General features: G+C 42.7%; 50 protein-coding genes (1 of these 50 only partly in view). 43 read left to right on the forward strand and 7 right to left on the reverse strand.

Going from position 1 to position 57,671, the window contains the following annotated elements; genetic code table 11:
- The first annotated feature begins 85 nt into the window (after positions 1–85).
- The 18 genes from yajC (at position 86) to RBI_RS05590 (ending at position 23,997) form a co-directional block, all read left to right on the forward strand.
- The gene (yajC, locus tag RBI_RS05510) at positions 86–418 is read left to right on the forward strand and encodes a preprotein translocase subunit YajC (RefSeq protein WP_022287272.1); all 333 of its coding nucleotides are present in this window, start codon (positions 86–88) and stop codon (positions 416–418) included.
- A 106-nt stretch (positions 419–524) separates the two neighbouring features.
- Positions 525–929: a TIGR04086 family membrane protein gene (locus RBI_RS05515; protein WP_038671615.1), complete on the forward strand. Its 405-nt coding sequence runs from the start codon at positions 525–527 to the stop codon at positions 927–929.
- 98 nt (positions 930–1,027) lie between these two features.
- Positions 1,028–1,171: a six-cysteine ranthipeptide SCIFF gene (scfA, locus tag RBI_RS14545; protein ID WP_013498654.1), complete on the forward strand. Its 144-nt coding sequence runs from the start codon at positions 1,028–1,030 to the stop codon at positions 1,169–1,171.
- Positions 1,172–1,289: 118 nt separating this feature from the next.
- Positions 1,290–2,663, forward strand: a complete 1,374-nt coding sequence (scfB, locus tag RBI_RS05520; protein ID WP_022287270.1) for a thioether cross-link-forming SCIFF peptide maturase — start codon at positions 1,290–1,292, stop codon at positions 2,661–2,663.
- Between the two features lie 396 nt (positions 2,664–3,059).
- The gene (locus RBI_RS05525; RefSeq protein WP_038671617.1) at positions 3,060–4,058 is read left to right on the forward strand and encodes a hypothetical protein; all 999 of its coding nucleotides are present in this window, start codon (positions 3,060–3,062) and stop codon (positions 4,056–4,058) included.
- A 165-nt stretch (positions 4,059–4,223) separates the two neighbouring features.
- Entirely contained in the window at positions 4,224–4,970 is a 747-nt protein-coding gene (locus tag RBI_RS05530; RefSeq protein WP_038671619.1) for an EAL domain-containing protein, read from the forward strand.
- An 18-nt stretch (positions 4,971–4,988) separates the two neighbouring features.
- Positions 4,989–5,723, forward strand: coding sequence for a hypothetical protein (locus tag RBI_RS05535; RefSeq protein ID WP_207732694.1), 735 nt, complete (start codon positions 4,989–4,991; stop codon positions 5,721–5,723).
- 44 nt (positions 5,724–5,767) lie between these two features.
- Positions 5,768–6,427: a signal peptidase I gene (locus tag RBI_RS05540; protein WP_038671620.1), complete on the forward strand. Its 660-nt coding sequence runs from the start codon at positions 5,768–5,770 to the stop codon at positions 6,425–6,427.
- A 21-nt stretch (positions 6,428–6,448) separates the two neighbouring features.
- Positions 6,449–8,017 (forward strand): hypothetical protein, encoded by a 1,569-nt coding sequence (locus tag RBI_RS05545; protein WP_038671622.1) that lies wholly within the window; start codon positions 6,449–6,451, stop codon positions 8,015–8,017.
- 36 nt (positions 8,018–8,053) lie between these two features.
- Positions 8,054–10,168, forward strand: a complete 2,115-nt coding sequence (locus RBI_RS05550) for a DUF2357 domain-containing protein (RefSeq protein WP_038671623.1) — start codon at positions 8,054–8,056, stop codon at positions 10,166–10,168.
- 54 nt (positions 10,169–10,222) lie between these two features.
- Positions 10,223–10,873: a signal peptidase I gene (locus RBI_RS14055; protein WP_148303578.1), complete on the forward strand. Its 651-nt coding sequence runs from the start codon at positions 10,223–10,225 to the stop codon at positions 10,871–10,873.
- Positions 10,845–11,297: a hypothetical protein gene (locus tag RBI_RS05560; RefSeq protein ID WP_051706508.1), complete on the forward strand. Its 453-nt coding sequence runs from the start codon at positions 10,845–10,847 to the stop codon at positions 11,295–11,297. Before RBI_RS14055 ends, RBI_RS05560 begins: the two co-directional genes overlap by 29 nt.
- An 18-nt stretch (positions 11,298–11,315) precedes the next feature.
- On the forward strand, positions 11,316–11,543 hold the full coding sequence (locus RBI_RS05565; RefSeq protein WP_022286677.1) for a hypothetical protein: 228 nt from the start codon (positions 11,316–11,318) through the stop codon (positions 11,541–11,543).
- Positions 11,544–11,557: 14 nt separating this feature from the next.
- A complete protein-coding gene (locus RBI_RS05570) occupies positions 11,558–12,508 on the forward strand; it encodes a hypothetical protein (protein ID WP_038671625.1) in 951 nt (316 codons plus the stop codon).
- Positions 12,509–12,543: 35 nt separating this feature from the next.
- The gene (locus RBI_RS05575) at positions 12,544–20,952 is read left to right on the forward strand and encodes a hypothetical protein (protein ID WP_038671626.1); all 8,409 of its coding nucleotides are present in this window, start codon (positions 12,544–12,546) and stop codon (positions 20,950–20,952) included.
- A complete protein-coding gene (locus tag RBI_RS05580; RefSeq protein ID WP_038671628.1) occupies positions 20,949–22,268 on the forward strand; it encodes a hypothetical protein in 1,320 nt (439 codons plus the stop codon). The genes RBI_RS05575 and RBI_RS05580 overlap by 4 nt, the downstream gene beginning before the upstream one ends.
- 26 nt (positions 22,269–22,294) lie before the next feature.
- Complete coding sequence (locus tag RBI_RS05585; RefSeq protein WP_038671630.1) at positions 22,295–22,990, forward strand: hypothetical protein; 696 nt, start codon at positions 22,295–22,297, stop codon at positions 22,988–22,990.
- Between the two features lie 32 nt (positions 22,991–23,022).
- The gene (locus tag RBI_RS05590) at positions 23,023–23,997 is read left to right on the forward strand and encodes a hypothetical protein (RefSeq protein ID WP_038671632.1); all 975 of its coding nucleotides are present in this window, start codon (positions 23,023–23,025) and stop codon (positions 23,995–23,997) included.
- Between the two features lie 110 nt (positions 23,998–24,107).
- On the opposite strand, the gene RBI_RS05595 is transcribed toward RBI_RS05590, so the two are convergent.
- The 5 genes from RBI_RS05595 to RBI_RS05615 form a co-directional block, all read right to left on the reverse strand.
- Positions 24,108–24,353 (reverse strand): TIGR03905 family TSCPD domain-containing protein, encoded by a 246-nt coding sequence (locus RBI_RS05595; RefSeq protein ID WP_022286682.1) that lies wholly within the window; start codon positions 24,351–24,353, stop codon positions 24,108–24,110.
- Between the two features lie 12 nt (positions 24,354–24,365).
- Positions 24,366–25,538 (reverse strand): NAD(P)-dependent malic enzyme, encoded by a 1,173-nt coding sequence (locus RBI_RS05600; protein WP_038671633.1) that lies wholly within the window; start codon positions 25,536–25,538, stop codon positions 24,366–24,368.
- Between the two features lie 91 nt (positions 25,539–25,629).
- Positions 25,630–26,502 carry a PHP domain-containing protein gene (locus RBI_RS05605; protein ID WP_038671635.1) on the reverse strand — a complete coding sequence of 291 codons (873 nt, stop codon included), beginning with the start codon at positions 26,500–26,502 and terminating at the stop codon, positions 25,630–25,632.
- Between the two features lie 206 nt (positions 26,503–26,708).
- Positions 26,709–27,680: an RluA family pseudouridine synthase gene (locus RBI_RS05610; protein WP_038671637.1), complete on the reverse strand. Its 972-nt coding sequence runs from the start codon at positions 27,678–27,680 to the stop codon at positions 26,709–26,711.
- Positions 27,681–27,688: 8 nt separating this feature from the next.
- Complete coding sequence (locus tag RBI_RS05615; protein ID WP_038671640.1) at positions 27,689–28,105, reverse strand: hypothetical protein; 417 nt, start codon at positions 28,103–28,105, stop codon at positions 27,689–27,691.
- A 752-nt stretch (positions 28,106–28,857) separates the two neighbouring features.
- On the opposite strand from RBI_RS05615, the gene uvrB reads away from it, so the two are divergent.
- From uvrB to RBI_RS15090, 7 genes are all read left to right on the forward strand, one after another.
- Entirely contained in the window at positions 28,858–30,828 is a 1,971-nt protein-coding gene (gene uvrB, locus RBI_RS05620; protein WP_038671641.1) for an excinuclease ABC subunit UvrB, read from the forward strand.
- A 122-nt stretch (positions 30,829–30,950) separates the two neighbouring features.
- On the forward strand, positions 30,951–33,773 hold the full coding sequence (gene uvrA / locus RBI_RS05625) for an excinuclease ABC subunit UvrA (RefSeq protein ID WP_038671644.1): 2,823 nt from the start codon (positions 30,951–30,953) through the stop codon (positions 33,771–33,773).
- A gap of 508 nt (positions 33,774–34,281) precedes the next feature.
- Positions 34,282–34,842, forward strand: a complete 561-nt coding sequence (locus tag RBI_RS05630) for a hypothetical protein (protein ID WP_038671646.1) — start codon at positions 34,282–34,284, stop codon at positions 34,840–34,842.
- 167 nt (positions 34,843–35,009) lie between these two features.
- Positions 35,010–36,863 (forward strand): TIGR03960 family B12-binding radical SAM protein, encoded by a 1,854-nt coding sequence (locus tag RBI_RS05635; protein WP_038671648.1) that lies wholly within the window; start codon positions 35,010–35,012, stop codon positions 36,861–36,863.
- Positions 36,850–37,551, forward strand: a complete 702-nt coding sequence (locus RBI_RS05640; protein WP_051706510.1) for a TIGR03936 family radical SAM-associated protein — start codon at positions 36,850–36,852, stop codon at positions 37,549–37,551. The genes RBI_RS05635 and RBI_RS05640 overlap by 14 nt, the downstream gene beginning before the upstream one ends.
- A 191-nt stretch (positions 37,552–37,742) precedes the next feature.
- Positions 37,743–38,087, forward strand: a complete 345-nt coding sequence (gene rplS, locus RBI_RS05645) for a 50S ribosomal protein L19 (protein WP_022286692.1) — start codon at positions 37,743–37,745, stop codon at positions 38,085–38,087.
- A gap of 446 nt (positions 38,088–38,533) precedes the next feature.
- Positions 38,534–39,412: a DUF6291 domain-containing protein gene (locus tag RBI_RS15090; RefSeq protein WP_051706512.1), complete on the forward strand. Its 879-nt coding sequence runs from the start codon at positions 38,534–38,536 to the stop codon at positions 39,410–39,412.
- Positions 39,413–39,449: 37 nt separating this feature from the next.
- Here RBI_RS15090 and RBI_RS05660 read toward each other — a convergent pair whose 3' ends face one another.
- Positions 39,450–40,382: an IS481 family transposase gene (locus RBI_RS05660; protein WP_038671142.1), complete on the reverse strand. Its 933-nt coding sequence runs from the start codon at positions 40,380–40,382 to the stop codon at positions 39,450–39,452.
- A 233-nt stretch (positions 40,383–40,615) separates the two neighbouring features.
- Between RBI_RS05660 and lepB (RBI_RS05665) the strand changes: the two genes are divergently transcribed.
- The 6 genes from lepB (RBI_RS05665) (at position 40,616) to thrC (ending at position 45,359) form a co-directional block, all read left to right on the forward strand.
- Positions 40,616–41,251: a signal peptidase I gene (gene lepB, locus RBI_RS05665; RefSeq protein WP_051706514.1), complete on the forward strand. Its 636-nt coding sequence runs from the start codon at positions 40,616–40,618 to the stop codon at positions 41,249–41,251.
- Positions 41,248–41,817, forward strand: a complete 570-nt coding sequence (gene lepB / locus RBI_RS05670; protein WP_051706516.1) for a signal peptidase I — start codon at positions 41,248–41,250, stop codon at positions 41,815–41,817. The genes lepB (RBI_RS05665) and lepB (RBI_RS05670) overlap by 4 nt, the downstream gene beginning before the upstream one ends.
- Positions 41,818–41,837: 20 nt before the next feature.
- Positions 41,838–42,734, forward strand: a complete 897-nt coding sequence (ylqF, locus tag RBI_RS05675; protein ID WP_022286696.1) for a ribosome biogenesis GTPase YlqF — start codon at positions 41,838–41,840, stop codon at positions 42,732–42,734.
- A 1-nt stretch (position 42,735) separates the two neighbouring features.
- Entirely contained in the window at positions 42,736–43,350 is a 615-nt protein-coding gene (locus RBI_RS05680) for a ribonuclease HII (RefSeq protein WP_038671652.1), read from the forward strand.
- Positions 43,328–43,720: a YraN family protein gene (locus RBI_RS05685; RefSeq protein ID WP_038671654.1), complete on the forward strand. Its 393-nt coding sequence runs from the start codon at positions 43,328–43,330 to the stop codon at positions 43,718–43,720. Before RBI_RS05680 ends, RBI_RS05685 begins: the two co-directional genes overlap by 23 nt.
- A gap of 148 nt (positions 43,721–43,868) precedes the next feature.
- Positions 43,869–45,359 carry a threonine synthase gene (gene thrC / locus RBI_RS05690; protein ID WP_038671656.1) on the forward strand — a complete coding sequence of 497 codons (1,491 nt, stop codon included), beginning with the start codon at positions 43,869–43,871 and terminating at the stop codon, positions 45,357–45,359.
- A gap of 72 nt (positions 45,360–45,431) precedes the next feature.
- Here the strand turns inward: thrC and RBI_RS14550 are convergent, their stop codons facing one another.
- Positions 45,432–45,596, reverse strand: coding sequence for a DUF1540 domain-containing protein (locus tag RBI_RS14550; protein WP_022286700.1), 165 nt, complete (start codon positions 45,594–45,596; stop codon positions 45,432–45,434).
- A 96-nt stretch (positions 45,597–45,692) separates the two neighbouring features.
- Here RBI_RS14550 and RBI_RS05695 point away from each other — a divergent pair, with 96 nt between their 5' ends.
- The 12 genes from RBI_RS05695 to RBI_RS05755 all read left to right on the forward strand — a co-directional run.
- Positions 45,693–46,403, forward strand: a complete 711-nt coding sequence (locus tag RBI_RS05695; protein WP_022286701.1) for a metallophosphoesterase — start codon at positions 45,693–45,695, stop codon at positions 46,401–46,403.
- 72 nt (positions 46,404–46,475) lie between these two features.
- Positions 46,476–47,756, forward strand: a complete 1,281-nt coding sequence (gene tig / locus RBI_RS05700; protein ID WP_038671658.1) for a trigger factor — start codon at positions 46,476–46,478, stop codon at positions 47,754–47,756.
- Positions 47,757–47,819: 63 nt separating this feature from the next.
- The gene (gene clpP / locus RBI_RS05705) at positions 47,820–48,410 is read left to right on the forward strand and encodes an ATP-dependent Clp endopeptidase proteolytic subunit ClpP (protein ID WP_022286703.1); all 591 of its coding nucleotides are present in this window, start codon (positions 47,820–47,822) and stop codon (positions 48,408–48,410) included.
- Between the two features lie 14 nt (positions 48,411–48,424).
- Positions 48,425–49,687: an ATP-dependent Clp protease ATP-binding subunit ClpX gene (clpX, locus tag RBI_RS05710; protein WP_022286704.1), complete on the forward strand. Its 1,263-nt coding sequence runs from the start codon at positions 48,425–48,427 to the stop codon at positions 49,685–49,687.
- Positions 49,688–50,111: 424 nt separating this feature from the next.
- Positions 50,112–50,402: a hypothetical protein gene (locus tag RBI_RS05715; RefSeq protein WP_022286705.1), complete on the forward strand. Its 291-nt coding sequence runs from the start codon at positions 50,112–50,114 to the stop codon at positions 50,400–50,402.
- Between the two features lie 23 nt (positions 50,403–50,425).
- Positions 50,426–51,688, forward strand: coding sequence for a replication-associated recombination protein A (locus RBI_RS05720; protein WP_038671660.1), 1,263 nt, complete (start codon positions 50,426–50,428; stop codon positions 51,686–51,688).
- 209 nt (positions 51,689–51,897) lie between these two features.
- The gene (gene glyA / locus RBI_RS05730) at positions 51,898–53,145 is read left to right on the forward strand and encodes a serine hydroxymethyltransferase (protein ID WP_022286707.1); all 1,248 of its coding nucleotides are present in this window, start codon (positions 51,898–51,900) and stop codon (positions 53,143–53,145) included.
- 156 nt (positions 53,146–53,301) lie between these two features.
- Positions 53,302–54,237: a homoserine O-acetyltransferase MetA gene (metA, locus tag RBI_RS05735; RefSeq protein ID WP_038671664.1), complete on the forward strand. Its 936-nt coding sequence runs from the start codon at positions 53,302–53,304 to the stop codon at positions 54,235–54,237.
- On the forward strand, positions 54,234–54,914 hold the full coding sequence (locus RBI_RS05740; RefSeq protein WP_038671667.1) for a YoaK family protein: 681 nt from the start codon (positions 54,234–54,236) through the stop codon (positions 54,912–54,914). The genes metA and RBI_RS05740 overlap by 4 nt, the downstream gene beginning before the upstream one ends.
- A 66-nt stretch (positions 54,915–54,980) precedes the next feature.
- A complete protein-coding gene (pfkB, locus tag RBI_RS05745) occupies positions 54,981–55,880 on the forward strand; it encodes a 1-phosphofructokinase (RefSeq protein ID WP_038671669.1) in 900 nt (299 codons plus the stop codon).
- A gap of 205 nt (positions 55,881–56,085) precedes the next feature.
- Positions 56,086–56,352, forward strand: coding sequence for an HPr family phosphocarrier protein (locus RBI_RS05750; protein WP_038671672.1), 267 nt, complete (start codon positions 56,086–56,088; stop codon positions 56,350–56,352).
- Between the two features lie 101 nt (positions 56,353–56,453).
- Positions 56,454–57,671: the 5' portion of a fructose-bisphosphatase class III gene (locus RBI_RS05755; RefSeq protein ID WP_038671674.1), read on the forward strand. The gene runs 720 nt beyond the window's last position; 1,218 of the gene's 1,938 nt are visible here — the first part of the coding sequence; its start codon is at positions 56,454–56,456; its stop codon lies off the right edge, out of view.

The raw sequence follows: 57,671 nt of genomic DNA on the forward strand, positions 1-57,671 counted from the left end.
AATGAAAATTATTTGTTAAAAGGCTTGAAGTTTGTGCAAATATCTGATATACTAATATAGTATTATTAGATTTGGAGGTCTTTTGATGAATTTGTCAGCAATTATTTCAGTTTTGGCAGCTGAGCAGAGTTCACCTGCATCACTTGCCATGACTTTTATCCCACTGGTACTCATAATCGTGTTCTTCTATTTCTTTATTATCCGTCCGCAGAAAAAGCAGGATAAGAAAGACGCTGAGATGAGAGATAACCTTGAGATAGGTGACGAGGTCGTTACAAACGGCGGAATCGTTGGTATCGTGTTCTCTATCAAGGACGACACTGTTGTTATCGAAACAGGCGGCGACAGAAGTAAGATACGTGTTAAAAAGTGGGCTATCGCTAAGAACGAAACAATTCATGATGGTGACGCAAAGTAAATATCGCTTTTAAGGGACGGGTAGTTTTATCCGTCCCTTTTTGTGTTCTTATTGTCCGTGGCTTTGAATATAATTTCTTTAGGATATTCAGTGTGGGGGTGCGGATATGAAAAATAACAGGCTTTTTGGGGGCAGAAAGCTGTCGGTGCTGTCGTCAACGGCGTTGTCTGCCTGCGTGGGGTGCGGTGCGATATTTGTTGCTGTGCTTGCTTTTGCGTATGTTATCACTAAGATAGATGCCACCGACCTTATGCTGTCGGTGATGTCAACAGCGGCACTTGGTATCGGAGCGTATGCAGGGGGATATGTCTGCGGAAAAAGGCAACGTAGAAACGGTCTGCTGTCAGGTGTGCTGTGCGGAGTGTTCATTTTTCTTATCATTGTCATTCTCAGTGCACTGTTTTCTAAGGCAGCCGAAAGCTTTTCCGTGCCTGCAAAGCTTGTGCTTACCCTTGTGTGTGCAGGCGTAGGCGGAGTTGTAGGGGTAAATTCTAAAAGCAGTCGTTTTTGATAAGGATAAATGTTTATATTGCATTAACTATTCGTTCATAAAACACAGTGGGATATGTGGTATAATTAGTGTAAATCAATTATTGGAGGTAAAATCCTATGAAACATATCAAGACGATCAATAAGGCTAATCTCAAGAAGACTGCTGCTAAGGGTGGCTGCGGCAAGTGTCAGGCATCATGTCAGTCAGCTTGCAAGACCTCCTGCACAGTTGCTAACCAGAAGTGCGAGAGAGAAGCTTAATATTCCGATCTTTCTGAGGCGTGCGAGCGTACACACGCCTTGCTAAAGGGACATTTTTATGTCCCTTTATTTTTGTATAAATTTGTATATGAATATAAATGCGAAAGGTGATTTTTAAATGATACACAAGTTTAAGCTTGGCGGCTTTAATGCACTGCTTGACGTGAACAGTGGCGGAGTACATATTATAGACGATCTGACATATGATTTGTTAGACAATGTTGAGCCGCCTTTTGAGGAGAAATGTCCTGAGGACGTTGTAAGAAAGCTGTCAAAGATGTATGACAGCAAGGATATCGAGGATTGTTATGAGGAGATAGTTTCTCTTTACAATGACAAGATATTGTTCAGCGAGGACGATTACGAGAAGTATGCACTGTCTGCTGTGGCTTCGCCTATCAAGGCAATGTGTCTGCATATTGCTCACGACTGTAACCTGAGATGTAAATATTGCTTTGCTTCAACAGGCGATTTCGGTCAGGGCAGAATGCTCATGGACTATGAAACAGGCAAGCGTGCTATAGATTTTCTTATAGAGCGTTCAGGAGACAGAAAATTTCTTGAGGTGGACTTCTTCGGCGGTGAGCCGTCACTGAATTTCGGTACGGTAGAAAAGCTTGTTGAGTATGCACGTTCACAGGAGGAGCCTCACAATAAAAAGTTCAGATTTACTGTTACAACAAATGGTGTACACCTCACTGACGAGATGATAGACTTCATCAACAAGGAAATGTACAACGTTGTTCTGTCTATCGACGGAAGAAAAGAAGTCAATGACAGAATGAGAGTGCGTGTTGACGGTTCAGGAAGCTATGACAGGATTATCCCTAACTTTAAGAAGCTTGTTGAGAAACGTCCTAAGAACAAGGATTGGTATGTAAGAGGCACTTACACAAAGTATAATCTTGACTTCTCAAATGATGTAATGCACCTTTATGATCTGGGATTCGACCAGATATCCGTTGAGCCTGTTATGGCAGACCCTAGCGAGCCTTATGCTATAACAGAAGCTGACCTGCCGAGGATTTTCAAGGAGTATGAGATACTTTCTGAGAAGATACAGAAGATAAGGGACGAGGGCAAGTTCATAAACTTCTTCCATTTTATGATAGACCTCGATCAGGGTCCTTGTGCGATAAAGAGACTTAGGGGCTGTGGAAGCGGAAACGAGTATGTTTCTGTTACTCCTGACGGCGATATTTACCCATGTCATCAGTTCGTTGGTATCACCGAGTTCAAAATGGGCAATCTCTATGACGGCACATTTAACGAGGAAATGAAAGATATGTTTGCTCACGCACACGTTTACAATAAGCCTGAGTGCAAAAAGTGCTGGGCAAAGTTCTATTGCAGTGGCGGTTGCAATGCAAACAACTACATTTACGCAGGTGATATCCACAATGCGCATAAGCTGTCATGTCAGATACAGAAGAAGCGTCTTGAATGCGCTATCATGATGAAGGCTGTTAAAATGCTCGACAGCGCAGAATGAATATAAATATTTTGTAAATTTCACGCATGGTAACTTTTGTGTACATATATAAACTTAATATGTACAAAAACGTTTGAAGTTTAACAAAAAAATTTATTGAATAATCGGTTTAAAAAGCACGGAATAACAAATGACGTTATTCCGTGCTTTCTGCTGTTATTACATAGTATGATCATGTCGAAAAATAGCAAAATGTGTCTGACATATTAATAAGTATTAAGATAAATATAATGTATACTAAGCTGGTAGCTTATTGACAAAGCGGGTCGAATTTAGCATAATATTGACATAAACAAAAGGTGCTTGGCGGTCATGTTACCGCAAATCGGCTATAACGAGCGCCCTCTGTATCGGACAGGATAAAACGACAAATTATTATGAAAAGGACGAAGAGATATGAAAACTAATGAAAAGAAGAATACTTCTGCTAAGAAGAAACTTATACCTGCAGTTGCAATGCTCACAACTTCCGCTGTAATGCTTTCTACTGCTACTTATGCTTGGTTTACGATGAGCAGAGAAGTTGAAGTAACAGGCATTAAGCTTACTGCTACAACTCCACAGACAATTGAAATTTCACTTGGTAAAGCTACAACTGGCAACACGCTGACTGCTGGACAAGAGGCAACTGCACCTGGTGCTGATGAAACACTTTGGTCACACACTGCTGCTATGGGTTCTGTATATAAAGATTTTGGTAAGCTTATTCCTGCATCTTCTGTTAATGGTTTTGATATGTTCTATACTGTAAAAGCAACAGAAAATGGTAAGAAAGTTTCTGATGTTGACAATCCTTTCAACAAGGCAACTACTGCTGCTGGCTGGGAATTTCAGGATGACGGTAAATCTTCTGAAAAAGGTGATGCTGTTACAGCTGTTGATAAGGAAGGCTCAGGATATTATCTTGACATTCCGGTTTGGTTCAGAACAACAAGCACTAGTGCTGTAAACCTTGGTCTTGACGTTGAAGTTAAACAGGGTAGTGATAGTGATACAACTACAGAACTTTACAAGGCTGCTCGTGTTGCAATACTCCCTGACACTAAGGCAGCACAGAGTGTGTTCCTTGGTGCAGAGGGAAATGCTACTACAAATTATTACACAGACGGTAAGGCTGTTTCGACCGCGGCAGCAACTTTAACTGCTTCATATGGTGAAGTTTCTGTTGCAACAGAGGTTAAAGCTACTGACGGAAAGGTTACTAATGCTGCTAATGCAACACATGTTGCTACTGTAACAAAATCAACGGGTACAGGTTATGGTGGCGCTGTTAAGTATTACATTCGTGTATGGCTTGAGGGAGAAGATGAGGCTTGTTGGAATGCTAATGCAGGTCAGGACTTCCAGATTAATCTTAAATTCTATGACCTTTCAAACACAGGCACAGGTGTTTAATCCATAACAATAAAACAAAAAAGACGCCGAAGAAATTCGGCGTTTTTTGGTAAATGGGCATAAAAAATAATTTTCCATATTTGGGGAAATCTCCCGATTTTTCTTTGTTTTTTGTCGAAAATATGCTATAATAATACATTGGAGCAGAAAGGAAGTGGCTTTGCTTTGGGCGAAAATTCTACAGTTGACGGCGTTCGTGCCGTGGAGCTTTTCTATAGACCTATAAAAAATACCGACAGCGGCAGGGTCACTTTTTTGCAGTCGCAAACAAGGCTCAATTCTCCTGTTATGGGAACGCTAATGCCTGCGGATTATCTCCCTGTGGCTCAGCTTTCCGACCGATGTGTTAGCATTTTCAAGCTTGCTTTTGTTCAGCTTTTGCAGGCTTTGGGCAAGTTTCACGAAAGGGAAGTTGACGTTGATTGGGCAAGCGTGTTCATGCCTGCAAGATTTTTAAGGCAGACGGAAGCTCCGAGAATTGCGGCAGATTATTGCGATAAGTTTGGCGTGAAGTATGAGCGTGTCTGCTTTGAGTTGTCGCCTGATGTGCTTGATGAAGCTGACAGCACAGTGGCAGATAACGTGGCTCTTATGAGAAGACAGGGCTTTCATTTTCTGCTCACAGGCTTCGGCACTGAGGGCTTTAAAATGCTTAAGACCGCTGAGTTCAAGGTAGATAATATCATGCTTTACGGCTCAGTGGCTCAGGTTCTTGGTAAGAGCGACAGGTATGATACCTGCGTGAACTCTCTGCTGAATTTCGTTTTTGACCTTAATGCTGAGGTCATAGCTGACGGCATTACTGATGATAAGCAGGTGAAACAGCTCAGCGGTATGCAGTGCCTTTACTATTCGGGAGAAAATGCAGGAAAATATATTGCGGAAAGATACGTTCGCAATAGAAATGAGTAATAAACGGGTGATACGGTTTTGGACGGTAAAAATATAGATAAAAATACAAGAGTAGTCGATACCCTTGCACTTCGCAGGACCGCCAAGGAAGCTAAACGCTATGTGGTATTGATGAGATTGCTTAAAATACTTGCCATTATACTTATCGCTATCGTGGCGGCGGCTTATGCGGTGTCTTATTTTTACGACAAGTATGGTAGCTTTACAGTTAAGATAAGTAAGTATGATATGATAAATCAGGGGCTTACTCTTTCGGAAACTCCTGACTATACCACGAGCAATTCAAGGCTCAATGCGGATATCCTCTATGATATGACAAATATCAGTGGCGAAGATCTCCCTGATAATATCGACAAGATAAACGGCAGCCATAATGGCGAGGGGTATATAGCTTATACTTTCTATCTCATAAATTCCGGTAAAGACACACTTAGCTATGACAGCGAAATGACTATCGAGAACGTCACGAACGGTGTTGATGAAGCTATCAGAGTGGAGCTTTTCGTGAATGGCGAGAAAACTGTTTATGGTAAAACAAAGTCTGACGGCAGTGGTAAGGAAAGCGATTGCGACAAGGAGTTCGCCTCCTCTACTGAGGTCATGAAGGACCGACGTGAAAAGCTTGGTCCTGGTGAGAAAGACAAGTATACAGTAGTCATATGGCTTGAGGGAAATGACCCTGATTGTGTTGACAAAATAATCGGTGGCACAATGAAGCTTGGTATGAATTTCAAGATCGTTGAAACAACTTAAAGAATTAGAAGGGAGGAAGCCTCGGGTTTCCGAGGTTTTGAATTATGAAAAAAGCTTTGAAGATCGTTTTTAATGTTATCGCATGGGTGGTGCTTATCTTTGCACTGCTTATAACAATTCTCGTGTTCTCGTCTGATAAGAATAATGGTACGGCAAGTCTGCTGGGATATGTCCCACTCACAGTTGAATCTGACTCAATGAAGCCAACTTTCAAAAAAGGCGACCTTATTATCTCAAAGGAAATAGACGATATCAATTCTCTGAAAAAGGGCGACGTTATCACTTTCTGGACTCTTATAAAGGGCCAAAAGGTGAAGAATACCCACCGTATCGCAGAGGTACTCAATGATAACGGCTCTGTAGGCTTTATCACACGAGGCGATGCTAATAACGTAGATGATACATACACTGTTTATGCAGGTGATATAATCGGTCAGTGGAAAGGTGCAAAAATAGGCGGTTTCGGCAAGGTAATGGATTTTCTCAGAACAAAAACGGGATTTTTCATTTGCATACTTTTGCCCATAGCACTGTTTTTCCTCTTTGAGCTTTATAAGCTTATCGCAACCATAATCGAGATAAAGCGTCCTGCTATCACAGAGAGCGATGAGGAAGAAATAAAAAGACGTGCAGTTGAGGAATACCTTGCACAGCAGAAGAAAAAGGAAGAGGAAAATGCACAGCAGGAGAAAAATGACAAATAACTGCTGCTTGGGTGATACATTATGAATGGATTTCTGAAATGGTTTTTTGTTTTCATGTCGTCAATGCTTGCAGGCTTTGGGCAGATCTTCAAAGGTCTGTGGAACGGCATAAAACAGATCTTCAATATAAAAAACTACATAAGGATATTCAAGACCTACTCGGCAGACTTTGGTGCGCTGGGCTGGATACTTTCTGTGCTTGCAATTATCGTTGTTGTGGCTATCTTTGTGCTTATTATTTTTATGATAGTGCTTGCTGTGAGAAAGTACATAAGATTCAGACACTCTATCGTCAGCAACGAGGATCTTATCGAAGAAATATCTGACCTGCAGCGTCAGGTGGTCAAAATGACCAAGGAAAAAGATGAGATCATGGCAATGAAGGTGGCTCAGCTTGGGGTCTATGATAACACCGCTCTTGCAGAAGGTGAAACAAAGCTTGCAGAGGGCGAGCAGATGCCTGCACAGGGCGAAGTTCAAACCATTGTGGACGGCGTTGTTCAGACAGCAGATTGCCGTTTTTCAAAGCTTATCGAGGTGGACAATTTCTACAAGACATACGAGCCGCCTGCTTACAATAATGACATCACCCTTAGCGGTATCTGCGAAGCATACAGAAACTTTGCCTGCTCAAGAATGCACCTTTATTATGACATAAAAACTATCCGACTTTTCATTGCAGGCATGGCTTCAACAAAGCTCATTATCCTGCAAGGTATCTCTGGTACAGGTAAAACATCACTGCCGTATTCATTCGGTAAGTTCTTGCAGAATGATACCACTATTGCATCTGTTCAGCCGTCATGGCGTGACAGAACTGAGCTTTTTGGCTACTTCAACGAGTTCACGAAGAACTTTAATGAAACAGAAGTCCTCAAAAGAATTTATTCTTCTGAATACAATGACGATGTAAACTTCATACTCCTCGACGAGATGAACATTGCGAGAGTAGAATATTACTTTGCAGAAATGCTCTCAATTCTTGAAATGCCTGATCCTGCCGAGTGGGAGCTTGATCTTGTTCCTAACGTGTGGAGTACCGACCCTGTTCGCCTTGATAAGGGCAAGCTGCGTATTCCGCAGAACATTTGGTATATCGGTACTGCCAACAACGACGATTCCACGTTTACTATCTCAGATAAGGTATACGACCGTGCACAGCCTATCAATCTTGACGCAAAGGGAGTTGCCTTTGACGCACCTGACACGCCGCCTATGAATTTAAGCTTTGAACATCTTGATACACTTTTCAAGGAAGCTTTTCAAATGTATCCTGTTTCACAGGACAGTCTGAAAAAGATCCAGCAGCTTGACCTGTGGGTAATTGAAAAGCTGAGAGTGGCTTTCGGTAACCGTATACTTAAACAGATGAACTTGTTTGTTCCTGTATATGTTGCCTGCGGTGGAGATGAACTTGACGGCATTGACTATGTGCTTGCCACAAAGATATTCAGAAAATTTGAGTCGCTTAACTTGGCAATGCTAAGAGAAGAGCTGAAAGAGCTTTGCACCTATATGCTGAAGCTTTTTGGCAGAAACACTATGAAAGAATCTATAGCATATCTTGAAAGATTGCAAAAACTGTACTAAAATTTGTACTCATAAGCTTTGAGAGGAGGGACGGGCATGAGCGAATACAACGAACAGCGTGCAGCTTTTGACAAAGCTGTAAAGACGCTTGACGGCAATAACAGCTTTGCGGCAGCCCGTGCCTTGCTTCTTTCGGGCGAAAAAACTGTATCTTTTAATCGTAAGATAATCGAGAAGAATATAGATTCGTCCTGGCTCACAGAGATAGAAAAAGCTCTGCCACATCTTGATACGGTAATAAGAAATCCAAGAAACACCATTAAAGAAGTGGAAGAGATCGTGCCTATCGCTATGTCAAGGAAGATAACGGTAGAGTCCATAAAACATCTAGGTCAGCACACCGATCTTATTCAGGATATCGACAAAAAGACTGGAAAGATAACTCCGTCAAAGATACTCAACATTCATAAAGAGGAAACTCTTGATACATATGAAAATAGATTTGTAAATACCCTTATCGACAGGCTATACATATTTATAAATATAAGATACAATAAGCTTGTCCAGACCGCAGAGGCGCAGGAGGCTTATTCTTTTAATTACGATACCGTGGCGGACAGCGGCGACGGGAGAAAGGTCAACATTAGTTTTAAGATAGAAACCGTTGACTGTCTTGTCGGCGGCAGCAAGGATACTGACATTTGGGCAAGGCTTGAAAGGGTCAAAAAGGCTATCGAAGGCTATAAAGGCTCAGTGCTTTGTACCACTCTTGGCAACGCTTTTATCAGACCGCCTGTTATGAGAACAAACGCTATCACTAAAAATGTGGACCTTATGGCGTGTCTTACCCTTTGGCAGTTTATCGAAAGCTACGATAAGGCAGGCTACGAGGTCAACGTTTCTGATACTGCACAAAGACCTGATGATTCTTATATCGAGGATATATATGGTCTGACCGCAATGAACTATATGCTTTTCCGCTCCTATACCCATGGGGCAGATAAGTCGGAGGAGCTTAAAACCATAAAGAGCAAGACCCTTGCACCAAAGGTTGTCAGGCGTTTTGATAAGCAGACGTCTGATAAATATGATGTCATAGTTGGCGAGGGTGAACAAAGTAGTGCAGGTAAGACAGATATGGGTATGTCTGCCGAAGAGGCAGGAAACCTTACGGCAGAGCTTGACCGTATAGTTGAGATAGAAAAGCAGTTTCTCAAAGACGAGGAAGACCGTAAGAGGGCTGAGGAGCTTGCGGCTGCAGAAGCTGAAAGAAAGCGTGCCGAGCAGGAGAAACTTGAGCGTCAGCGGCGTGAGGAAGAAGAGCGCATAAGGCTGGAGCATGAGGAAGCTGAACGCAGAAGATTGGAGCTTATCCAAAAACAGCAGGCGGAGCAGGCTGCAAGAGAAAAGGCGGAGCGTGAGGAACGTGAACGCCGTGAAAAAGAGGAAGAGATCAAGCATATCGCAAGACGCAAAAGGCAAATGGAAGAGCGTAAGCGCCGTGAAGAGGAGCAGCGTGTCCGTGAGGAAAGAGCTAGGATCCGAGAGGAGAAAAAGCTCGTCCGCAGCAGCCTTGGATCTGCTATGGATCAGCAGATCAGCACGAATGAAGAAGCCGTGTCTTCAAGCTTTGTGTCAGAGTATGAGTCCCCTGAGATCGCTGCAAAAAAGGCGAAAGAAGCACAACAGCAGCGTGAGCAGGAACGCCGTGAGCGTGAACGTGCTGAGCGTCTTAAAGCTGAACGTGAAAGCTTTGAAAATAAAAATATCAATGAGATATTTAAAGAATATTCCAAAAATCCATATTACATGGCAAAACGTGGCATAACATATGTTCTGGCTCACGCATTTGGGATCATACCTGTTGTGACGGATAATCCAGACTATATCAGGATGTTCAAAGTCAAGAAGGAAAAAGAACTGGCTGAGGCAGAGAGAAAACGTGCAGAGCGTGAAATTGAGATCATCTATGAAAAATATGCTCCGTATCTGAAATATGATGTAAAGAGGCATATCAAAAACAGGCAGTTTAAAAAGAGAAAACGTCTTGAGCGAAAGAACAGACCGCCAAGACCATATATTCCGCCACAGCGCACCGCTGAGGAGCAGAAAGCTATCGACGCTGAAATGAAACGACTCTATAAGGAGTATCATGTTTCAGCAGTTGGCAGAATGGCAAGGCATTTGAAAGAGAAATATAGGAAACAATAACACGGAGGGAGCGTCGGTATCATCGGCAAGGCGTTGAGGATAGTAAAAATAGCTTTGACAATACTTGGCTCTGCTGTGTTTGCGGCACTGCTGAGTGTGACGGTGTACATAATGGTCTGCGGCTGTATCGGCAAAACAGCAAGCATTTTTGGTTACAGCGTACTGAAAGTCGTGAGCGGAAGTATGGAGCCGTCTATACATGAGGGTGACTATATTTACATCAAAAGGACGGATACTGACAGCTTAAAGGCAGGGGATATCATTTCGTTCTACTCTCAAGATGATAGTATTAAAGGCGAGATAAATACTCACAGGATATCTGAGGTTTTGAGCGACGGCACTTTTGTTACTAAAGGCGATGCTAACAAAATAGAGGACAGCGTGACGGTGCAAAAAGTCAGCATTATTGGAAAATACTATGGAAAGCTCAGATTTTTCAAGTGGCTTGGGTCATTTGCATCAACAAAGAAGCTCCTCATACTGCTTGTGATAATCCCAACAGTTTGCATGGCGGTGTATGAGGTAAAAACTATCGCTGAGATAAAAATATATTCAAACCGTGAGGAAGCCTTGAAAGCGGCTGAGGAAGAAAAGGAAAAGCTTATGCGTGAGGCTGTTGAAAAAGAAGTTCAGCGGCTGAAAATGCAGGAAAACGAGAAAAAGGAGGCGAACAGCTTTGAATCAGGAAAAGATAATGAAGGCTAAAATGATAACGGCTATCGTTATTTGTATTGCGGCACTTGCAGGGCTGTTCGTTTTTATCGGGCTTTATATGGACAAGTCCGAGGAAGTCAGAAAGACTTACATTGCTAAGTATATGGAAAATCTGTCTGCCGTCTCTGAGGAGATAGACACTTATCTTGAAAGCGGCAAGGATCTTCCAACGAGATATAACATGATACTTTCGGACATGGGTGCGGCAAGGTCGCTGGTGTTTCTTATCGACGATTATACGGAGGAGCAGAAGGCTATAAATGAGCTTCATTACTGCTTGGTTAAATATCCAGAGCAGATGCAGGGCAAGCTTGAGGACGTAAAAAAAGCACTTGACCATATCACCGAAAATCTTGACAAAGGCTATAGGGAAGTCAACGAGATAGTTGATTCGGTTGATAAAATGGGAAATTAATGCAAGGAGGACAATAACGTGAGCAGTAAAGGGCAGCTTAAAAGAGAAATAAAGAAATGCAGACTTACTATCGAGGAGATAGAGCGTAAGAGATCACGTTCACAATCAGCACTCGTTCAGGCAATTCTTTTGCAGGAAGAGCCTAACGAAATGGACGTTGAGTGGTTCAACAAATACACAGGCGAGATAACCGCTTGCAGAAACCACATGATAGAATTGCAGAAAGAGCTTGACTCGATGAAATAATGGAGGTCGCCAAAGTGGCTGAGCATAAAGTGATAGAGAAAGCAGACAGCGAGGAAGAAAAGAAGAAACGCAAACTGCTTATTATAAAAATAATACCAGTTGCAGTGCTGGCATTTATACTTATTGCGGTCAGTCTGGCTTGGTTTACCATTGATAAAGCCCTTGATCTTGATTCATTTGGAATGAAAAGCGTAGATTCGCCATTTGAACTGAAAACAGTAGGCAGTGCCAATGTGCTTAAAGCTGAGATACTTGACAGCAATGACTACTCTAAGGTGTCTGATGGGAGCAACATCACTTCTGACGAGAACAACAAGATCTACTGGCTTCTTGATGAAGAAAGCGGTATGACGAAAGGTATTAATCCTGGTAGTCATGGAAAGCTTACTTTTTATGTTGTCCCGAACCAGTCGGGGGAAATGGAGATACAGTTCAAGTTGAGTATCACGGGGTATGCAGAGAATAAAAACGAAGACGCTGTTTCTTATGAAAAGATTACTGAAGAAGAAGTAACTAGATTTATGAATGGACATATCATGTTTTTTGAGAAATATGATGAGAACAATCACACATATTCCGATTTTCTTCATGATGAAACATTCACAAGGACGCTTAAAGATTGTAAAGTAGGCGTTCCGCAGGAAGTGAACGTATATTGGGTGTGGCCGAACACGCTTGGTCAGATACTAATGAAAAGCACAGATGAAAATCTGGCAGAGAAAAATGTGCTGTTTGATGATGACAGTGAAGAACGTTTGAATTTTGCGGAATATATAAAGGGTAATTTAAGCTTGTTCTTGTCAGGTGATGCTGATAAAGAACAAAATAAAACAGTTATTGAGAAAATACTTAATGGTGATAAATACAGCACAGCACAGTTATCATCACTAAGCTCCATGTATAATGACGCTGACGAAAAGATAGGTACAAAGGTGCAATATATCCTTGTTGAACTAAACGTATAGATAAGAATATTAACTTTGCACGGAGGCAGTTGAAAGTGAAAGCTAATAGAAATCAGAAAATTAATAGAATATGCCACAAGCTTTACAGCAAGTATCGCAAGAATGTTATTTCTTTAGTTACCGCTGCCGTATTGCTTGTCACGAGTATGCCGCTTGCAGACATTTCAGGTGTTGTGTCTAAAATGGTATCAACTGTCACCAACGCTATTACGGCTATGGCGGAAGATACATATACTGACATAACTAACGATATCAAAAATGGCGTTTTTACGATACAGAATGCAGATGATTTTAAAAAGCTTCTTAATGCAGATCCTTCTGTTTATCAGAAAATCACTGTATTGTTTTCAAACAACCAATCTCAGTTTAAGGCTTCTGATTTTACAGGAATAGAAAAAGGACTTGGCAATGAAGAATATCCTTTCATGGGAACAGTCAAAGCAAATGAGGGTTCAGCTATTAATCTTCCTATTAATTTTGCTCTGTTTGAATATCTTAGTGACAGTGCAAATTTAGATACTATTATTTTTGCTAGACCGGAAGAAAAAAATTCAGCTTTGCTTGCTGAGAATGTTATACACGGTGATGTGGCTTCAGCTAATAAGTGGAAAATAAAAGCTGATCCTGTAGATGATTCAGGTGCTACAAATTATAAATCCTTCACGTCTGTTATAGGCAATATGAAAAATGGAGCAAATGTCGATCTTGATATCACTCTAAGTAATGATGTCAAGGTGGAAGTATCAGGCGGGGATAATGCAGGTCTTGCTTGTGGCACTATGGACGAAAACGCAAGTCTTGCCGTAAGCTTGTCAAGCAGTTCACTTGACATTTCCGGTAAATCGAACGCAGGTGTATTTATCGGGAAAATGAGTACTGGTGCAACACTGAACGTTGACAAGTGTGATGTCTTGACAGGCGTAAATGTATCCGCAAACAACGCAGGCGGACTTGTGGGCAGTGCAGAGAATGCAGAAATAAATGTCGGCGAAGGTGTCACCCTTACCATGACCGGAAGCGTTACAGGCTCTGTAACTGTGGGCGGTCTTTTCGGCTCTTATACATACAGTAAAGCCAACGAAAAGACATTTGACATTTCAAAATTCAGTGGCATGAAAATGGCACTTGCTTGTTCATCAGGAGATACCGCTGACAGTGCGGCTGTTGGTTCTGTTTTCGGACTGCTGACAAACAGCGCAGATAGTGCAAAAATTAGTATCACAGGCACCGCTAATGATACTATTACTTCAAACTTCAATGGCACTGTCAGGGCAGGCTTTTATGGTGGTATTGTCGGAAGATATTCTGCCAATGCTCTTAGCTCTGAACTAGCACTAAGTGATATCATTGTAAAAGTGACTGGCTCATGCAATGCCCTTGATTTTGGCGGCCTTATTGGTAAGATAGGTGATAACAGCAAGGCTTATGTAAGCGTCAAGAATACCACTATACGTATTAATAATCCCACATCATCACAAAATAATTATGGCGGACTTGTGGGCTATGCAGATCAGGCTTTTATAGATGTTGGCGGCAAAGTCACAGTTACTGCAAATAATGTTTCTGCAAACCAGAGCGTAGGTGGCATTGTTGGCAAATTTAATAAAAATGGCGTTGTAAGGCTTGGCGGTGAAACAAACCTTTCAGGCTTTTATCCTAAAGACCCTAACAAAAACAGATGTCAGATAGTAGGAAATAGAGGCATTGCTTTGATCTATAGCTTAAGCGGCTGGTCATTTACAAGGACATCTTCAAAAGTCATAGACGATATGGATTGGGGCGGAGTGCTTCGACTTAACAATTCCGATCTGCTTGAGAGTGCTGACGGTGTTCTGTCTTTTGATGGATCAGGGCATACTGTTACAATAAATGGATTTCCTAATAATAATATAACCATAAGCAATAGGGCAGATTTTGCCCGTGCAGCTTTGATAATGCAGCACGATAGCAATGTTTTTGTTAAGTATAGCGGTGCTAGTAGGGCAGATATGCTTGCGGCAAATATCAGCCTTAGTGCAGATGTTGATATAAGCGACACAGGTCTAACCGGATTTATGCGTGATAATGGTGAGGATACATTCACAGGCACGCTTACTGGCAATAGTCATAAACTTACCATGACAGTGGGAACAGAAAATGATAAAATAGTTTTCCATACTCACAACGGACTTTTTGCAAAGACAAGCGGTGCAAAAATAAGCGATTTAACGATTGTTTCAAACTTTAATATTGTCGGTGACAATGTTTCTGGCGGTGATGCTTGTTATATTGGTTCTGTATCTGCATACAACAGCGGAGCTTTGACTATTGACAAAGTGACCGCTGATGTGACCGCATCTCCAAGTGGTGCGTATACTAATTTTGTCGGAGGTCTGGTTGGATATGTTGCTGACGCCACAAGTGAAGTTTCGTTCACTAATTCTGCTGTAACAGCAAATCTTACATACAATAATAGCACAACAAAGGTAGATTGTACTTGTCTTGGCGGAGTTATCGGAATGGTAGGAGCTGTTACATCAAAGCCTACAACTGGTATTAAGTTTGATAATGTCACTGTTGGCGGAAAGATAACTGACAAACACACAGGAAGTAACTCTAGAGTTGGCGGACTTATTGCAGAGGTCGGTGCTAAGGATAATTCAGCTTCTGTTGTACCTAATAAGATATCTATCACCAATGTTAATATTAATGCTTTAACAATAAATTCTAGTGGTAAATCAAATAGCGGTGGATTTTTAGGGCATAACTGGTATAGAGTAGAAATTGATCTGAATAGTTTGAATGTAAACGATTCAAGATTAACAGTGAACAATGGCACAGAACTGGGCGGCCTTGTACTTTCCACAACAGGTTATTGGAGCATAAAAGAGGTTAGCTTTGACGGTGTGACAGTGAAAGCAACAAAATGTATAAATTTCGGCATGCTTGCCTCAACTCTTTTTGGCAGAGATTATGACTCTTATGGCTTTGACTATTTTAAAGGTGAAAATGTCAATAATTACAGAAGCTCACGAGATGCAACTTATTTTGAACTTACTGAACCTAATGGATATAAGATCTCACAAGATACTAAGATAAATATAAGCCCAAGCTATTCGTATTTTGATGAGATAGCTCGTTGTAGTATTTATTATTCTTCTTCAGCTAGTTTTATGTCTAATCGTCAAGCCATAATTTCAATTCCTGCTGTTACAGCGGACGGAGAGCGTTTGCTGTATATGGACGGAAAGAACTGCAATACCTATCAAAATCAAACAACAAATAATGGTGCTGTGTGGAAAAATAATTCTTGGGCAAGATATTATTATAACCTTGATGTATATAAAAACGGTAAAGCCACCACAGGCGGAGCTAAGGCTGTTGAGTGGAGCGCAAAGCTTTTTGCGGCAAATAATATAAAAGCATATATTAATAGCACAAATATAGATTTTCCAACAGATGCAGAAATAGATTTGACAGGATATTCATTTTATCCAGTTGATACAAATGGTTGTAATATAAAATCAAATTCAACTATTACTTTTGAAAATAATGGCTTTAATCAGTCTGAAATGGTATCAAGCAGTAATAGTGACAATTATGCCCGTACAACTGACGGAATAGATGGAACAAATTTAACTAATGACCATAATCAACATTACATGATGCAATCTGGACTTTTCAGAAATGAAAATGGAACTGTTACCATAAGTGGTAAAATGACCTTTAAGGGAAATATCGGTAAGGTGAATGGTGGTTCAGGTGCATTGGTTTGCGGCTCGGTTGCTGACGACACCAATACTTCAAAAAAATCTGTCAAAATTACCGGCAGTATCGTTCTTGATGATCTGTATGTGAATGATACTTCTTTAAGTTTAAATGGTGAAAATTCTTATGCCCCTTTGCTTATAAATAAGATAGGCAACATGACAGAGATCACTATACAGAATGTGTCACAGAAAAAACACAGTATGACTACTGCTAAATATGATAAAGGCGGTCAGGATTATACTGCAACAAGCCTTATAGGCGATGTAGGAAGCAAAAAGGGTCAAAATATATCTCTGACTTTCTCAAATATCAAGCTTGACGCAAGTGATGTAAATTCAATTTTCAAAAATGCTACTTTGCTTGAAAGCTTTCAGCATTCTGACGGAGCAGGCTCTTCTGCAATATACAACTATAAATGGGACGACGATTGGGGTACAGACTCAGCTGGCAATATTAAGCATAATGTAACCTACGGAAAAGAAGTGTCTGACACCATAAAGAATCGTGTAGATGATGTGAGCAGGCAGAATAAGTATCATGGCGATTGGAGTAGGGATGACAGGTATACTTCTCCTGTCAAAAATAACGCAACAGAGGAATATAGCTTTACTGAATACAAGCCATATGTTGCTAAATCGTATGATACCACCCAAAACTATGATGAGATAGACGTAAACCTTGAGCGACCATATCTGGACGAGGGTTGCGGAACATACTCTGATCCATATATCCTTGACGCTTCTACACTTGCAGAGGTCGCACGAGTTATCAGTACAGCCGCACCTACAAATGGCTGGGAAGTAAACTATAATGCAAATGTTTCTGCCGATAAATCGACTGTTAATGCTAATAGTGCTTTTTGCAAAGGCACTAATCATAAAACTTATACTTATGATGGAACAGGCAATTTCGTAAGCGGAAAGGAAACAGTTTCAAAAGATAACATGATCAAATATCTTTGCGAGGCTTATTACAAGATAAATGATGATATAGTTCTTGGCAGTTCTTTTGCAGGTCTTGGCGGAACATCAAACAGTTACGTTTTCAGGGGCGTTATTGTTGGACAGAAGAAATCCGACGGAACATATCCAACTATCACCAATAATTCTGCAAGCCCTCTCATCAGGTTCAGCAGCGGAAGTGTTGTAAAAGATATCAATATAAAATATACCAAAGAAGTAACGCTTTCAAAAAACAATAATAATAAATTAAACTATAGTACCGGAAAGACGGAGTATTATGGCGGTGTTATGGGCGTTGTGTTCGGTGGAGATAATATCATTGATAATGTCAAGGTAACAAATCCTAATATAAAATTTGCGAATAACGATAACAGCAAACAACATCTCATTACTGCAGGCGGATATGTTGGTGCCATAGTTTACGGCGGTGTTATTTTCAGAAATATGGACATCGTTGCCAAAGATAGTGCGCTTACAACCAACAATACTGAGGCAGTGGGTGAAGACGTATATACCAATCTTTTTATCAATCCATATATAGGCAGAGTTGTAAACGGCTTTGCTATCGAAGAGGGAACAACGTTTGGTAAGTCAACTAACCTTAACAATGGCAGGAAAAATTATCTCATCACGCAGTTTAAGAGTGAGCTAAGTGATGGTGAGAAATTAAATGTTATTGCCGGCACGACCAATACCATTGAAGTACCTAATGCACAAGCGTTGTTTATGCTGTCTATCATATCACAGTCCGGTATGGGATATACAGACCGTAATAAAAATACTTGCGGCTATGGTCATTATACTTTTACTCGAAATGCAGACTATTCAAAAGTTGGCACAGCTACATTGACTTCTGATGATAAAGATTACAAAACTGCGCTCTCAGATTATCAAAGACTTGAAAAGGCTACAAGCAGGGAATATGAAAAGAAAAATTCTGTAATGCTAAAAAAATATACAAAGCCAAGTGAAAAAGGTCTTTATGAAGCAAAGTGGGCACACGAATTAAATAAGAACTTTACTGTTAAACTCACAGGAAATGGAACCTATGACCTCATCAACACAGGTTTTCGTGGTATAAATCAGTTGTTTGATGCAAAGGATAGTAACCTTGGCGACATTAAATGTGATTATACTTTATCTTTGACAACTATCCAGGGAAATGATCAGACTATAAAGCTCGATACAGATATAAAAGCCTATGCTGTGAAAATAACGGATAACAAGAGCGGTAACACTATTGAAATCCAAGATATGGATAACTATAAATATCGTACCGCATTTGCCTCCGTAAAAGGAGTTGGGTTGATAAACTGTTCAACGTATGCTTTAATTGTAAATGACCTTAAGCTTTCCGGCAAGATCAGCGTTAAGACATATAACAACGATGGACAATCGTATGTTAATGAAGACCTTTCTACAGGTGGTATCGTTGGCGGAGTACAGAGTTCTTGCACGTTTAGCGGAATAACATTGACTGATCTTGAAATATATGGTGCATATACTGTGGGAGGACTTATAGGAAAGTCAACAAATAATATTAATATAAGTAACGTTAAGTCTGAAAACAGTGGCGTTTATGTGTATGGCGGATTTGAAACAGGCGGTCTTGTGGGAAATTCTCAGAAAGGCAACGAATTCGCTGTTAAGGATTCTAAGATAAAAATTAATAAAGTTGAATTTGCTAATCTTGATAAAGGCACAAAAACTTGGTTTGGCGTAGGTGGAATCGCAGGCACTGCAAATATCAAAACGACAATAAGCAATGTTCAGCTTACAGCCTATAATGAAGACAGCTTTATCGGTTCAAAAAAAGACAATAAACCCCTTGCAACCCAGACAATGAACGAGGGCGGTCTTATAGGACTGTCTAACGGAGCCTGCACAATAACAAACACAAGCGTCAGCGTCGATGTTTATGGTAGTAATGCCGGTGGATTCGTTGGAATAAACAAAAACCAGTTGTCTATCAATGACTGTTACTATGGAGAAACATCTGAAACATCAGCTTGCGGTGTTTATGGCTATACAAGTTCAGGCGGAATGGTCGGCACACAGAATGCGGCTGTGACCATATCAAAGTCTGCTGTAAAAAATGCAACGATAGGTATACCGGTTGCTAAAAATGGTGATGCAGGTATCGGAGGTTATGTTGGTATAAAAGCTAATGGTGATCTGAAGATATCTGATTGTGAAGTCAACAATGTTACTCTGTCAGCAGAAGATAAGTCCAATGGTGCAGGTGCAGGCGGCGTGATCGGTCATAATGACCGTGGAAACACATATGCTTATGATATTCTCATAAATAAATTAGGCTATGTAAGAGGCAACAATAGCGTATCTGTTTCTAACTTGATAGGTTGGAACTATGATAAAAATCTATCATCTAAATTTATTGGAGTATCGGTAAATAACACGGATTGTTTACCTGATATACAGTATAATGCTTCACAGATACCTGCCAGCTTCACCGCAGTTCACTCCGACTACAACGGTACTCAGGACAATACCAAAAATATCGGCGAGGGAAGCGGCACGCACGTTGATAACTATTCACCTTATGTCAATATAAACCCAAGCGTTACTGTAGGCGGTAAGACTTTCGCAGGTGATTTTGTTGGTGGAAATATGCAGACTATCATTAGTGACGCTGCTTCTTATACGAATGGCACAAAGAAAAAATCCTATGGCATAAACAGTACCATAAAGACATATGCAGAGGATCTGGCTAATTCAAAGCTTACAACATTTCGTCAGGCCTCTGAGCTTGATGTTCAGGAGCTGAACGATCTTCCAGTTTTGCTTATAGATGATAACTCATCGTTGAATATCACACAAATGCTCGCAAAGTATATCTCAGTTCTGACAAATTGTGATGTTTGCGACAGCAGTTCAAATAAGCTGAAAACAACAGATCTTATGAATGTAAGCACAGCGACTTATGTGTATGATAACGGCGTTTTGAAAAAATCAGACAAAAGCACTCTTACGTTTAACAGCAAGACAGGATATTTCAAGGTCACAGACGGTCAGTATGACAATGACGGCACAAACAGATTTACTGTCATTACTCTTGATTATATCGACCCAACGGGAAGTGACAAAACTGCTCTTAGACTTCATATTCCTGTTTTTGTAAGAAAGGTGCTTGATTTCAGCTTCCAATCTTACGTTATCTCAGGCACAGACTATAACCATTCTCACTATACGGATAAAACAAAGCTTGCTTTTGAGAGCTTTGATGCACCTGTTACTACTTATTTTAAGTATTCCTATTACAAATCCGCTAACGAATGGGAAAAAATGCTCAATAACGGTGACAGTCTGCTTTGGAGTTTTGACAAAAAGCTTTATCTTATTGGTGATAGCGCCACTGACAGTGGTGTGCTTACCGATGATACAAAGCTAACTCTTGTTGATGCAAATAACAATGACAAGACTTATCATTCTACCGCAAGTGATGCTAAGTTTAATAAAACAACTGGTGAGCTTGACTTGACAAATATAAGTGGCTTTAAACCGGTTACAATGAATGATGTACTGTTAAGATATGCGTCGGTAACAGCTATAGAAGCATCTGACGGAACTCTTGTTGAAGCTGATGAAGCTACAGCTACTGTAAAAACGAGCGACGGCAAGTATTATAGACCTGCTGGTGAGAATGAAACAGGCACTTATAAGATAACTGTTTCAGCGAATAGTGATACACAAAAAATGATAATGACGAAATGATAATAAGCGAGAACTATTATCTCACTATCAATATTCCGGAAACGGGAAGCTCGAAAAAAGTCATCAAAAACTTTGTGAATTATTATAGCGGTAATAAGCCAAGAAAGCTCAATGGCAATATTCCTACAAACCTTGTCCAAGTGACAAATAATGACACTGGTGCATATGTTATTGCAAACTTTTTTACACAGCTAGTAAGTGTGACGGCTCATGACCCAGAGGAGATAACAGCGTCAAATAACTTTATCCATGCCACAATGACGTCAAAGATAAGCATTGATCCGAGCCTTAGAGATACATTTAATGGCTATAAGAGTGACGATTTCAATATGTATCAGGCTTTTAAATTCTCTATGAAGAGCTTTGATGAAAACGATGCGGGAGCTAATGCAAAGATCATTGCAGGAACTTCGGTGAATGTTGATTACAGCATTTTAAACAGTTCAGACACAGAGTTATCAAACGCAAAAATAAGCAAGACTGAGACACTTTCAGAAGCTAAAGACAGCTATATGCTGATGTATCCCGATTCGGTTTACGATTATATCAATAGTGACACAAATGGTTCTATAACTGTCAAGGCTGATATCAGCTTAACTTATGGTACTGCAGGGATCATAGATCAGTTTCCTGAACGTAAGGACGGGGATACAAAAACCGGTATAGGCGTAAATGCGTCGTCATATGTTGCATATAGCCAGAACAATATTGAGAACAGCTCTATCTCTGCAAGTGGAGATATGCCTGCCAGACGCTACTATAGAAAGGCAATGACGGTGGCACAGCTAAACTATAACGTTGCAGAGTCAACGGTTCTTGAGTCGAAGGATTCACCATTTTCGCAGCTTGGTATCAATGCCAAAGATATGACTACAGAAGAAATGGCAATAACAGCAAATGCTATCTATGATCTGTCTGCTTTGAGTCGATCAACAAAGGACAGTGGCAAAAAAATACAGTATACAATGAGGTTGTATGTTAAGGACAATAGTGGTGATTATAAGCAGACGAACGATATTAGCAAATATCTCAGTAGCTTTACTTTGGAAAACGCCACATCAAGCAGTGGTCTGAATGGCAAGGAGTGCGTTTTTACCACTGACTATAATGGCGAAGAACAAAACACAGCCGTTACGAAATTTACAGTAAAAACAGGCAAGGCTTTTGAGGAGCAGGGACTTACCTATGCAAACTACAGAGTTGAGCTTACCGCAGTATTGCTTAATGACAACAACTCAGTTGTTAATGGAACTACCTCAAGCGACTATGTTGTTTACACAAACGCAAAAATAGAAACAGGCTTTATAAATTCATAATAAGCAGGCATTTTCAGGAGAAAATTATGACAAAAAGCATTTTTGGAAAATTCAGAAAATTAGAAAAAAAGAAGAAGCTCCAGCTAGTCATAGCAGTATCCATCTCGGTGGTACTGCTTGTGGCACTGCCTGTTTATGCGTGGTTTACTCACAAACGTTCTATTGCTCTTACAACAAAAATAAATGCCCCTACTCAGCTTTATATCACCGCAGGAAACAAAGAATCTGTGGCAAATCTTGAAATGGCAGATATAGACGTTGAGAACGGCAGTTATAAAGACTTTGTTTTCGGCATAGGCGGGGCAGACGTGCAACAATATCAAATACAGCTTGCACATACAACGAATATCCCTTTTGAGTATGAGATATACCGTGCGAAAAGCGTCAGTGAAGCTGAAAAATCTGAAGCTGTCGTTTATGTTTCAGATGAAGAGAATAAAACGTTTTATTACAAAATAGACGGCAATAAGATCTCGGGACATTATCTCAATCAGCAAGGCTCGGAGATACTTGCTAACAGCACACTTCACAAAAAGTCCTATGACAGCTACGGCAATGTTCAGAAAAATTCCGAAGCACTTTATTGGCAATCGGATACACTGACGGTAATTGACAATAAAGATCCGTTTTGCGATTATTTTATAATCAGAGTAAAATGGAATGATAAAGTCCAAAACAATAAAGAAACTGATATGGTCTACCTGACAGTTCAGAGAAAGTAATAAATCACAAAATAGAGAGGAGGGTGGCTGTTATGAAAGACAAATTTATAAAAAAGCTTAAAAGATCGTGGCTTGCAATATGGATAGCTTTTGCGGCAGCCGCACTCAGTACTATTGGCGTCCTGGCAGCTTATACCAGCGTTTCAAGTGTAAAGCGAGTTGTGTCCACACAAAAGGGAGCTGGCATGCTGTTTTCATCTAATTATCTTACAACAGATGAAAATGATCTTCCAAGGACGATAACTTTTAGCAGTATGGAAAACTCGCCTTGTGTGACAGTCAATGTGTGCAACTATCCGCAAACATTGATAAAGCATAATGACAAGGATATCACATACACTTTGACAGTCGAGCTTGTGGACAGCAACGGAAATGCCGTTACCGGAGAAAAAACTGCAAAATACTCAGTTGAATATAACGGTGAAAAAAAGACTTTTGGAAGCAATTCAAAAATAGAGTTTTCACTTCTGAAACTTATGGCTGACGATTTCAACAAGCATGAATTTGTGCTGACTTTTGATAAGTCACAGCTCACAAATTCTGACATATACATGAGAGTGACAGCCACTCCTACAAATCAGGCTGAGTTGAAACCGCTCTCCGCAAAGCTTGGCGTTATCTATATAAATAATAACACATCAGCAACATGGACAGGCACATTCATCGACAATGCTACCTCGCCTAAAGATCTTGACGGCTTCAACTACCGCCTGTCAGGCAGTGGCGAGGGTACTGTCACCCTGACTTGGAATACGAACTATGTTGATATCAGCCCATGGTTTAAGAATACTTATGATCTGACTATTTCAAAGGACAGTTCTGGCATAGCCACTGCAACTTTGAAAGTGAATTCTGCCGAGAAAAATCAGTATGACATTCAGTTTTATCGAACGAACGGCATTAACAGTGCAGAGCAGTGGTCTGACGGTAATCATACCGATATTACGGTGACTGGTACGGGATTTGTTTCAATGAGTTTCACTCAAAGCACAGCGACAGAAAATTAGAATATGTACAAAAAAACGGACTGCACACAAAATGCAGTCCGTGTATTTTTTCTGTAGGGGCGAACAGTGTTCGCACATTATTATATCCGTGTAATGTTCAGTACGAAAGCTTAGAGTGCAGACTTCAAAGCCTCAGCAAGCTGAGCAGGACATGATGTGCCACGTCCGTTGCAGTCGATACCCTCAAGTCTGTCAATAACGTCTTGAACTTTCATGCCCTCAACAAGCTTTGATACACCCTGTGTGTTGCCGTTACAGCCACCTGTGAAATGCACTTTCTTTACGATACCGTCCTCGACCTCGATATCAATTTTTCTTGAACATACTCCCTTTGGAGTGTAGCTGATCGTTGCCATTTGAAAAACCTCCTAAATTCTTGCTACGCCTGTTTCTCTTGCAGCCTTTGCCACAGCCTCAGCCACGGCGACCGGTACAGATCTGTCAAAAGAGTTCGGCAGTATAAATTCCGCACTGAGCTTGTCCTCAGGAACACAGCCTGCGATAGCCTTTGCGGCAGCCATTTTCATTTCTTCGTTGATGTCAGAAGCCCTTACCGCAAGCGCACCCTTGAAAATTCCAGGGAATGCGATAACGTTGTTTATCTGGTTAGGGAAGTCTGAACGTCCTGTGCCAACGATAAACGCACCTGCCGCCTTTGCTTCGTCAGGCATTATCTCAGGAGTCGGGTTAGCCATTGCGAAAAGTATAGGCTTATCGTTCATGGATTTAACCATTTCAGCGGTCACAAGCTTTGGCTTGGAAACACCTACGAAAGCGTCTGCACCCTTGAGTGCGTCGGCAAGAGAGCCGTGGAGCTTGTTCTTGTTTGTTACCTTTGCCATTTCAGCGTGAGCCTCGTTAAGATAATTGTCGCCCTCGCAGATTATTCCCTCACGGTCTACCATGATAAGGTTGCCGATACCAAGAGAAAGCAGCAGCTTTCCGATAGCACAGCCAGCCGCACCTGCGCCGTTTATTACCAGTGTGATGTCGCTTATCTTCTTGTTTGCTACCTTGCAGGCATTCATAAGTGCCGCACCAACAACGATAGCAGTTCCGTGCTGATCGTCATGGAAAACAGGGATATTAACTCTCTCTTTAAGCTTAGCCTCTATCTCAAAGCACCTTGGAGCGGCAATATCTTCAAGATTTATACCGCCAAAGCTGTCTGATATCATAGCGATAGTGTTTACTATTTCGTCAACGTCATTGGACTTTATGCAAAGTGGAAAAGCGTCAACGTCTGCGAACTCCTTGAAAAGTGCGCACTTGCCCTCCATAACAGGCATACCTGCCAGACCGCCAATATTGCCAAGACCAAGCACAGCAGAGCCGTCTGTGATAACAGCCACAAGATTTGCACGTCTTGTAAGCTCATATGAAAGGTCAGGATCTTTCTGTATCTCAAGGCAAGGCTGAGCAACGCCTGGTGTGTAAGCCAGCGTCAGGTCTTTTGCATTGTTTACCTTTGCTCTTGAGCAGACCTCTATCTTGCCTTTCCATTCTCTGTGTTTCTGTAGGGATTCTTCCATTACGTTCATTTTATACAGTCCTCTCTATTACAGCCAAACTAGGCTTTGTTACGCATTAAAGGAACATTACCGCATGATAATGTCCCTTTATTATACCATATTATTTCTCCGTTTTCACAGCCGCTTTGTTAGCTTTTTGTGAATTTATATGAATGAGCTTGAACAGCTTATCAAGATTTTCCTTGTCAGTGGTCATGCTTCCGATATGTGTCATAGTCTCATTATACAGACCGTGGAAGTCAGAGCCACCGGTCACTATCAGGTCATGTTCCTTTGCGATATCCACAAGCTTCTGCTGTTGAGTTGGAGTAGCAGAGTAATGATAAGCTTCAATTCCGTCAAGTTTGCCTGCCTCGATAAGCTCAAGTAGCAGCTCGGTGTTGTTGAACATAACAGGGTGTGCCATAACAGCAATGCCCTTTGCGGAGTGTATAAGGTCAAGCACAAAGTTTACGTCAGGATATTCACGGGTCACAAGACATTCGCCGTTTGGATATGCAAAAAGCTTGTCGTTCACAGAGCCGTAAAGCTCAGTGGCATAGCCGTAATTTACCAATGCTCTCATGATATGCTGTTTAAAAATGCTCTTTGAGCTTTTTGTGTAGTGCAGTACAGCGTCGGCAGGGATAGGATATCTTGCCATTACATTTTCTATCATTTCCTTTGCACAGTCTTTTCTTATCTGGCATGACTTCAGGCAAAGACCTTCCAGCCTGTCAGGTTTCTGCGGTGCATAGCAAAGAATGTGTACTTTTGAATTGCGCTTCTTGTCCCATGCGGAAAGCTCTACCGCAGGAATGACCTTGACCCCATAACGTTCGCCAAGTATTTGCGCTCTGTTTGATGATGAAAGAGTGTCATGGTCTGTTATCGCAAGAAAGTCAAGTCCCATTCTTTTTGCCTGAACAATGACCTCTTCTATACCAAGCGAGCCGTCAGACAGTGTTGTGTGACAATGCAGATCTCCTGTCATACCTTTGTTCCTCCAAATCTATAAAATATATCTGTCATTTTCTGTATATATAGTACAGCCGTTAAATTTGACTAAATAATTATAACATATTTTATATACATTTGCAAGCACTTTTGAACAATTTACACAAAATTTGCACGAAAATTATATTATTTTGTCGTATATGACAAATCCACGGTGTCGAAATAGTGCGATTTAACGAAATATCAGAGCTTATATCCGAAGAATTTTTCGCAAAACCATACGTCTTTAACCTGAAAGCTCTTGCCGTTTAGATATTCAAGTGTACCTGCGTCAGTGGTGAATTTAAAGGTGAGCTTGTACGAATAAAGCGCCTGCGTTTTCACATTGTATGCACGATTGACTTTATTTATTCCGTATTTGCCGTCACCGAGAAGTGGATAGCCGATGTGTGCAAGGTGTGCCCTTATCTGATGCGTTCTGCCTGTGATGAGGTCAACTTCAAGAAGTGCAAGGTCATCAGCCTTGTTTTCCGCAAGCACACGATAAGATGTTATCATGGTGCGGCTGCCCTGAAACTTTTTGTCAGATACCTTGACAGTTTTTGTGGTTTCATCTTTCTGATGATAAGCCGTGAGCCGTGCAGACTTCTCCTTTGGTATGCCAACGGTCACGCAAAGATAAAGCTTTTCAAGCTCTCTGTCTTTAACTTTCTGATTAAGCACACGCAAACTTTCAGCATTTTTCGCACATATTACAATGCCGCCTGTGTTGCGGTCTATCCTGTTGCAAAGGGCAGGAGCAAAAGACAACTCCTCCTCAGGTCGATATTCACCCTTTTCATAAAGATAGTGCTGTATCCTGTTTATGAGCGTGTCTGTCGAGCCGCTTTCGTCCTCATGTACCACAAGTCCGCACTTTTTGTCGCAAAGGATAATATTCTCGTCCTCGTAAATAATATTCAAAGACGTTGGCGCACTGAGAAAAGCAGGTCTGTCAGCAACTTCGCCCTCGAAAAATTCGTCATTGATGTAAAGCTGCATAACGTCACCGCAAGCAAGTCGTGTGGATATCTCACAGCGTTTGCCGTTGACCTTGATACGCTTCAGGCGCAGATATTTGTACAGCAGATTTTTAGGCAGCTTCGGCACAGCCTTTGTGAGAAACTTGTCAACACGCTGACCTGCGTCATTCTGATTTATTATAAATTCCCTCATGCTATACCTCAGAGCTTTACACGAGCGGAGAATCCTCCGTCAATAAGCTCGTCAAGACCGGTGCTGTCAGCACCGCTGTCACGGAGAAGCAGAAGAATTTCTGACATATCGCAGGCTTTGCCTTTACGGCGAGATATCTCCTCTTCACATTTGATAGCATATTGTAAAGGCTTTTTGTCAGCAGGGAAGTTCACATCTGACCCTTGAGCGATGAGCCATTTGATGAAATCAACACTTCGCTTGTCAGGCTTGAGAATGCCGTCCTGCTCAACAAAGTCAGCACTTTCGATAGCAGTGAGCAAGAAAGTAAGCCCGTTGCTGTCAGTGTCGTTGTAGTCCACATCATCAGAGATGAATAAGAATTTAAGCTCTTCCAGTTCACGCTTTGAGAGGGTGTAGTTGTATTCGTCATATGATCTATTCATGTTACGTCCTCCTGAAATTATTACTATAGTGATATTATAACCTAAAGTGTGGGAGAATGCAAGAGGGGAGCGGTATTAAGTGAGGAATGAGGAATGAGGAGTGAGGAATGAGGAATGAGGAGTGAGGAATGAGGAATGAGGAGAGAGGAGTGAGGAATGGGCAAAGCTGAACAGAGACGTGGACAAGCACCGAGCGTAGCGAGCACTTAAACGCAGGCTCAAGCCCGGCGTTAGAGGGCTTGTGGGTTCTTAGGGCAAAGCCCTGAGCGGAGTTTGAGGCAGAGCCTCAATAGGCGTAAGCCTACTAGGTGCAGATTGAATTATAAAAAGCAGAAGAAGGTTGTGCTCTATTATAAAGTAATATCGGAGCAAAAATCTGCACCGCTTACCCTTTCCCTAATCAAATGTAACCCCGCAAAGAGCGTAGCGATTTTGCGGCAGAAGAACCTCTCCAGAACAATCTGTAGGGGCGAACAGCGTTCGCCCGTGCTCAGGATTTGCTGTAAATTCAGAATTGTCGGGGAGAATTTTTTGCTGCCGAACCTTGTTGTTACCGTGGGTTTGTTTCTTCGACGGGCGAACACTGTTCGCCCCTACACATACATCGAGCTGATACCGCAGGTTGAGTAACAATACCAGTCCGAAAAATCGTACATATACGCAAATTCAAAAAATATTGATAAAAAAGCCTTTACAATTAAAAATAATTGTAATATAATGATTAAAACAACTGTTCGATTGAGGAGGCATTTATGGATAAGTTTCAGCTTGTTTCAGATTATAAGCTATCGGGCGACCAGCCCGAAGCGGTGGACGCTCTGGTAAAGGGTATCGAAAGCGGCATGAGAGAGCAGACCCTTATGGGCGTTACCGGTTCCGGCAAGACCTTTACTATGGCAAACGTTATTGCTAGGATAAACCGTCCAACGCTCGTGCTTGCCCATAATAAGATACTTGCCGCTCAGCTTTGCTCTGAGTTCAAGGAGTTTTTTCCGAACAATGCCGTGGAATATTTCGTGTCTTACTATGACTATTATCAGCCTGAAGCCTATGTGCCTAGCAAGGACGTTTATATCGAAAAGGACAGCTCCGTTAATGACGAGATAGATAAGCTCAGACATTCCGCTACCTCCGCTATTGCTGAACGCCGTGACGTTATTATCGTTGCCAGCGTTTCTTGTATTTACTCCCTCGGCGACCCTGAGGAGTATAAGTCCATGGTGGTGTCTATACGTCGTGGTATGGAGAAATCCCGTGACAGGCTTATCGCTGACCTTGTGGGTATCCAGTATGAGCGTAACGATATAAATTTCGTGAGAAATAAGTTTCGTGTCAGGGGAGATGTGGTGGAGATATTCCCTGCAAATTCTACTGATACAGCTATCAGAGTGGAGTTCTTCGGAGATGAGATAGACCGTATCACTGAAATAAACGTAGTGACTGGCGAGGTGGTTTGCTCACTTGCCCACGCTGCTATTTTCCCTGCTTCCCATTATATTGTCAGCCGTGATAAAATGCACGACGCTATCGAAGAGATCAAGCAGGAGCTTGACGAGAGGATAAAGTATTTTAAGGATAACGATATGCTTATCGAAGCTCAGCGTATCGCACAGCGCACCAACTATGATATTGAGATGTTGGAGGAGATAGGCTTTTGCAGCGGTATCGAGAACTATTCCCGTGTGCTTGCAAGACGTCCCGCAGGCTCTACGCCGTTCACTTTGCTTGACTTTTTGCCTGAGGATTTTGTGCTTTTCGTGGACGAATCACACGTTTCTCTGCCGCAGGTAAGAGGTATGTATGCAGGCGACAGGGCAAGAAAACAGACCCTTGTTGACTACGGTTTCAGACTGCCGTCAGCAATGGATAACAGACCGCTGACCTTTGATGAGTTTTATTCTCATATTAATCAGGCGGTGTTCGTGTCCGCTACCCCTGGACCTATCGAGCAGGAAAGGTCACAGCAGATAGTGGAGCAGGTAATAAGACCGACCGGTCTGCTTGACCCTGAGATAATCGTAAAGCCCACTGAGGGTCAGATAGAGGATTTGCTCAGCGAGATAAATATGCGCACAGCTAAAAATCAGCGTGTGCTTGTTACTACTCTTACAAAGAAAATGGCTGAGGATCTCACAAATTATCTCAAGAGCTTTGACGTCAAGGTGAGATATATGCACCACGATATCGACACTATCGAGCGTATGGAAATAATCCGTGACCTGCGTCTGGGCGAGTTCGATGTGCTTGTGGGTATCAACCTTTTGCGTGAGGGTCTTGATCTGCCTGAGGTAACTCTTGTGGCTATACTTGATGCTGATAAAGAGGGCTTCCTGCGTTCTGAAAGCGCACTTATACAGACCATAGGCAGAGCCGCACGAAACGCTGAGGGCAAGGTAATAATGTATGCCGACACGGTAACACGTTCAATGGAAAAGGCTATCACCGAAACGGAGCGCCGTCGTGCGATACAGATGAAGTTCAACGAAGAGCACGGCATAGTTCCGAAAACTATCGTCAAGGATATAAGAGATGTAATAGAGATATCCACCAAGGAAGAGGTGGAATACGAGGCAAGGCAGAAAACAAAGCTTTCAAAGCAGGAAACTGCAAAGCTCATAGAAAAGCTCACCAAGGAAATGAAAGAGGCGGCAAAGCTGCTTGAATTTGAGCACGCCGCATTCTTGCGTGATAAAATTGCGGAGTTAAAGGGTGAGAAGAAATAAAAAGCCTTGTGAAACATAAAACGGATATACCCCCACAAAACGTGTGTAGGGGCGAACACCGTTCGCCCGCCTGCATATCAATATGTGATTTTTCAATACCAAAAGGAGAGTAAAGAATACCAATGCCAATTAACGAGATAGTTATAAAAGGTGCAAGAGAGCATAATCTCAAAAATGTTGATGTTACCATACCGAGAGATAAGCTTGTTGTTATGACAGGTCTTTCGGGTTCGGGTAAATCTTCTCTTGCATTCGATACCATATACGCTGACGGACAAAGACGTTATGTTGAGTCGCTGTCATCTTATGCGAGAATGTTTTTGGGTCAAATGGATAAGCCTGACGTTGACAGCATCGAGGGGCTTTCCCCTGCTATATCCATAGATCAAAAGACTACCTCCAAAAATCCACGCTCTACTGTGGGTACTGTCACAGAGATATACGACTATCTCAGACTGCTTTACGCCCGTATAGGCGTGCCACACTGTCCTGTCTGCGGAAGAGAGATATGTCAGCAGACAGTGGATCAGATCGTGGATAAGATAATGGAGCTTGACGAGGGTACAAAGATACAGCTTTTAGCTCCTATCGTCAGAGGACGTAAGGGCGAGCATACAAAAGAGCTTGACCGTGCAAGAAAGTCGGGCTATGTGAGAGTGCGTATAGACGGCATAACCTATGACCTTTCGGAAGAGATAAAAATAGAAAAAAATAAAAAGCATACTATCGAGATAGTGGTGGACCGACTTGTTATCAAGGAGGGTATAAAGTCCCGTCTTACCGACAGTATCGAAACTGTTTCTTCGCTTACAGGGGGACTTGTGGGAGTTGACGTTATCGGCGGAGAGGAAATGCTTTTCTCTCAGAATTACGCCTGCCCTGAGCATGGCGTATCCATCGACGAGCTTACTCCGAGAATGTTCTCTTTCAACAATCCTTTCGGTGCTTGCGAAAAGTGTACTGGTCTTGGCGTGTTCAAGAAGATAGACCCTGAGCTTATTATTCCTAACAAAGACCTTTCTATAAGACAAGGCGCAATCAAAGCCAGTGGCTGGAACAGCCTTGAAGAAGGCTCTATCGCCATGATGTATTTCAACGCAATTTCTGAGACCTACGGCATATCCCTTGACGAGCCTGTGAAAAATCTCGACAAGGACGCTATAGACATTTTCCTTTATGGAACTCAAGGTCAGAAGCTTCACCTGAAGCGTGGCAATAAGTTCTATAAGGCTGACTATCAGGCTGAATTTGAGGGCGTTATACCAAACCTTGAAAGACGTTACAAGGAATCCAACAGCGATTGGGCAAAGGCTGATATAGAAGCTTATATGAGCGATGAAAAGTGTCCTGCCTGCCATGGTGAAAGACTGAAAAAAGAGAGCCTGAGCGTTACAGTTGGCGGAATAAATATCGCAGAGCTTTGTCACAAGTCGGTGGCAAAGGCACTGGAGTTTTTTGAAAACCTTGAGATAAGCGACCGTGACAAGCTTATCGGTGAGCAGATAATAAAAGAGATAAAGTCACGTCTTGGCTTTCTCAAAAGCGTGGGACTTGAATATCTCACCCTGTCACGTTCCGCAGGCACTCTCTCAGGCGGTGAGAGCCAGCGTATAAGGCTTGCAACGCAGATAGGCTCATCACTTGTGGGCGTGCTGTATATCCTTGACGAGCCGTCTATCGGTCTGCACCAGCGTGACAATGACAAGCTTATCGCCACGCTGAAAAGACTTCGTGACCTTGGCAACACCCTCATAGTGGTAGAGCATGACGAGGACACCATGCGTGCGGCAGATTTCGTGGTTGACGTTGGACCAGGAGCAGGCATTCACGGCGGCGAGATAGTCTGCGCAGGAACTGTTGACGATATAATGAAGTGCAAGCGTTCTATCACAGGACAGTATCTTAGCGGTGCAAAGAAAATACCTGTCCCTGAAAAACGCAGACAGGGCAACGGCAAGTATCTGAAAGTTATCGGTGCGACACAGAACAATCTGAAAAACATAGATGTTGAGATACCTCTCGGCACTTTCACCTGCGTAACAGGTGTGTCAGGCTCAGGCAAATCATCGCTTGTGAACGAGATAATCTATAAAGAGCTTGCGGGCAGATTAAACCGTGCGAAGATACGTTCGGGAGCGTTCAAGGAAATGCAGGGGATAGAGCATCTTGATAAGGTCATTGATATCGACCAGTCGCCAATAGGCAGAACGCCAAGGTCTAACCCTGCCACTTATACAGGCGTTTTCACGGATATCAGAGAGCTTTTCGCACAGACTGCTGACGCAAAGATGAAAGGCTACGGTGCAGGACGTTTCTCATTCAACGTCAAAGGCGGAAGATGTGAAGCCTGCGAGGGCGACGGAATAATCAAGATAGAAATGCACTTTTTGCCTGACGTGTATGTGCCATGCGAAGTCTGCGGTGGTATGAGATACAACCGTGAAACGCTGGAAGTTAGATATAAGGGCAAGAACATTTATGACGTGCTTGAAATGACAGTAGAGGAGGGCGTTGAGTTTTTCAGTGCTATCCCTAAAATAAGCCGTAAGCTTGAAACACTGTATGAAGTTGGTCTTGGCTATGTGAAGATAGGACAGGCGGCTACAACGCTTTCAGGCGGTGAAGCGCAGAGAGTTAAGCTTGCAACAGAGCTTTCAAAAAGAGCCACAGGCAGAACTATATATATCCTAGACGAGCCGACTACAGGACTTCATACTGCTGACGTGCATAAGCTTATCGAGGTATTGCAGAAGCTTGCAGACGGGGGAAATACAGTGCTTGTTATCGAGCATAATCTTGATGTAATAAAGACCGCAGACCATATCATAGACTTAGGACCTGAGGGTGGTGACGGTGGCGGAACTATCGTTTGCACAGGCACGCCTGAGGAAATTGCGGCTTGCGACAGGTCTTATACGGGACAGTATTTGAGGAAGATGCTGTAGGCAAGTTTAAGTGAGGAGTGAGGAGTGAGGAATTGGCATAGCTGACCCTTGCGGCTCTTCAGCACAAAGTAAATGTATGCACCGAGTTTATTCTGCTATGTAGTGCAGAGGTGTGCAGAAACGAAACTACCAAACAAAAAATAATCAAAGCGGTGTCGAGAAATAAAACTCACACCGCTTTTCTATAACTCAAACAAAGCACCAGCAAAGAGCGTAGCGATTTTGCGGCAGTAAAACCTCTTCCGAATAAAATGTAGGGGACGACGCCCTCGGCGTCCCGCTATCCCTCGCCTGCGGAATTATTGGCAAACGTCACAATAATGTATCCCGAATAATTCGGCATCAGGGGTGTGATAATCACAGCGTTGCCCCTTCATTTAGCAACCAAAAAATCCCAATATCGAAGATATAACAGTTATGGTGTTATCTCTCCGAGCGGGACGTCGAGGGCGCCGTCCCCTACACATTATTTTAGCAAATACCGAATATAAATATCTCGGTGATGAACTTGTTTAAAATAAAGATAAAAAATACCACCTACGGCGTGTCGTTCAGTTTCTTTTTCGTCGTCGCACTTGTGTCTGTCTGCTCAGGTACGCAGGCGGATATGCTCTTTGTTACGCTTATGTGCTGCGCACTCCACGAACTGGGTCACCTCGTACTCATGACCGCTTTCGGAAGCTCACCGCAGGAAATTGTTGTCTATGGAGGCGGTATCCGCATTTCCCCTGATAATAAACAGCTGTCTAAATACCACGAGCTTGCTGTGCTTTTCGGTGGTGCGGCAGTAAATTTTGCCCTCTGCCTGCTGTCATATAAGGCAAATGGTGGTGGCTTTTTCTGCCAGGTGAATTTTCTGCTTGGTGCGCTAAACCTGCTGCCATTTCGCTATTTTGACGGTGGCAGGATACTCGCCTTGCTTGCCAATGGCAAGGTCTGCGAGTTTTTCAGAGCTGTGTTTATACTACTCTCAGCGGCGGCTATGATACATATGATACTCCATGGCACCGTCAGCATATCCTTCGCCGCAACTTTCTGCTTTATCGTCCTCTCCGAAGTCATATATTAACACTTTGCTTATTGCTTTTGTAATAAATTTTTGGTATAATAATATGAAATGCTTATGTATCTGTAGGGGCGAACAGTGTTCGCCCGTTTCACCTCACTTTGTGTATTGCTCTCGCTTTACTGGGTGCGGTGAGATAGTACAGACATTCAATATCGGAGGATAAAACTTTGGAAGAACTGAAAAAGAAAATAGAAAAGCTGCTGCTTAAAGTGCAGCGTCCGTCAAGGTATATCGGCGGCGAGGTTGGCAGCGTTGTAAAGGATAAGGATAAGGTGGACGTGCGGTTCGCTTTCTGTTTTCCTGATACTTATGAGGTGGGTATGTCACATCTCGGCATGAAGATACTTTACGGTCTGAAAAATGCCCGTGAAAATTGGTGGTGTGAGCGTGTCTTTATGCCTGAGGAGGACTATAACAAGCTTATGCGTGAGAACGATATCCCACTTTACGCACTGGAGAGCCTTGACCCTATAAAGGATTTTGATTTCATCGGCTTTACGCTCATGTATGAGCTTTCTTATAATAATGTATTGGAAATGCTCGACCTTGCAGGCGTGCCGGTGCTTGCAAAGGACAGAACTGAGCTTACACCACTTGTTATCGCAGGCGGTCCGTGTGCCTGCAACCCTGAGCCTATGGCTGACTTTTTCGACCTGTTCATTCTTGGCGAGGGTGAGGAGGTCAACGTTGAGCTTCTTGAACTTTACGAGAGAATGAAACCATTAAAGCCTACTAAGCAGGAGTTTCTAAGAGAGGCGGCTAAGCTGGAGGGTGTTTATGTTCCGTCATTCTATGACGTGGATTACAATGAGGACGGTACTGTGAAGTCTATCACGCCAAACGTCCCTGAGGCACCTGCTAGGGTCAAAAAGCGTGTTATAAAGGATTTTGATAAGGTATATTACCCTGAGGGCTTTGTTGTTCCGTTCACTCAGATAGTCCATGACAGAGCGGTGGTTGAGGTACTGAGAGGGTGCATAAGAGGCTGTCGATTCTGTCAGGCAGGCTTTATCTACCGCCCGTTCAGAGAGAAAAGCATCGACACCATAAAGAACGAAACTAAGTCCCTTTGCGAGCAGACAGGCTATGAGGAAGTGTCCTTGTCGTCTTTGTCTACGAGCGATTACACTGAGATAAACAAGCTTTTGGAAAATCTTGTGGAATACACCGACGGCGAGCAGATAAACCTTTCACTGCCTTCGCTGCGAATAGACAATTTCAGTGAAGAGCTTTTGGAGAAAATAAAGTCCGTAAGAAAAAGCGGTCTGACCTTTGCTCCAGAATCAGGCACACAACGGCTTCGTGACGTAATAAACAAGAACATCACAGAGGACGAGATAATGCGTACCTGTCGCACTGCCTTTGAGGGCGGATACAGCACTGTGAAGCTTTATTTCATGCTTGGTCTGCCAGAGGAAACGCTGGAGGACGTTGAGGGTATCGCAAAGCTTGCGCAGAAAGTCCTTGACCTTTATTACGAAACACCAAAAGAAAAGCGTGGCAAGAGCGTGCAGATATCAGTTTCTACTGCAACATTCGTACCAAAGCCTTTTACTCCGTTCGAGTTCGAGCCACAGGCAACTCCTGAGGAGATAAAAGAGAAACAGGAACACCTTTTCAAAAGTCTTACAAGCCGTAAGATACGCCTTAGCACTCACCAATCCTATACATCTATATTGGAAGCAGTTCTTGCAAGAGGTGACAGACGTCTTGGTAAGGCGATATACACCGCATGGAAAAAGGGCTGTTATCTTGACGGCTGGGACGAGCATTTCAAGGCTGACAAGTGGCAGGAAGCATTTGAGGAGTGTGGGCTTGATACAAGCTTCTATGCTCACCGCAGACGTTCTTATGACGAGATAGCGCCGTGGTCGCACCTTGATTATCTTGTGAGCCACGAGTTTTTCGTTCGTGAGAACAAGAAAGCACATCAGGCAGTGACTACACGAAACTGCAAAGAGGGCTGTTCAGGCTGTGGCATAAAATGCGAATACGGAGGTGTTTACTGTGGCAAACGCTGAGCCGAAGAATGTAAATCTCCGTTTGGAGAGATTTGAATACAGAGCGGTATTTTCAAAAACAGGCAGGGCGAAATACATTTCTCATCTTGACCTTATGAGAGCCTTTCAGCGAGTGTTCAAAAGGGCGCACCTGCCAATATGGCACACTCAGGGTTTCAATCCCCATGTGTATATAATGTTCCCACTGGCGTTGCCACTTGGCACTGACAGCAGGGTAGAGATAATGGACTTTGCTCTCACTGAGGATATCCCATACGGCGAGGTCTTGGAGCGAATGAATGCACAAACGCCTGTTGGTCTGGAGATAGTGAGCGTTTCAAAGCCTGAGCATAAGCATACCGACATTACAGCGGCGGAGTATGTGGCAAGGCTGAAAACAGATAAGAGCGTACATGAAGTGGCGGAGCTTTTCGGCAAGTTCATGGCACTTGACAAGATAGAGATAGAAAAGCGAACCAAGAAAAAGACTATCAATCTTGTGGATATAAAGCCACATATCACAGTGCTTGACAGCAAAGAGCTAGAGGACAGCTTTGAGGTGACATTAAGGCTGCCGTGCGGAAGCTCCTTCAATCTTAATGTGAACGTAGTCATAGACACGTTCTGTGAGCGTTATGGTATAGAAATATCGGAAATTTATACAGAACGTACAAAAATACTCATGGCAAATGGCGAAAATTTTATATAAATATCCTTGCAAAAGGTTTTGAGATGTGGTATAATATTAAAGCATTTGAATTACCGTCGGTTCTTCCGACGAGAGTTAATGCCACGCCTTTGAACGAAAGGCACGACATTAAAGCGGGCAGTCCTCTGGCTTTGCAGCGATAGCTGCCATAAAGCGAATGAATGTCTGAAAATATTAAGGAGGAATTTAAAGTGGACGCTTTAAAGCAGATTTCTAATTCAAGCCTTAAATCCGAGGCACCTGTTATCAATGTTGGTGATACAGTAAAGGTACACGTAAGAATTACAGAGGGTGACAAGTCCAGAATCCAGGTATTCGAGGGCACAGTTATCGCTAAGAAGCACGGTGGAATCCACGAGACATTCACAGTTCGTAGAGTAGCTCACGGCTGTGGAATCGAGAGAGTTTTCCCTGTTCATTCACCTGTAGTTGAAAAGGTAGAGGTTGTACGTAGCGGTAAGGTTCGCCGTGCTAAGCTCTATTATCTCCGTGACAGAGTTGGTAAGGCAGCTAAGGTCAAGGAAGCTATCAGATAATTCTTTCTATAAAAACGAGTCGGCTTTGGCCGGCTCTTTTTTTTATATTCACGACTGAGTTGTTCGCACGATATACGGTAGGGGCGAACAGTTCGCCCGCATATATCGCCCGACAATTTTATGATATTCGTACATTCGTTATATTTTCACAAACCATGTAGGGCGTCGTCCCCTACAGTTCTGAATTTGTACAAGTTCTGAGCATGGGCGAACACTGTTCGCCCCTACAGATTATTTGGGATAGTTTGTCTTGCCGAAAAATCACATGACATTTCACCGTCACATTGCACAAAATGTCGGTATTCGATTTGTGCAAACAAATGATTTATATTTTAATTTGGCAACATTTCTGCAATTGTTGCATTTTTTATGCAACAAAACGCCCTTTTTTCTGGATAAGTAGAGGGGGATAATTTCCTCTGCTTCACAGAGAAAGGACGATAAAAATGGCAAAGAATTTTCACACAGACAACAAAGCGTTCATGCTTTACAAAGACTGGGAGGACATTTTTCAGGCGCTTGACAGCAGCGAAGAGATAGGCGAGCTTGTCATGGCGCTGTTTGCTTATGCAAAGAGGGGAGAAACACCAAAGCTGTCAGGCGGAGCAAAGATAGCGTTTCTTATGATGAGGGCCGCTATCGAGCGTGACGGCATGGCATGGGAAGAGATGTGTGCTCAAAGGAGCGAGTGCGGTAAAAAGGGCGGCAGACCTAAAAAGTATGATGAGTCAGGGAATACTGATGAAAAAGCTGAGCAGACAGCTGCATCAGCAGATAATGCAGAAGAAAAACCTCAGGGTATAAATGATACCGCAGAAAAACCAAAAGCTTTTTCACAAACCAAAAGGTTTTCAGAAAAAGCAAAAAAAGCTGATAAAGATATAGATATAGATAAAGACAAAGATATAGATATAGATAAAGACAAAGATACAGATAAAGATATAGATAAAGACAAAGATAAAGATAAAGACAAAGATAAAGATAAAGCTATAGATAAAGAGAAAAAGAAAGACGCAGGGACAGCGAAGTCTGTCGTCAGGTCTTTCGGCACACACAAAAATATAATGCTCACATCAGAGCAGTATAACGAGCTTGAAAGCAGGTGTCGGTCTGTCGGTCTGTCTTTAGAGAGCTATATATCTAAATTATCTCAATGGCTGTTTACCAAGGGCAGGCACTGCACAGACCCATACCGCATAATCTCAGGCTGGCTTGACAATGATTCAAAGAGAAAGACTGCGGCAAAGCCCAAAGAAAGACAAGGCTGCGATCTGTCGTGGTATGATGACTTTGCCATGAATTTTGATCTGTCAAAGTTTTTTTAGGCAATATCAAAAAGAAATTTATCTCACTGTAGGTTTGTCAATCATATTGGACACTATTATTAAGAAATTCGATAGGCGAAAACCATTTGAGGGGACGCATAGGACGGTTGTTTGTTCGACTTAAACGTGCAGCTAGCTGCACGTTTAAGTCGTCGCAGGAATAAAACCTATGGCACGAATAGAATTTGTTGTGATCTTCTCGGTGACTGCGCTCTACTTTGCCATTGTGCCTGGGCGTATATGGACGAATGAGTTTGTGTTCAATGCCAAGTTGTGAGAGCGTATTCTCAAACAGCGTTTTCTTGTCTCTTTTGCTTGGCGAAAAGCGATTAGTAAATTCAAATCCATTGTCGGTCTGAATACATTTCACCGTTATTCCTCTGCGTTTGTACCATTTCACCAGCCTTTTTACAAAGTCTGCTGAAGAATAGGTGCTTTGCTCCTCATATCCGTATAAAAATCTTATCCTGGTATACTCATCGATCGCCGTGTATTGGTACAGCTTCATCTCTGGGTCAGCTATACACTTTCTCGGAACTACCTTTACGTCCACCTGAATACGCTCTCCGGGGTATGTCATCTGCTCGTATGGCTTTGGTTTATACGTCGCTTTCTTCGGCTTTTTCGGAAGCATTCCTAGTTTTTTCATAACCCTGTAAAGACTTTCAAGACAGCGTGTATACCCTTGTTTTCTGAGACGATGCCATAGTTCGGGAAGCTCAAGCGTTGGGTTTCGTTTGTGATACCTTTTGATAAGATCTATTTCTTCCTTGGTATGCTCATTGGGATGATGATGCGGTCGGCGTGATTTAACTGCAAGGGACTCCACACTTCCGTCCCAGCGTTTCAGCCAGAAATATATATATGAACGTGATTTATTGTATTTTCTGCTCGCTCGGCTCACTCCATATTTCTTTGCGTAATTCATTAAGGATTGACGAAACTTCATATCTTGTGTTATACTATTCATGAGAGATAGGCTTCCTTTCTGATTTGTATTTGTGTGGTAACTTTATTTTATCAGATTTTTGCCTATCTCTCTTTTCTTTTTTCTTAATTTTGTCCAATATCTATTGTAGCACTACACAATATCAAAAAGAAATTTATCTCACCCCCTTGTAATTTGTTTTGAAATTTGATATAATAAATCTATATGAGTATTTGACGGCTTTTGCCGCCTTTGGATAAAGGATCGAGGCTTTTATGGACGATAATAAAAAATTCGGCGACGTTTCTCAGGAGGATATTGACAAGGCTAAAAAAGCCGCCCCTGACGACCTAAAGGAAAAACAGCCCGTGAATGTTATGGACGAGGTCTTTGAATGGGCTGAATCTTTTGTGTTCGCTATGTTTATGGTGATCCTGATATTTACTTTTTTCTTCAGGATAGTTCTTGTTCAGGGTCCTTCTATGCGTGAGACCTTGCAGGATCAGGATAGACTTATAATCACTCACATAAATTATACACCGCAAAAGGGCGATATCGTTGTTATCAACAGCGAAAAGCTTGGCAAAACTATAATCAAGCGTGTTATCGGCACCGGTGGGGATAAGGTTGTCGTTGATTATAATAACAACACTGTTACCGTCAACGGTAAGGTCATTTCAAATGACAATATCAGGGAAGCTATGTATAACACTAATCTCTTTGATGAGGAATATGAAGTGGAAGAAAATGTTTTTGAGTATGACGTGCCTGAGGGCAAGCTGTTCGTCATGGGTGATAACAGAAATAATTCCACAGACAGCAGAAGGATAGGCTTTATCGACCCGTCTGACGTGCTTGGTAAGGCAGTTTTAAGGCTTTATCCATTTGACAGCTTTGGTAAGGTAAGTTGAAAAAGCAGGGTAAAAGAGCTGTTGATAATCTGTTCGACTTTCTTGAGATCATAGTCATGGCAATGTTCGTGGTCGTGCTTGTTTTTACTTTTGTGTTTAGAACAGTGAATGTACAAGGACAGTCAATGCAGGACACTCTTTTTGAAAATGATTCTCTTGTTATATCAAAACTGCTTTATACGCCAAAGCAGGGGGATATAGTTGTGGTCAACTCGTCTGTTCTTGACAATAGGATAATCAAACGTATCATTGCCGTAGAAGGGCAAAAGGTCGAGATAGACAACAAGTCGGCTATAGTCAAGGTCAACGGAGCAGTGCTTGATGAGAGCTATATTAAGTGCGACGGCAGCTTTGATGACGAGTATTTTGATGAAAGATACTATAATAAAGAAAGTGAAGTTTATGAATATGAAGTGCCTGCGGGATGTTGCTTTGTAATGGGCGACAACCGAAATCATTCCACAGACAGCCGTGTAATAGGATATGTGCCATATGACGAGATAGTCGGCAGAGTTCTGTTTCGATTTGCGGCAGGCAATGATGAGGGCGTTGGTAAGGTAGATTGAGTTAGAGTAAGGAGGAAGATATGAGCGAAGTATCTCACGTTCAGTGGTTTCCTGGACATATGGCAAAAACACGCCGCATAATGGCGTCAAATCTAAAGCTTGTGGACGCAGTGGTGGAAATAACTGACGCTCGTATCCCGTTTTCAAGCAGAAACCCTGAAATGAAGCGTATCGTAGGCTCAAAGCCAAGGCTTGTGCTTCTCAACAAGGCTGATTCAGCCGATCCGGAAGTAACGGCAATGTGGCTCGACTATTATGCAAAACAGGGGATCACAGCTCTTGCTACAGATTGTAGGAGTGGCAAAAACGTAAGCAAGTTTTATGGAAAGCTCAAAGAGCTTTTAAAGGACGATATTGAGAAATGGAATGCCAAGGGTATGTCTGGCAGACCTATAAGAATAATGATAGTGGGTATACCAAACGTTGGCAAGTCGTCATTTATAAACAGACTTGCAGGGTCAAGGCTTGCAAAAGTTGAGGACAGACCCGGTGTTACAAGAGGCAAACAGTGGGTGAAGCTTGATGAGGGCTTTGAACTTTTGGATATGCCTGGTGTGCTGTGGCCTAAGTTTGAGGATAAGCTTGTTGGCGAAAGGCTCGCATTTACAGGTGCAGTCAAGGACGATATCATGGACATGGAATATCTTGCCTGTCGTCTGCTTGAGTTTTTGAAAGAGAACTATCCTGAGCTTATCGAGAAACGTTATGGCATCAGAACAGATGATATAGAGCCTGCTGACGAGGAAACTATCGGCTGTGTGGTAGGCTTTGAGCTTCTTGAAAGAATAGGCAGAAAGCGTGGCTTTTTAGTTTCTGGCGGAGAGATAAATACCGAAAGGGCAGCCATTACAGTTATGGACGAGTTCAGAAATGGTACTCTCGGCAGACTTACTCTTGAAAAGCCGAAGGGGTATTGATATGACGCTCAGCGAGTTTGACAACGAGATAAGAAAAGATTATAACGTGGTGTGCGGCTGCGATGAAGCTGGCAGAGGTCCTCTTGCAGGAGATGTGTTTGCGGCGGCTGTGATATTTGATAAGGACACAGTTATAGAGGGGATAAACGACAGCAAAAAGCTTACAGCGAAAAAGCGTGAGGAGCTTTTTGATGAGATAATGGAAAAAGCAGTTGACTTTTCTATACAGACCGCAACAGTGGAAGAGATAGAGGATATAAATATACTTAACGCCGCAATGCTTGCAATGAAAAGAGCGGTGGAGGATATGGACACAAAGCCTGATGTCTGCCTTATCGACGGGAACAAGACCCCTGAGGGGCTTGAGTGTCCTGCCATAGCGGTGGTAAAGGGAGATGCCAAAAGTCAGGCAGTGGCGGCGGCTTCAATTCTTGCAAAGGTCGCAAGGGACAGGTATATGGAGCAAATGGCTGAACAATATCCTGAGTATCGGTTTGAGAAGCATAAGGGCTATGGCACAAAGCTCCACTATCAGATGATAGACCAGTATGGACCATGCGGGATACATAGAATGAGTTTTCTCAAAAAGTATTATGCAAAGAAAAATGGGCATTGACCATACCCAGCGCCGAAAGGCGGGCAATATCGGGGAGGACGCAGTTTGCGGCTTTCTTGTAAGACACGGGTATGAGATAATAAAGAGGAATTTTACCGTCAGAGGCGGTGAAATAGATATAATCGCAGAGAAAGCGGATATCATAGCCTTCGTGGAGGTCAAAACTAGGGAGCATGGCTCTCTTACCTCCGCTGAAGAGGCTGTTGATCCGGTCAAGCAGCGGCGTATCGTTCAGACAGCACAGGCTTTTTGTAAGGGGATGTTAGAGCCTGTGTGCTGTCGGTTCGATGTTGCGGCGGTGGAGCTGGAGAACGGCAGAGTCAAAAAGCTGAGATATTATGTGAACGCTTTTGATGCAAGTATGAAATAAAGACCATGGGTCGGATATGCCGAACGAACTGTGTCTGTAGGGGCGAACACTGTTCGCCCGTGACGTGGAATGTTAGACGTTATCTGAACAAATGGTCTGTAAATAGCCGACACCTGTCGGACATCTAAAACAAGAAGGGTTGTTGTTTATGTTTTACAAAAGTACAAGAAACAGCGAAGTAAAGGTTTCGTCTGCACAGGCGATAGCACAGGGCATTTCTGAGGACGGCGGTCTTTTCGTTCCGTCTGAGATACCTGCCATAACACTTGATGATATCAAGGCTCTTGGCGAAAAAAGCTACGCTGAGAGAGCATTTTTCGTTTTTTCAAAGTACCTCACAGATTTCACAGAGGCTGAGATACGCTACTGTGTAGAGGGTGCTTACAACACAAAGAATTTCGACACAGACAATATTGCAGAGCTTGCTCACCTTTTTGACGGCACTTATATGCTTGAACTGTGGCATGGTCCAACTTGTGCATTTAAGGATATGGCTCTCCAGATACTTCCATATCTGCTCACAACTTCTATCAAGAAGCTTGGCGTTGACAAGAAGGTAGTTATCCTCGTTGCTACATCAGGCGACACTGGCAAGGCTGCTCTCGAGGGCTTCAAGGACGTTGAGGGTACAGAGATACTCGTGTTCTATCCAGAGGACGGCGTTTCAGCTATGCAGAAAAAGCAGATGACAACTCAGGAGGGCGGCAACGTCGGCGTTTGCGCTATCAAGGGTAACTTTGACGACGCTCAGACAGGTGTTAAGACTATCTTCACAAGCAAGGAAACTGCCGACAAGCTTGCTGAGAACGGCATGATGTTCTCCTCTGCAAACTCTATCAACTGGGGCAGACTTGCACCACAGATAATCTACTATGTATCTACATACGCTCAGCTTGTTGCTGATGGCGAGATCGAGCTTGGCGACAAGATAAATATTGTTGTTCCAACAGGCAACTTCGGTAATATCCTCGCAGGCTACTATGCAAAGCATATGGGCATTCCTGTTAATAAGCTTATCTGTGCTTCAAACGCAAATAACGTCCTCACAGACTTTATCAAGACTGGCGTTTATGACAGAAATCGTCCGTTCCATACAACTATCTCACCTTCTATGGATATCCTTATTTCCTCTAACCTTGAAAGACTTCTCTATCACCTTAGCGGCTCTGATGACGCTCAGATAAGAGAGTGGTTCGGCAGCCTTTCCAAGACTGGCAGATATGAGGTAACAGACGAAGTGAAGAAGGCTATCGCTGACGAGTTCTATGCAGGCTGCTGCGACGATGAGCAGACAAAGGCTTGCATCAAGGAGATCTATGACGAGTATTCATACACCTGCGACACTCACACAGCCGTTGCAGTGAAGGTGTACAAGGACTATGCGGCTGCTACAGGCGACAAGACAAAGACTGTTATCGCTTCAACAGCAAGCCCATATAAGTTCTCAGGCTCAGTTCTTGCAGCTATCGGTAAGGATACAAACGCTGACGAGTTTGGTCTTGTTGACGAGCTTGCCGAGGTTTCAAAGATACCTGTTCCTGCTTCACTTGCTGCACTTAAGGATAAGGAAGTAAGATTCACAAAGGTAATCGACAAGGCTGATATGAAGGACTACATCTACTCAGCTCTGGGTATTTGATATGTACCCGTCCGACTATTGTCGGGCGGAGGTCAGCGCACAGCGTATGTCCACTGACCATGGCGAGGGGAATTAGCCTCTTGCCTTGAATGTCTTGCACTCTGTTTCGTCACAGCAGTTAGGGTCGGTGCAGGTACAGCCTACATTGATCTTGCCTGCGGTACATTCGCAGTTGTTGCTGTTGTAAACGCAGTTGTCTACGTTGCAGTGGATACCGTAAATTCTATCCTTCTCCATTTGTACATCGCTCCTTCTGCAGCTTTTTGCTGCAAAAGTAGTATGTGCATGAGTGGTCGGGATAATACATGAAGTTTCTGGAATGGAGGAAAAACCGTGAGCCTATTTGCCATTGCCGACTTGCATTTGTCGCTGGGTACAGATAAACCAATGGATATATTCGGCGGCTGGTCTGACTATGTGACAAAGCTTGAAACAAACTGGCAGAACAAAGTTCGTCCAGAGGACACTGTGGTGATACCGGGTGATATCTCGTGGGGAATGAATTTTGAGCAGTCGAAAAAAGACTTCGAGTTCATAAATAAGCTCAACGGCAGAAAAATAATATCCAAGGGCAATCATGATTATTGGTGGAACACCAAGAACAAAATGGATAAATTTTTCGCAGAAAACGGTTTTGATACCATAAATATCCTGCATAATAATCATTACAGTTATGATGGCTACGGCATATGCGGAACGAGAGGCTGGATAAGCGATAATGGTGAACCTGCAGATCAGAAGGTTCTGGCAAGGGAAGCAGGCAGACTTGCACTCTCTATCGAGTCTGCACAAAAGGCAGGCTTAGAGCCTGTGGTGTTTTTGCATTATCCGCCGCTTTTCGGCAATAGCTGCAATTATGATATGCTTGAAGTGCTTCATAAATACGGCATAAAAAAGTGTTTTTACGGACACCTTCACGGAAGAGCCCACGCTTATGCAATAAACGGCACTCGTGACGGAGTGGAATATCGGCTTATAGCTAGTGATTTCTTGCATTTTGACCCATTGGACATAACGAAAATTGTGCAAAGTGACAATTTATAAAAAAATGCTGGAAATGACAATATATTTGTGCTATAATGTATAAGATACATTTATATAATGGAGGAATAATAAATGAGTTTAAAAGCTACAAACAATGTTGAAACCAATAAGTACGAGCTTGAGATCGAGATCTCTGCTGAGGATTTTGAGGCTGCAATAGAGAAAGCTTATCTTAAAGCAAGAAAGAATATCGCTATGCCTGGCTTCCGTAAGGGTAAGGCTCCTAGAAAGCTTATCGAAAAGGAATACGGCGAGCAGGTGTTTTTTGAGGACGCTGTAAATCTTCTGTACGCTCCTGTTGTAAACGGCGCAGTTGAAGAGTCCGGTCTGGAACTTGTTACTCGCCCAGAGGTAGAGGTAACTGAGATCAGCAAGGAAAACGGTGTAAAGCTCAAGGCAACTTGCATCACAAAGCCTGAGGTTGAAGTTAAGGACTATAAGGGTATAGAAGTTGAAAAAGTTGTCAATCCTGTAACTGATGAGGATATCAACAAGCAGCTTGACGCTCTCAGAGAGAAGAATGTAACTGTTGAGACAGTTGACGACAGAGCTGCTGAGAACGGTGACGACGTTGTTATCGACTTCGAGGGCTTCAAGGACGATGTTGCTTTCGAGGGTGGTAAGGCAGAAGACTTCACACTGTCACTTGGAAGCGGTCAGTTCATTCCTGGCTTTGAGGATCAGATCGTTGGTCACAACGCCGGTGAGGATTTCGACATCAACGTAACATTCCCTGATGAGTATCAGGTAAAGGAACTTGCAGGCGCACCTGCTGTATTCAAGATCAAGCTCAAGAGCATATCAAAGAAGGTTATGCCTGAGCTGGACGATGATATGGTAAAGGATTCAACAGAGTTCGATACAGTTGACGAATACAAGGCTGACGTTAAGAAGAAGCTTGAGGAAGCTAACGAGAAGCACGCTGATTCTGAGGTAGAGGCTAAGATATTCGATAAGGTCATCGAGAACATGACAGCTGAGATCCCACAGGTTATGTTTGACAACAGAGTAAACGAGATGATAAGCGAGCTGGAGCAGAGACTTGCACCACAGGGCATCTCACTTGATCTCTATATGCAGTATACAGGTCAGACTATCGACACTGTAAAGAAGGCATATGCTGAGCAGGCTGAGAAGCAGGTCAAGCTCAGACTTGCACTTGAAAAGATCGCAAAGCTTGAGAATATCGAGGTAACTGAGGACGAGCTCAAGGCTGAGTTTGATAAGCTTGCTGAGGCTTACAAGCTTGACGTTGACCAGATCAAGCAGTTTATCCATGATGACGACCTTAAGAAGGATATTGCAGTTGGCAAGGCTGTTGACCTTATCAAGGACGCAGCAGTTATAAAGTAAGATAATTTATGCTTTCGCCCGCATGACCTTATGCGGGCGAAAATAGATTAAGGAGGCAATTTTATGGCATTGGTACCTTATGTAGTGGAACAGACAAGCAGAGGCGAGAGAAGCTATGACATTTATTCCCGCCTGCTCAATGACAGAATAATCATGCTCTGCGACCAGATAGACGACGCAGTGGCAAGCGTAGTAGTGGCACAGCTGCTTTATCTTGAGGGACAGGATCCTGAAAAGGATATCGACCTTTATATAAACAGCCCTGGAGGAGTTATCACTGCCGGCATGGCTATCTATGATACTATCCAGTATATCAAGTGTGACGTGTCAACTATATGCATGGGTATGGCTGCTTCAATGGGTTCATTCCTGCTTTCAAGCGGCACAAAGGGTAAGAGATTTGCTCTGCCAAACAGTGAGATACTCATTCATCAGCCTCTTATCGCAGGCGGCGGAATTTCTGGTCAGTGTACAGATATCAAGATACATTCTGACCACATGGTAAAGACCAGAGAGAAGCTCAACAGGATACTTGCCCAGAACACAGGCAAGCCTATCGAGCAGATCAACATCGACACTGAGCGTGACAATTATATGACAGCTCAGGAGGCTCTTGAATACGGTCTTATCGACAAGGTAATAACTAACAGATAGGTTCGGTGAAATAAATGGCTAATGATACAATAAGAAAATGCTCGTTCTGCGGCAAGCCTGAGGACAAGGTTAGAACACTTTTTTCAGCAGGCACGAGCCACATTTGTGACGAGTGTGTACTTTATTGCTATAATGTTCTGGCTGAGCAGGAGGGACTTCCTACAACGAAGCAGCGCGGCAAGGGTAAAAATGCAGCTGACAGCGGCATAACCCTTAAGAAGCCTGCGGAGATAAAGGCAGTTCTTGACGAGTATGTTATCGGGCAGGAGGAAGCAAAGATAGCGCTTTCTGTTGCGGTATACAATCATTACAAGAGAATTTTGTCACTCAATGACGATGATGACGTAGAGATACAGAAAAGTAACGTTTTGCTTCTTGGACCAACAGGAACAGGAAAGACTTTGCTTGCACAGACTTTGGCAAGGCTTCTGAACGTGCCTTTTGCTATTGCTGACGCTACTACGCTCACAGAGGCAGGCTATGTAGGCGATGATGTTGAAAACGTGCTTACAAGGCTTATTCAGGCGGCAGATTATAATGTTGAAGCGGCTCAGAACGGTATTATTTATATCGACGAGATAGATAAGATATCAAGAAAATCGGAGAACGTTTCTATCACAAGAGATGTAAGCGGTGAGGGCGTACAGCAGGCACTTCTTAAGATAGTAGAGGGCTGTGTGTCCAATGTGCCTCCACAGGGTGGCAGAAAGCACCCACATCAGGAGTTCATACAGATAGATACGAAGAATATTTTGTTTATCTGTGGCGGAGCTTTTGAGGGACTTGACAGTGTTATCAAGAAGCGTACAGAGTCATCATCACTTGGTTTTGGCGGAAAGGTCAAGAGCAAGGAGGATGATAACAATGTGATGAAGAGGGTAGTACCACACGATCTTGTTAAGTTCGGTATCGTACCAGAGCTTGTGGGCAGACTTCCTGTTATCACGGTTCTTGACGAGCTTGACGAGGACGCACTTTGCAGGATCTTGACAGAGCCAAAGAACTCGCTTATCAAGCAATACACGAAGCTTTTCAAGCTTGACAACATCGATTTTGAGATCACAGAGGACGCAAAGCGAGAGATAGCCAAGAGGACTATTGAAGAAAAGACAGGAGCAAGAGGACTTAGGGCGATAGTTGAGAAGATACTCACAAAGCTCATGTTTGAAGCTCCATCTGATGATGAGATAGTTGGCATAAAGATTACGGCTGAATGTGTTCGTGGCGAAGCAGAGCCTGAGATAACTCGTGCGGTAAGCTCGGCCAGAAAAAAATAATAGTACAAATCTTTGTACAGATAAATGAGAGGCGGAGTATTCTGCCTCTTTTTTTGTTGCATATCTGCGTTATCCGCACATTATTTATTTGTTTAACAAACCATGTAGGGGCTGGCGCCCTCGACAGCCCGCTTTTTGGACGTTACATCTTGTAATTTATTGCACAAACTTTGAGAAAACGCACAATTTGTGGTAGGGACGAGCATTGTTCACCCGTTTCGGTCGCTTGCATAAATTTGTCACAATCAAAAAAATTCGACACTTTGATATCGGGACGTCGGGGGCGCCGTCCCCTACATTTTGTTGTTTACGATACGAGTTCATGAAGCTAACGGGCGACACTCCCCACTTTGACCGCATTTTCCCTTGAATTATGCGGAAATATGTGCTATACTAAAGAAAATACACTATAGGGGGTATCCATATGAATGAACTTATCCAACAGTTTATTACTGATGAAGTCACTGCTCTCACTTACTCCGACCTTTGGAACTTTGTCAACTCCAACTCCATTTGCCGTGGTACTTTCGAGGGCAATAATCACATTATCATGAAAATCTCCTCTAATCAATTCATTATTTATCGCATTTGCCTTGGTATGGAAAACACCAAATATCAGGAAGCTGTTCTTGTTGCAAAAACCTACCTGCTTAAAAAGATAAACAGCATGGCTTATCAGCTTCATTTAGAGGATATTCAGAACATTTTAGACTAATTGCATTTTAAGGAGATCATAAAATGAGTGTGCCTTTGGCTGAACGAATTAGACCCAAAACCCTTGATGATATTGTGGGACAGACCCACCTGTTAGGCGAAAATAAACCTCTCAGGCGTATTATCGAAAGCGGTAAAATACCGAATATGATTTTTTATGGTCCGTCAGGTGTTGGCAAAACTACGGTCGCAAGAATGATAGCAAATAATGCTAATATGACTATGCATAAGCTTAACGGCACAAGTGCTTCTATTGCTGATATCAAGCAGATAGTTGCTGAAACTGAGACACTCAGCGGCATTAATGGTATCTTGCTTTATCTTGACGAGATACAGTATCTTAACAAAAAACAACAGCAATCGCTTCTTGAATACATTGAAAACGGCAAGATAACTCTTATCGCTTCTACCACTGAAAATCCGTATTTTTATGTGTACAATGCTATAATTAGCCGTTCAACTGTGTTTGAGTTCAAGCCGCTGACTTCGGAGGAAATCTTGCCTGCAATAAAGCGTGCTTTTCAGCTTATGGCTGATGAGTTGGGGTTGAAACTGCGTCTTGAAAATGGTGTGTTGGAGCATATCGCAAGGGGCTGTGGCGGTGATGTGAGAAAGTCAATAAATACAGTGGAGCTTTGCATACTTTCGGCAGATAATGACGGTGAAAAGCTCACCGTGAACCTTGATAATGTGAAGCTTCTAACTCAGCGTAGCAATATGCGCTATGACCGTGCAGGCGATGAGCATTATGATATTCTGTCGGCTTTGCAGAAGTCAATAAGAGGTTCTGACGAGAACGCCGCACTTCATTATGCCGCACGGCTTATGGAAGCGGGGGATATCATTTCTCTGTGCAGACGGCTGCTTGTTATCGCAAGCGAGGATATAGGACTTGCGTATCCTATGGCGGCGGTAGTGACGAAATCCTGCGTTGATTCGGCATTGCAGTTGGGACTGCCTGAAGCAAGGATACCATTGGCGGAAGCTGTGGTTCTTCTTGCCACTGCTCCAAAATCAAATTCTGCTGAATCAGCAATAGACGCAGCTTTAGCAGATGTGAGAAATGGTGATTTTGGAGATTATCCACGGCATTTGCAGAATAAGCATTTTGACGGCGAGGGCGCAAAAGTGAAAGGACAGCACTATCTTTATCCCCATGACTATCCAAACCATTGGGTGAAACAGCAGTATCTGCCTGATAAGCTTGTGGGGAGGACTTATTATCAGTATGGTGAGAATAAGACGGAGCAAATGGCGAAAGCCTATTGGGAGAAGATAAAGAAGTGAGAAATGGAAAAAACGAAAAGAGCGAAGCAATTTTGCGGCAGTAAAACCTATTCTCCACAAAAATTAATCGCCGCAGGCGATACCTTAATTCCTCACTCCTCACTCCTCATTCCTCACTACAAAAAAATTTTCGTTGACATGAAAAGAAAAATACGTTATAATAAAAGAGAACGGAATGTCCGTAAAATTTTATGATGGGAGTAATTTCGATGAAAATAATGGATACTATCGGCTTTGTTGAAAATGTCGATAAAGAAGTCGGCGAAGCAATGGAAGCTGAGCTGGCAAGACAGAGAAGAAATCTTGAGCTTATCGCAAGCGAAAATATCGTTTCACCTGCCGTTATGGCTGCAATGGGTTCTGTGCTTACTAATAAGTATGCTGAGGGATATTCTGGTAAGAGATATTATGGCGGCTGTCAGTGCGTTGACGTTGTGGAGGATATAGCTGTTGAAAGAGCCTGCAAGCTTTTCGGTGCTAAGTATGCTAACGTTCAGCCACATTCTGGCGCTCAGGCTAACACTGCTGTTTATTTTGCTCTTCTTAAGCCAGGCGACACTGTTATGGGTATGAGCCTTGACGCTGGCGGACACCTTACACATGGCTCACCTGTAAACCTTTCAGGTAAGTATTTTAATTTCGTTCCTTACGGCGTAAATGACGAGGGTTATATCGACTACGAGGCTCTTTATAAGCAGGCTAACAAGTGCAGACCTAGACTTATTGTTGCCGGTGCAAGTGCTTATCCAAGAGCTATCGACTTTGAGAAGCTTTCTGAGATAGCAAAGGCTGTCGGTGCATATCTTATGGTAGATATGGCACATATTGCAGGACTTGTTGCTGCAGGCTGTCATCAGTCACCAGTACCATATGCTGACATTGTTACAACAACAACACATAAAACTCTGAGAGGACCAAGAGGAGGACTTATACTCACAAACAACGAGTATATAGCTAAGAAGATAAATTCTGCTATTTTCCCAGGCACACAGGGCGGTCCTCTTATGCACGTTATCGCTGCAAAGGCAGTTTGCTTTGGCGAGGCTCTAAAGCCTGAGTTCAAGGCATACGGTGAGCAGATCGTAAAGAATGCACAGGCTCTTGCAAAGGGACTTCTTGACAGAGGATTCAATCTTGTATCAGGTGGCACAGACAATCATCTTATGCTTGTTGACCTCAGACCATTCCACATCACGGGCAAAGAGTTTGAGAAAAAGCTTGACGAGGTTTACATCACTGTAAACAAAAATGCTATCCCTAACGACCCTGAGAAGCCATTTGTAACCAGCGGTGTAAGAGTTGGTACAGCGGCAGTTACCACAAGGGGACTTGTTGAGGAGGATATGGACGTTATTGCAGAGTGTATGTATCTCACAGCAACAGACTTTGACAATAAGGCTGATGAGATCAGAGAAAAGGTAAACGCTATCTGCAAGAAATATCCACTTTACGAATAATTGTACGGATTTATATACTGTTGATACACATAGGGAGCGGCTTAGGTCGCTCCCTTTTTCTCAATAATATATGAATAAATCTCTCTTTTGGTTGATTTTTAACAGAGATCGTGTTATAATAATCTTTTAGAGTATAATTAAAAGGTGGGATATACTTTGCCAATTAAAATACCAAATGACCTTCCTGCGTTCCAAACGTTGGAAAATGAGAATATATTCGTTATTCCCGATGACAGAGCCGCTCATCAGGACATTCGTGCCTTGAAGATCGCTATCGTTAATCTCATGCCTGACAAAATTGCGACAGAAACGCAGCTTCTGCGTCTTTTGAGCAACACACCTCTTCATGTTGACATCGACCTTATTCAGATGAGCAGTCATATGTCAAAAAACACCTCTTTGGAGCATATGCTCGCTTTCTACAAGAACTTTGACGAGGTTTGTGATAATCGTTATGATGGTCTTATAATCACTGGTGCGCCTGTTGAGCAAATGGAGTATGAAGACGTTGATTACTGGGACGAGCTTTGCAGAGTTTTTGAATGGTCAAAGACCAATGTTTTCTCAACTATCCACATATGCTGGGGCGCTCAGGCTGGGCTTTATTACCATTATGGTGTTCCCAAATATCCTTTGAAAGAGAAGATGTTTGGCAATTTCAAGCACCATATCGACTATCCCGAAAGCATTATTCTTAAAGGCTTTGGAGATGTTTTCCATTGTCCGCACTCACGCCATACTGAGGTGCGTCGTGAAGATATTGAAAAGGTGGACGACCTTATAGTGGTGGCAGTGTCAAACGAGGCGGGTGTGCATCTTGTTTCAGATAGGACACAAAGACAGTTTTTTCTGTTCGGTCACTGGGAATATGATCGTGAGACCATTGCAAAAGAGTATTTCAGAGATAAGGAAAAGGGGTTGCCTATACAGATACCATATAGCTATTTCCCTGACGATGATCCAGAAAATAAGCCTATTTTCAATTGGAGCTGTTCGGCTAATCTGCTTTATTCAAACTGGCTCAACTACTGCATTTATCAGAAAACGCCATATGATCTTAACGAACTTGAGCCACTGGGGACTGCACAATGAAGAACGGAAGACATATAGCTGAGTTTTACGGTGTTGGAGTAATGCTCGCAATAGTGGGTGGCTATCTTGATGCTTATACCTACATCAGTCGTGACCACGTTTTTGCAAATGCACAGACAGGTAACATGGTGTTGTTGGCTATCAATATCAAAGAGGGAAGCTGGCTGAAGGTCTTTCTTTATCTCATGCCTATACTGTCCTTTATGCTTGGCGTGCTGATAGTGGAAGCTGTGAAGCTTAAATTCAATGAACACCCGAGGATACATTGGCATAGGATCATAATCGGTGTGGAGCTTGTGGTGCTGACTATTGTGGGATTTATCCCTGCTGGTACGCTTAACACATTGGCGAATATCCTAGTTTCTTTTACCTGTGCAATGCAGGTGGAGGGTTTTAGGAAAATGGACGGAAAGCCTTTCGCTACCACGATGTGTACTGGCAATCTTAGAAGCGGTACGGATAATCTGTTTCAGTATTTGAAAACTAAGGATAAGCAAAAGCTTGGTAATGCAATGCAGTATTATGGCATAATCCTTTGCTTTATCGGTGGAGCGGCATTGGGTGCATTTGTCACAGAATTGCTTGAAACTAAAGCGGTGTTTGTTGCTTTGACAGGTCTTGTTATCGCACTCTGCATTTTAAGAAGCGACGACGATAAATTAGCAGAAGGTAAGTGACGATCACCCACAAGCTTCAAGACAAAAAATATCTTACAAAAGCAAATATCAAGGAGGTAATGTAAAATGGTATATACTGTAACATTCAATCCTGCTATCGACTATGTTGTTCATACAGGGGAAATGAAGCTTGGGTCTACCAACCGCTCAGATAGGGAAGAGATGTATTTCGGTGGCAAGGGTATAAATGTTTCTGTAGTTCTTAGAGAGCTGGACATTCAGTCAAAGGCACTTGGCTTCACTGCAGGCTTCACAGGTGAAGCTATCGAGAACGGATTAGCGGAAATGGGAATTGATACAGATTTTGTTCATCTCAAAAACGGTAATTCCCGTATAAATGTGAAAATAAAATCTGCTGAGGAAACAGAACTGAACGGTCAGGGTCCTGATATAGATGATGAGGCTGTGAATAAGCTTTTTGCAAAGCTTGATAAGCTTCAGGACGGAGATACGCTTATACTCGCAGGAAGCATACCTGCCTCGCTGCCTTCTGATATCTATGAGAAGATACTGGAAAGGCTCGCGCACAAGAATATCAGAACAGTAGTGGACGCAACAAAAGACCTGCTTCTCAATGTGCTTAAATATAAACCTTTCCTTATCAAGCCTAACAACCACGAGCTTGGCGAGATGTTCGGAGTGACACTCACTAATGATGAGGAGATAGAAAAATACGCACGTAAGCTTAAAGAAATGGGTGCTGTGAACGTGCTTATCTCAATGGCAGGGGACGGCGCAATGCTTATTGACGAAAACGGTGAAATACATCGCTGTGGAGTATGTAATGGTAAGGTGAAAAATTCCGTTGGTGCAGGCGATTCAATGGTGGCAGGCTTTACCGCTGGTATATTGCATGGCGATTATGAATATGCTCTTAAACTTGGCACAGCCGCTGGCGGTGCGACTGCTTTTTCTGATGGGCTTGCTCAAAAAGAAAAAATCGCAGAGCTTCTTGAAACTCTCTGAAAAAATATAGGGACGCGGAGCAATGGCAGTTTCAGGTGCAACTTTTACTGCTTCTGGCGGAAATGTTCCATTAGGCTTTCTTGGCGCATTGCTTGCAGGTTTCCTTAGGAAAGTTACAGAATAGTCTTTACAAATATAAGAAAATATAATATAATAATGTTAACAATCATAAATAAATTAAGTTTCAGAAAAGGAGAGATCTATTATGGTATCAAAGGTCGTAAAAGTAGTAAATGCAGAGGGACTTCATATGCGTCCGGCAGGTATCGTTGCAAAGGCTGCTAAGGAGCATCCTGAGTGCGAGATCATGATGAAAGCAAACGGCAAGGACATCAAGGCTAAGGCTGTTATGCAGATAATGGCAGCAGGTATCAAGAAGGACACTGAGGTAGAGATAATCGTAACAGGCGAAAACGAGCAGGCTGTGCTTGACGAGTTCGTTAAAATGTTTGAGGACGGTTTCGGCGAATAATTCCTTATATCTTCCAAAAAAATTCAGACAAGACCGTAGCGTAAACTGCGGTCTTTCTGAGTAATATGACGTTGTAAAAAATCCAAAAGAGAGAAATACATATGGACAAAAAATATCTTTTACTACTTGCACAAAAATTTCCTACTATAGACAGTGCCGCCAGCGAGATAGTAAATCTATCTGCAATACGCAGTATGCCAAAGGGTACGGAATACTTTTTCAGCGATATCCACGGGGAGTATGAAGCCTTTTTGCATATGCTAAAAAGCGCATCGGGCATGATAAAAAACAAGATAGACCTGACCTTAGGAAAAGCAGTTTCCTCGGCAGAGCGTGAAGCCCTTGCCTATCTTATCTATTATCCCGACAAGCAGCTAAAGCGTTTGCGTGATAAAAACGGGCTTTCAGACGAGTGGCGCAGACTTACTATCTATCGTCTGATACTTGTTTGCGAGGCGGTGTCGGCAAAGTATACACGTTCTAGAGTGCGAAAGAGCATACCAAAGGATATGGTCTATATACTTGACGAGCTGCTTAATGTCACTGATGATGTGGTAAAGGAATATTACTATGATGAGATAATCACCACAATTCTTGACACTGGAATCGCAGACCGCTTTATAAAGTCCCTTTGTGAGCTTATACAATCTCTTGCAATCGACAAGCTGCATATTATCGGAGATATATATGACCGTGGTCCAAGAGCAGATATTATTATGGACGAGCTTATGAAAATGCACGATGTCGATATACAGTGGGGCAACCATGACATTTCGTGGATGGGTGCGGCTTCAGGTAATCTTGCTCTTATTGCAAATGTTATCCGTATCTCCATGCGATACAATAACTTTGACGTTCTCGAGGACGGCTATGGATTAAATCTTCGTGCGCTGGCGGTCTTTGCAGGAGAAACATATAAAAACGATGAGTGCGAAATTTTCATGCCACAGACACTTGATGATAATATCTATGACCCTGTTGATGCAAAGCTTGTGGCAAAAATGCACAAGGCTATCACAGTTATACAGCTAAAGCTAGAGGGGCAGCTTATCAGGCGGCACCCTGAATGGAAACTATCTCACCGTGACCTTTTCAGCAAGGTGGACTTCGCAAATGGCACTATAACAATAGACGGGCAAACTCATAAGCTTCTTGACGGCAATTTTCCTACAGTTGATCCTGTCGATCCTCTTGCGCTTACCGAAGGCGAAAATGAGCTTATGACGATTCTTGCAAACTCGTTTATGCACAGCGACAGGCTCAACACACATATGCGTTTTTTATATTCAAAAGGCTCAATGTATAAGACCATAAACGGC

This window comes from Ruminococcus bicirculans (ex Wegman et al. 2014), from assembly GCF_000723465.1.
Classification (GTDB): Bacteria; Bacillota; Clostridia; order Oscillospirales; family Ruminococcaceae; genus Hominimerdicola; species Hominimerdicola aceti.

Bases quoted from the DNA above. Each gene is read 5' to 3' on its own strand.
- RBI_RS05515 (WP_038671615.1), top strand. From the start codon at position 525: ATGAAAAATAACAGGCTTTTTGGGGGCAGAAAGCTGTCGGTGCTGTCG.
- ylqF (WP_022286696.1), top strand. From the start codon at position 41,838: ATGAGCGAAGTATCTCACGTTCAGTGGTTTCCTGGACATATGGCAAAA.
- RBI_RS05615 (WP_038671640.1), bottom strand. From the start codon at position 28,105: ATGAATAGATCATATGACGAATACAACTACACCCTCTCAAAGCGTGAA.
- RBI_RS05590 (WP_038671632.1), top strand. From the start codon at position 23,023: ATGAAAGACAAATTTATAAAAAAGCTTAAAAGATCGTGGCTTGCAATA.
- glyA (WP_022286707.1), top strand. From the start codon at position 51,898: ATGAAAATAATGGATACTATCGGCTTTGTTGAAAATGTCGATAAAGAA.
- RBI_RS05525 (WP_038671617.1), top strand. From the start codon at position 3,060: ATGAAAACTAATGAAAAGAAGAATACTTCTGCTAAGAAGAAACTTATA.
- RBI_RS05540 (WP_038671620.1), top strand. From the start codon at position 5,768: ATGAAAAAAGCTTTGAAGATCGTTTTTAATGTTATCGCATGGGTGGTG.
- RBI_RS05750 (WP_038671672.1), top strand. From the start codon at position 56,086: ATGGTATCAAAGGTCGTAAAAGTAGTAAATGCAGAGGGACTTCATATG.
- RBI_RS05685 (WP_038671654.1), top strand. From the start codon at position 43,328: ATGCAAAGAAAAATGGGCATTGACCATACCCAGCGCCGAAAGGCGGGC.
- tig (WP_038671658.1), top strand. From the start codon at position 46,476: ATGAGTTTAAAAGCTACAAACAATGTTGAAACCAATAAGTACGAGCTT.
- RBI_RS05550 (WP_038671623.1), top strand. From the start codon at position 8,054: ATGAGCGAATACAACGAACAGCGTGCAGCTTTTGACAAAGCTGTAAAG.
- RBI_RS05660 (WP_038671142.1), bottom strand. From the start codon at position 40,382: ATGAATAGTATAACACAAGATATGAAGTTTCGTCAATCCTTAATGAAT.
- RBI_RS05595 (WP_022286682.1), bottom strand. From the start codon at position 24,353: ATGGCAACGATCAGCTACACTCCAAAGGGAGTATGTTCAAGAAAAATT.
- clpP (WP_022286703.1), top strand. From the start codon at position 47,820: ATGGCATTGGTACCTTATGTAGTGGAACAGACAAGCAGAGGCGAGAGA.
- RBI_RS05680 (WP_038671652.1), top strand. From the start codon at position 42,736: ATGACGCTCAGCGAGTTTGACAACGAGATAAGAAAAGATTATAACGTG.
- RBI_RS05715 (WP_022286705.1), top strand. From the start codon at position 50,112: ATGAATGAACTTATCCAACAGTTTATTACTGATGAAGTCACTGCTCTC.
- RBI_RS05585 (WP_038671630.1), top strand. From the start codon at position 22,295: ATGACAAAAAGCATTTTTGGAAAATTCAGAAAATTAGAAAAAAAGAAG.
- scfB (WP_022287270.1), top strand. From the start codon at position 1,290: ATGATACACAAGTTTAAGCTTGGCGGCTTTAATGCACTGCTTGACGTG.
- RBI_RS15090 (WP_051706512.1), top strand. From the start codon at position 38,534: ATGGCAAAGAATTTTCACACAGACAACAAAGCGTTCATGCTTTACAAA.
- pfkB (WP_038671669.1), top strand. From the start codon at position 54,981: ATGGTATATACTGTAACATTCAATCCTGCTATCGACTATGTTGTTCAT.
- RBI_RS05740 (WP_038671667.1), top strand. From the start codon at position 54,234: ATGAAGAACGGAAGACATATAGCTGAGTTTTACGGTGTTGGAGTAATG.
- thrC (WP_038671656.1), top strand. From the start codon at position 43,869: ATGTTTTACAAAAGTACAAGAAACAGCGAAGTAAAGGTTTCGTCTGCA.
- uvrB (WP_038671641.1), top strand. From the start codon at position 28,858: ATGGATAAGTTTCAGCTTGTTTCAGATTATAAGCTATCGGGCGACCAG.
- RBI_RS05610 (WP_038671637.1), bottom strand. From the start codon at position 27,680: ATGAGGGAATTTATAATAAATCAGAATGACGCAGGTCAGCGTGTTGAC.
- uvrA (WP_038671644.1), top strand. From the start codon at position 30,951: ATGCCAATTAACGAGATAGTTATAAAAGGTGCAAGAGAGCATAATCTC.
- scfA (WP_013498654.1), top strand. From the start codon at position 1,028: ATGAAACATATCAAGACGATCAATAAGGCTAATCTCAAGAAGACTGCT.
- clpX (WP_022286704.1), top strand. From the start codon at position 48,425: ATGGCTAATGATACAATAAGAAAATGCTCGTTCTGCGGCAAGCCTGAG.
- RBI_RS05580 (WP_038671628.1), top strand. From the start codon at position 20,949: ATGATAATAAGCGAGAACTATTATCTCACTATCAATATTCCGGAAACG.
- RBI_RS05600 (WP_038671633.1), bottom strand. From the start codon at position 25,538: ATGAACGTAATGGAAGAATCCCTACAGAAACACAGAGAATGGAAAGGC.
- yajC (WP_022287272.1), top strand. From the start codon at position 86: ATGAATTTGTCAGCAATTATTTCAGTTTTGGCAGCTGAGCAGAGTTCA.
- RBI_RS05545 (WP_038671622.1), top strand. From the start codon at position 6,449: ATGAATGGATTTCTGAAATGGTTTTTTGTTTTCATGTCGTCAATGCTT.
- RBI_RS05605 (WP_038671635.1), bottom strand. From the start codon at position 26,502: ATGACAGGAGATCTGCATTGTCACACAACACTGTCTGACGGCTCGCTT.
- RBI_RS05720 (WP_038671660.1), top strand. From the start codon at position 50,426: ATGAGTGTGCCTTTGGCTGAACGAATTAGACCCAAAACCCTTGATGAT.
- lepB (WP_051706514.1), top strand. From the start codon at position 40,616: ATGGACGATAATAAAAAATTCGGCGACGTTTCTCAGGAGGATATTGAC.
- RBI_RS14550 (WP_022286700.1), bottom strand. From the start codon at position 45,596: ATGGAGAAGGATAGAATTTACGGTATCCACTGCAACGTAGACAACTGC.